The 40,469-nt window shown below is 70.4% G+C and carries 44 protein-coding genes, 1 tRNA gene and 1 riboswitch; of the genes, 16 read left to right on the forward strand and 29 right to left on the reverse strand.

From position 1 onward, the window contains the following. Positions 1–157: 157 nt before the first annotated feature. Positions 158–1,174, forward strand: coding sequence for an SEC-C domain-containing protein (locus ABZY20_RS36180; protein WP_356447619.1), 1,017 nt, complete (start codon positions 158–160; stop codon positions 1,172–1,174). A gap of 242 nt (positions 1,175–1,416) precedes the next feature. Further along, positions 1,417–4,563 (forward strand): DUF3427 domain-containing protein, encoded by a 3,147-nt coding sequence (locus ABZY20_RS36185; protein WP_356447621.1) that lies wholly within the window; start codon positions 1,417–1,419, stop codon positions 4,561–4,563. A gap of 27 nt (positions 4,564–4,590) precedes the next feature. Here the strand turns inward: ABZY20_RS36185 and ABZY20_RS36190 are convergent, their stop codons facing one another. Continuing rightward, positions 4,591–5,223, reverse strand: coding sequence for an ATP-binding protein (locus ABZY20_RS36190; RefSeq protein WP_356447623.1), 633 nt, complete (start codon positions 5,221–5,223; stop codon positions 4,591–4,593). A 220-nt stretch (positions 5,224–5,443) separates the two neighbouring features. Between ABZY20_RS36190 and ABZY20_RS36195 the strand changes: the two genes are divergently transcribed. Together ABZY20_RS36195 and ABZY20_RS36200 are read left to right on the forward strand one after the other, a co-directional pair. Then, positions 5,444–6,289, forward strand: coding sequence for a helix-turn-helix transcriptional regulator (locus ABZY20_RS36195; RefSeq protein WP_356447625.1), 846 nt, complete (start codon positions 5,444–5,446; stop codon positions 6,287–6,289). Then, positions 6,290–6,490, forward strand: a complete 201-nt coding sequence (locus tag ABZY20_RS36200; protein WP_356447627.1) for a DUF397 domain-containing protein — start codon at positions 6,290–6,292, stop codon at positions 6,488–6,490. It begins immediately after the preceding gene. A gap of 45 nt (positions 6,491–6,535) precedes the next feature. On the opposite strand, the gene ABZY20_RS36205 is transcribed toward ABZY20_RS36200, so the two are convergent. The 5 genes from ABZY20_RS36205 to ABZY20_RS36225 all read right to left on the reverse strand — a co-directional run bounded on the left by ABZY20_RS36205 (position 6,536) and on the right by ABZY20_RS36225 (position 9,359). Further along, on the reverse strand, positions 6,536–6,889 hold the full coding sequence (locus ABZY20_RS36205; RefSeq protein WP_356447629.1) for a DUF6193 family natural product biosynthesis protein: 354 nt from the start codon (positions 6,887–6,889) through the stop codon (positions 6,536–6,538). Positions 6,890–6,932: 43 nt separating this feature from the next. Beyond that, the gene (locus tag ABZY20_RS36210) at positions 6,933–7,316 is read right to left on the reverse strand and encodes a VOC family protein (RefSeq protein ID WP_356447631.1); all 384 of its coding nucleotides are present in this window, start codon (positions 7,314–7,316) and stop codon (positions 6,933–6,935) included. Continuing rightward, a complete protein-coding gene (locus tag ABZY20_RS36215) occupies positions 7,313–8,200 on the reverse strand; it encodes an alpha/beta hydrolase (protein WP_356447632.1) in 888 nt (295 codons plus the stop codon). Before ABZY20_RS36215 ends, ABZY20_RS36210 begins: the two co-directional genes overlap by 4 nt. A gap of 92 nt (positions 8,201–8,292) precedes the next feature. Further along, positions 8,293–8,781, reverse strand: a complete 489-nt coding sequence (locus ABZY20_RS36220) for a DUF2267 domain-containing protein (RefSeq protein ID WP_356447634.1) — start codon at positions 8,779–8,781, stop codon at positions 8,293–8,295. 155 nt (positions 8,782–8,936) lie between these two features. Continuing rightward, complete coding sequence (locus ABZY20_RS36225; RefSeq protein ID WP_356447636.1) at positions 8,937–9,359, reverse strand: Hsp20/alpha crystallin family protein; 423 nt, start codon at positions 9,357–9,359, stop codon at positions 8,937–8,939. Between the two features lie 158 nt (positions 9,360–9,517). Here ABZY20_RS36225 and ABZY20_RS36230 point away from each other — a divergent pair, with 158 nt between their 5' ends. Beyond that, positions 9,518–9,820, forward strand: coding sequence for a hypothetical protein (locus ABZY20_RS36230; RefSeq protein ID WP_356447693.1), 303 nt, complete (start codon positions 9,518–9,520; stop codon positions 9,818–9,820). Positions 9,821–10,179: 359 nt separating this feature from the next. Here ABZY20_RS36230 and ABZY20_RS36235 read toward each other — a convergent pair whose 3' ends face one another. Together ABZY20_RS36235 and ABZY20_RS36240 are read right to left on the reverse strand one after the other, a co-directional pair. Continuing rightward, the gene (locus ABZY20_RS36235) at positions 10,180–11,721 is read right to left on the reverse strand and encodes an MFS transporter (RefSeq protein ID WP_356447638.1); all 1,542 of its coding nucleotides are present in this window, start codon (positions 11,719–11,721) and stop codon (positions 10,180–10,182) included. Positions 11,722–11,794: 73 nt separating this feature from the next. Next, entirely contained in the window at positions 11,795–13,135 is a 1,341-nt protein-coding gene (locus tag ABZY20_RS36240; RefSeq protein ID WP_356447640.1) for a DUF445 domain-containing protein, read from the reverse strand. A gap of 193 nt (positions 13,136–13,328) precedes the next feature. On the opposite strand from ABZY20_RS36240, the gene ABZY20_RS36245 reads away from it, so the two are divergent. After that, entirely contained in the window at positions 13,329–14,663 is a 1,335-nt protein-coding gene (locus ABZY20_RS36245) for an SGNH/GDSL hydrolase family protein (protein ID WP_356447642.1), read from the forward strand. Between the two features lie 718 nt (positions 14,664–15,381). Here the strand turns inward: ABZY20_RS36245 and ABZY20_RS36250 are convergent. The 4 genes from ABZY20_RS36250 to ABZY20_RS36265 all read right to left on the reverse strand — a co-directional run bounded on the left by ABZY20_RS36250 (position 15,382) and on the right by ABZY20_RS36265 (position 18,821). Further along, positions 15,382–16,074 carry a DUF1707 domain-containing protein gene (locus ABZY20_RS36250; protein ID WP_356447644.1) on the reverse strand — a complete coding sequence of 231 codons (693 nt, stop codon included), beginning with the start codon at positions 16,072–16,074 and terminating at the stop codon, positions 15,382–15,384. A gap of 33 nt (positions 16,075–16,107) precedes the next feature. Then, positions 16,108–17,124, reverse strand: coding sequence for an ATP-binding cassette domain-containing protein (locus tag ABZY20_RS36255; RefSeq protein ID WP_356447646.1), 1,017 nt, complete (start codon positions 17,122–17,124; stop codon positions 16,108–16,110). Position 17,125: 1 nt separating this feature from the next. After that, positions 17,126–17,917, reverse strand: coding sequence for an ABC transporter permease (locus ABZY20_RS36260; protein WP_356447695.1), 792 nt, complete (start codon positions 17,915–17,917; stop codon positions 17,126–17,128). A 97-nt stretch (positions 17,918–18,014) separates the two neighbouring features. Continuing rightward, the gene (locus tag ABZY20_RS36265) at positions 18,015–18,821 is read right to left on the reverse strand and encodes an ABC-2 family transporter protein (RefSeq protein WP_356447648.1); all 807 of its coding nucleotides are present in this window, start codon (positions 18,819–18,821) and stop codon (positions 18,015–18,017) included. A 473-nt stretch (positions 18,822–19,294) separates the two neighbouring features. Here ABZY20_RS36265 and ABZY20_RS36270 point away from each other — a divergent pair, with 473 nt between their 5' ends. Beyond that, positions 19,295–21,712: a transglycosylase domain-containing protein gene (locus tag ABZY20_RS36270; protein WP_356447650.1), complete on the forward strand. Its 2,418-nt coding sequence runs from the start codon at positions 19,295–19,297 to the stop codon at positions 21,710–21,712. A gap of 6 nt (positions 21,713–21,718) precedes the next feature. On the opposite strand, the gene ABZY20_RS36275 is transcribed toward ABZY20_RS36270, so the two are convergent. From ABZY20_RS36275 to ABZY20_RS36285, 3 genes are all read right to left on the reverse strand, one after another. Further along, entirely contained in the window at positions 21,719–22,039 is a 321-nt protein-coding gene (locus tag ABZY20_RS36275; protein ID WP_356447652.1) for a multidrug efflux SMR transporter, read from the reverse strand. Positions 22,040–22,071: 32 nt separating this feature from the next. Next, positions 22,072–22,133: riboswitch (guanidine-III (ykkC-III) riboswitch) on the reverse strand. A 76-nt stretch (positions 22,134–22,209) separates the two neighbouring features. After that, positions 22,210–22,566 carry a co-chaperone GroES gene (locus tag ABZY20_RS36280; RefSeq protein WP_356447654.1) on the reverse strand — a complete coding sequence of 119 codons (357 nt, stop codon included), beginning with the start codon at positions 22,564–22,566 and terminating at the stop codon, positions 22,210–22,212. A gap of 44 nt (positions 22,567–22,610) precedes the next feature. Continuing rightward, positions 22,611–22,940: a DUF3618 domain-containing protein gene (locus ABZY20_RS36285; protein WP_356447655.1), complete on the reverse strand. Its 330-nt coding sequence runs from the start codon at positions 22,938–22,940 to the stop codon at positions 22,611–22,613. A 95-nt stretch (positions 22,941–23,035) separates the two neighbouring features. On the opposite strand from ABZY20_RS36285, the gene bcp reads away from it, so the two are divergent. From bcp to ABZY20_RS36305, 4 genes are all read left to right on the forward strand, one after another. After that, positions 23,036–23,503, forward strand: a complete 468-nt coding sequence (gene bcp, locus ABZY20_RS36290; protein WP_356447657.1) for a thioredoxin-dependent thiol peroxidase — start codon at positions 23,036–23,038, stop codon at positions 23,501–23,503. Between the two features lie 139 nt (positions 23,504–23,642). Then, a complete protein-coding gene (locus tag ABZY20_RS36295; protein WP_356447658.1) occupies positions 23,643–24,263 on the forward strand; it encodes an HNH endonuclease in 621 nt (206 codons plus the stop codon). Beyond that, complete coding sequence (locus ABZY20_RS36300; RefSeq protein ID WP_356447660.1) at positions 24,260–25,120, forward strand: HNH endonuclease signature motif containing protein; 861 nt, start codon at positions 24,260–24,262, stop codon at positions 25,118–25,120. The genes ABZY20_RS36295 and ABZY20_RS36300 overlap by 4 nt, the downstream gene beginning before the upstream one ends. 7 nt (positions 25,121–25,127) lie before the next feature. Continuing rightward, a tRNA-Leu gene (locus ABZY20_RS36305) sits at positions 25,128–25,203 on the forward strand. 63 nt (positions 25,204–25,266) lie between these two features. On the opposite strand, the gene rdgB is transcribed toward ABZY20_RS36305, so the two are convergent. The 4 genes from rdgB to ABZY20_RS36325 all read right to left on the reverse strand — a co-directional run bounded on the left by rdgB (position 25,267) and on the right by ABZY20_RS36325 (position 27,607). After that, positions 25,267–25,869, reverse strand: coding sequence for an RdgB/HAM1 family non-canonical purine NTP pyrophosphatase (gene rdgB, locus ABZY20_RS36310; RefSeq protein WP_356447662.1), 603 nt, complete (start codon positions 25,867–25,869; stop codon positions 25,267–25,269). A gap of 133 nt (positions 25,870–26,002) precedes the next feature. Further along, positions 26,003–26,401: a hypothetical protein gene (locus tag ABZY20_RS36315; protein ID WP_356447663.1), complete on the reverse strand. Its 399-nt coding sequence runs from the start codon at positions 26,399–26,401 to the stop codon at positions 26,003–26,005. Positions 26,402–26,545: 144 nt separating this feature from the next. Beyond that, positions 26,546–27,283 carry a ribonuclease PH gene (rph, locus tag ABZY20_RS36320; protein ID WP_356447665.1) on the reverse strand — a complete coding sequence of 246 codons (738 nt, stop codon included), beginning with the start codon at positions 27,281–27,283 and terminating at the stop codon, positions 26,546–26,548. 90 nt (positions 27,284–27,373) lie between these two features. Next, entirely contained in the window at positions 27,374–27,607 is a 234-nt protein-coding gene (locus ABZY20_RS36325) for a PTS glucose/sucrose transporter subunit IIB (protein ID WP_356447667.1), read from the reverse strand. 250 nt (positions 27,608–27,857) lie between these two features. Between ABZY20_RS36325 and ABZY20_RS36330 the strand changes: the two genes are divergently transcribed. Further along, a complete protein-coding gene (locus ABZY20_RS36330; RefSeq protein ID WP_356447697.1) occupies positions 27,858–29,084 on the forward strand; it encodes a PTS transporter subunit EIIC in 1,227 nt (408 codons plus the stop codon). Between the two features lie 176 nt (positions 29,085–29,260). Further along, entirely contained in the window at positions 29,261–30,523 is a 1,263-nt protein-coding gene (locus ABZY20_RS36335) for a PTS transporter subunit EIIC (RefSeq protein ID WP_356447668.1), read from the forward strand. Between the two features lie 60 nt (positions 30,524–30,583). Here ABZY20_RS36335 and ABZY20_RS36340 read toward each other — a convergent pair whose 3' ends face one another. Continuing rightward, complete coding sequence (locus ABZY20_RS36340; RefSeq protein ID WP_356447670.1) at positions 30,584–31,336, reverse strand: MBL fold metallo-hydrolase; 753 nt, start codon at positions 31,334–31,336, stop codon at positions 30,584–30,586. A gap of 212 nt (positions 31,337–31,548) precedes the next feature. Here ABZY20_RS36340 and ABZY20_RS36345 point away from each other — a divergent pair, with 212 nt between their 5' ends. Further along, positions 31,549–31,992 carry a type II toxin-antitoxin system PemK/MazF family toxin gene (locus ABZY20_RS36345; RefSeq protein WP_356447672.1) on the forward strand — a complete coding sequence of 148 codons (444 nt, stop codon included), beginning with the start codon at positions 31,549–31,551 and terminating at the stop codon, positions 31,990–31,992. 61 nt (positions 31,993–32,053) lie between these two features. Here ABZY20_RS36345 and ABZY20_RS36350 read toward each other — a convergent pair whose 3' ends face one another. The 9 genes from ABZY20_RS36350 to ABZY20_RS36390 form a co-directional block, all read right to left on the reverse strand. Then, entirely contained in the window at positions 32,054–33,004 is a 951-nt protein-coding gene (locus ABZY20_RS36350; RefSeq protein ID WP_356447676.1) for a cysteine synthase, read from the reverse strand. Positions 33,005–33,010: 6 nt separating this feature from the next. Beyond that, positions 33,011–33,289: a MoaD/ThiS family protein gene (locus ABZY20_RS36355; RefSeq protein ID WP_356447677.1), complete on the reverse strand. Its 279-nt coding sequence runs from the start codon at positions 33,287–33,289 to the stop codon at positions 33,011–33,013. A gap of 123 nt (positions 33,290–33,412) precedes the next feature. Continuing rightward, entirely contained in the window at positions 33,413–33,508 is a 96-nt protein-coding gene (locus tag ABZY20_RS36360) for a putative leader peptide (RefSeq protein ID WP_316959376.1), read from the reverse strand. 110 nt (positions 33,509–33,618) lie between these two features. Further along, positions 33,619–34,041, reverse strand: a complete 423-nt coding sequence (locus tag ABZY20_RS36365; protein WP_356447679.1) for a M67 family metallopeptidase — start codon at positions 34,039–34,041, stop codon at positions 33,619–33,621. A gap of 132 nt (positions 34,042–34,173) precedes the next feature. Next, complete coding sequence (locus ABZY20_RS36370; protein WP_356447681.1) at positions 34,174–35,613, reverse strand: amino acid permease; 1,440 nt, start codon at positions 35,611–35,613, stop codon at positions 34,174–34,176. A gap of 364 nt (positions 35,614–35,977) precedes the next feature. Then, complete coding sequence (locus tag ABZY20_RS36375) at positions 35,978–36,586, reverse strand: DUF2017 domain-containing protein (RefSeq protein WP_356447683.1); 609 nt, start codon at positions 36,584–36,586, stop codon at positions 35,978–35,980. 32 nt (positions 36,587–36,618) lie between these two features. Beyond that, the gene (gene clpS / locus ABZY20_RS36380) at positions 36,619–36,936 is read right to left on the reverse strand and encodes an ATP-dependent Clp protease adapter ClpS (protein ID WP_356447685.1); all 318 of its coding nucleotides are present in this window, start codon (positions 36,934–36,936) and stop codon (positions 36,619–36,621) included. Positions 36,937–37,097: 161 nt separating this feature from the next. After that, the gene (locus ABZY20_RS36385) at positions 37,098–37,283 is read right to left on the reverse strand and encodes a hypothetical protein (RefSeq protein WP_356447687.1); all 186 of its coding nucleotides are present in this window, start codon (positions 37,281–37,283) and stop codon (positions 37,098–37,100) included. Positions 37,284–37,292: 9 nt separating this feature from the next. Continuing rightward, on the reverse strand, positions 37,293–37,988 hold the full coding sequence (locus ABZY20_RS36390) for a hypothetical protein (protein WP_356447688.1): 696 nt from the start codon (positions 37,986–37,988) through the stop codon (positions 37,293–37,295). Between the two features lie 340 nt (positions 37,989–38,328). On the opposite strand from ABZY20_RS36390, the gene ABZY20_RS36395 reads away from it, so the two are divergent. Beyond that, positions 38,329–39,675: a nicotinate phosphoribosyltransferase gene (locus ABZY20_RS36395; protein WP_356447691.1), complete on the forward strand. Its 1,347-nt coding sequence runs from the start codon at positions 38,329–38,331 to the stop codon at positions 39,673–39,675. A 115-nt stretch (positions 39,676–39,790) separates the two neighbouring features. After that, a complete protein-coding gene (locus tag ABZY20_RS36400) occupies positions 39,791–40,378 on the forward strand; it encodes a nicotinamidase (protein WP_356447692.1) in 588 nt (195 codons plus the stop codon). The last annotated feature ends 91 nt before the right edge of the window (positions 40,379–40,469 follow it).

A 40,469-nucleotide genomic window follows, 5' to 3' on the forward strand; every position in this document is an offset into this window, starting at 1 on the left:
GCGGAGTGAAAGTGGGCAACCAGGACACCCAACACCGTTCGGGATGTCCGGCTGAGCATGAGCCCTGGCAACAGGACTCACTCCCGCTCAGTCTTTAGGAACGGTCTGGCCCGCGCATCCCTCACGCTCGTCACCGACCGGCAGTACGGTGTCACCCATGCGCCCCGACACGCCTGCCGAAAACGTCGACCACACCGCCGAGGCGGCACGCCTGGAGCGGACCGCCGGGCTGTACCCCGAGGACGCCGAGGCCCTGCTGCTGCGGGCGGCGGCCCACCTGGAGCTCTCCGGCGACCGCCCCACCGCGACCAAGCTCTACGACCGTCTCCTGTCCTCCCCCGAAGGCCTCGACCACCCCCTGCTGGTACGGGCGCTCAAGGCCTCGAACCTCTGGGAGTACGGCCACGAGGCCGAGGCCAGGGCGATCATCGAGGGCGTCCGGACGGCGGCCCCGAGGGACCCGGCGCCCTGGGTGATCGTCGCGGAGGCCCTGGAGCACCACGACGAGCTGGAAGCGGCGCACGACACCTTCACGGAGGCCGTACGCCACCTGCTGACGGACGTACCGCACCCCCCGCAGCCGACCCACCCCCTCCTCTTCGGCCGCCACCGGGTCCGCCGCATGCTGGGCCGCCCCCACGACGAGTGGGACGCCCTGGCGGACTCGGTGCACCACCTCCCGGTCTCCCTGGACGAGCTCCACGACCCCAAGCGCGTGTGGTCCCTCGGCTCGGAGAACCCGGCGGAACTGGAGGCGGAGATCCTGCGCCTGCGCGCGGAACTGGGCGCCTACCGCGAGGCCCTCTCCCGCCCGTTCCCGGTGGCGATGCTCCACTGGCCGGCGCAGGAGCTGACGGAACTCCTGGAGGCGTACCCGGCCCTGTCCGAGGAGTACCCGTCCCACTCCGCGCACCTGACCTCGATAGAGCACTCCCTGCGCGAACTCGCCGCCTCGGGCACCCCGAACCTCGGCATCGTCACGGGCACGGTCCCCTCCTACGAGGCCTTCGCAGCCTCGGAGGGCGCCTCCCCGAACGACCCGACCCTCCTCCCCCAGTACGCGACGACACTGGCGGCGAGGGGAAGGGCGGTGGCCTGGCCGCCGCAGGAGGGGGCGGGGTGCTGGTGTGGGTCGGGGCGGGGTTATGGGGAGTGTCACGGCTCTCCCGCCTGAGCTTGCGTGAGCCACCCACGGCTGGCCGCCGCTGAGCGGACCCGGCGGGTGCGGAATCGCTGACGCGTCCGCAACCGCCGGGCGGCTGGGCAGCTTCCACATCCCCGCGGGTCGGCCGGCTCGCGTCTCTCCCGTGCTGGAGCGGCCCGCGGGTGTCAGTGGTTGCTGTTACAACTGATCCCTGTCGCCATGGGCGAGCGTGCGCGTTGGGCGTAGAAGGCCGCGAAACAGGGGGAGCGAGCGTGGCGGAAGCAGGGGGACAGGCACAGCCGATCGCAGGTCTCTACGAGAAGCTGATCACCAGCGATGTCCGCAGCGAGTTGGAGCAGTTCACGGCCGCCGGCTGGAAGGCCGTCGACGCCGAAGTCACTCCGGAGTCCACCCCGCACGTCCTGGCTCGCTACATCAGCGAGGCCGTCAGCCGGAAGCTGAGCGAGCTTCGCCCCGAAGACCGAGTTCCGGTGGCGAACCGCGTCCTCGAAGCGCTGGCCGCCGGCGCCGCCGATGCCGGCGAAACGGCAGCGGCCAGCACCATCGTCGAGGGTCCTCGGCAGCTCCTGACACTCGCCCGGCAGGAAGCCCCAGGCGTCTACGCGCTGCGCCCCCTCACCCCTCTGTCCGAGACGTCGCTGATCACGAACTCCCCCGAAGACATCAGCCTGGGCGCCGAACTCCGAGCAGAGCTCGCCACGGCAGACCGCATCGACCTGGTCTGCGCGTTCGTGAAGTGGTACGGCATACGCGTCCTTGAAGACGCCCTGCGCGCCGCCAAGGAACGGGGGGTGCCGATCCGTGTCATCACCACCACGTACATCGGGGCAACCGACCGCCACGCACTCGACCGCCTCGTCCGCGACTTCGGGGCCACCGTCAAGGTCAACTACGAGATCCGTTCCACTCGGCTGCACGCCAAGGCGTGGCTGTTCAGGCGCCGCACGGGCTTCGACACGGCGTACGTCGGCAGCTCCAACCTCTCGAAGGCCGCCCTGCTGGACGGCTTGGAGTGGAACGTCCGCCTCTCCTCCGTCGCCACACCGGCCGTTCTGAACAAGTTCGAGGCGACCTTCGACGCCTACTGGAACGACTCCGCTTTCGAGACGTACGACCCCGACCACCACAGTGCGCGCCTCGACGAAGCCCTGGCCCTAGCGAGCGGCAGCACCTCCGGCCCCGACCTGAAGATCAATCTCTCGGGGCTCGAGGTACGTCCCTTCCCCTATCAGCGGGACATGCTGGAACGCCTCCGGGTAGAGCGCGAGCTCCGAGGGCGCGACCGCAACCTGCTGGTCGCCGCCACCGGCACGGGCAAGACCGTCATGGCCGCCCTGGACTACAGAAACCTCGCGAGGAGCTTCGACGACCGCCGGCCGACTCTGCTGTTCGTCGCACACCGCAAGGAGATCCTCAAGCAGTCCCTGCGTACGTACCGGGAGGTGCTCGACGACGCCTCGTTCGGTGAACTGCTCTACGGCGGCGAGGACCCCCGAGCGTGGAGCCACGTCTTCGCCAGCGTTCAGTCCCTCAACGTCCAACGGCTTGAGGAACTGGCCCCTCACCACTTCGACATCATCGTCATCGACGAGTTCCACCACGCCACGGCGGCCACCTATCGCCGAGTTATCGACCACTTCAAGCCCAGGCAACTGCTCGGCCTGACCGCGACTCCTGAACGGATGGACGGGCTCAACGTCCAGGACGAGTTCTTCGACGGCCGTATCGCCGCCGAGATGCGCCTCTGGGAGGCGCTGGAGAACGACCTGCTGTGTCCCTTCCACTACTTCGGAATCCCCGACGGCACGGACCTGACGAACCTCACCTGGCAGCGTGGCGCTTACGCCGACCAGGAACTCGGCAAGCTCTACACGGGTCATGACGCACGTGCCCGCATCGTCGTCAAGCAGATCCGCGACAAGGTCTCCCGGCCCGGGGCCATGCGCGCCCTGGGCTTCTGCGTGGACAAGCAGCACGCCCGTTTCATGGCGGACTTCTTCCGCAGGGCCGGTTTCCGGGCGACCGCGCTCACCAGTGACTCGCCAGCGGGAGAACGGGCCCAAGCCCTCGCCGATCTCAAGGGCGGAAGGCTCCAGGTCATCTTCTCCGTGGACCTCTTCAACGAGGGCCTCGACATACCCGACGTCGACACGCTCCTTCTCCTGCGTCCCACCAGCAGCGCGACGGTCTTCCTCCAGCAACTCGGCCGCGGCCTCCGGCGCACCGAGACGAAACCCGTGCTCACCGTCCTGGACTTCATCGGACAGCATCGGGCGGAGTTCCGTTTCGAAGAGCAGTTCCGCGCCCTGACGAATCTCACGAGGAACCGGCTCGTCGATCACATCGAGGGCGACTTTCCCCTGCTGCCTTCCGGGTGCCAGATCATCCTGGAGGGCAAGGCCAGGAATCTGGTGCTCGACAACATCCGCACCCAGCTCAGCGCGAACGTCAAGACCTTGGCCGCCGAGGTCAAGTCCTACGCCACGCCGCAGTTGGCGGACTACCTGCGCGAGAGCCGCAGGGAGATCAAGGAGCTGTACAAGAGCGCCAGCTCCTGGACGTCCGTCCTGCGCCGAGCCGGGTTCCTCACAGCAGCCGCTGTGTCCGGCGAGTCGGCACTCCTCAAGCGTGTCCATGCTTTTCTGCACGTCGACGACCCGGAGCGAGCCCATGCGTATCTCGCCCTCCTGGCCGATGACGCACCGCGCTACGAAGACCTGGACGACACGCACCAGGGCTACGCCCGCATGCTCTTCTTCAACCTGTGGGACAACGCCGGCGGCTTCACCAGTTACCAGCAAGGCCTCGACGCACTGCGGGACCAGCCCGCCGTCCGCGACGAACTCCGCCAGGTGCTGTCCTACGTCATCTCCCAGGCGGACCACTTCCCGCTGCCGCTGTCCGCACCGCACAGCCGGCTCCCTCTGAAGGTGCACTGCTCCTACAACCGCTCCGAGGTCCTGGCAGCCCTCGGTGTGGCACGCTTCGGCGGCCAGATGCCCCGGACGTTCGCACAGGGCGTGCAGTGGGTGGAGGACCTCCAGACGGACGCCCTCCTGATCACTTTGGAGAAGAACGAGAAGGATTTCTCGCCCACCGTCCGGTACAAGGACTACGCGCTGAGCCCCACGCTGTTCCACTGGGAGTCCCAGACCGCAACGGCCGCGAACTCTGCGACAGGCTTGCGCTATCAGCACCACGCTGAGCGCGGCAGCCACGTCCTCCTCTTCATGCGCCGCTACAAGTACACCGACATCGGCAAGTCCCAGCCGTGGATGCTGCTGGGCCCCGCCACCTACCAGGAGCACACCGGCAGCAAACCGATGGCGATCACCTGGCGGCTTAAGCACGCGCTCCCGGCCGATGCGTGGACGTATGCGGCCATCACCGCCGGCTGATGCTCGTCCCGAGGTGACGCACTGCCCTCAGGCGGCCTTCGCCTCAGCCTCGCAGTGCATCTGAGCGCGGTCGAGGATGTCATCGGGATCGTGGCCCCGCGCCGTAGTCCAGTGGAGCAGGTCAGCGATGAGCTCGACCGCCGATTCGATGAGGGCCACCTCTCGCCCTCGTCCGTGGTGGCCGGTCCCGCACGCTGCCTGCTCGTAGGTTTCGAGCGCCTGCGCAGCCCGCTCGACCCGCCGGCAACCGGCCCCGCCGATGAGCGGGATCTCGCACCAGACCGCCTTGCCCACCGCCGTCAGCACCGTGCCCCAGTCCACGGACACGGCGGTGAGCAGGTGCAGGCCGCGACCGGACTCATCACCGCGCCCCACGTCCCTGACGACCGGCACGGCCTGGCTGTTGTCGTGGACTTCGAGGCGTAGCCGCCCGCCCCTCCGCTCCAGGATCAGGGCCGCCGGCGCTCCCTCCCCCACATGTTTGACGACATTGGTCGCCAGCTCGGTGACAAGCAGTTCGGCCTCGTCCGCGGCGATGAGCAAGTCCCAGCACCTGAGCTGCCGAACCGTCGCCCTCCGCAGCAGACGCACCTCCGCGGCTGCCGCTGCGAAGGGCAGAACACAGCGGATTCGAGGCTCCGTGACTTCGTTGCAGGGCATGACGACTCCTCCCTCCCATGGCCACGCGGAGCGCACCGAGCCTCGCCGTATCCGTACGACTGCGCTGCGTAGCGACCGGACGAGCATGGCACAGAGAAATCTCACCGTGTAACTTCTCACCGGAATCGATCGAGTGAATCCGGTGGTAACCCCGCCTCACCGCTCCCTAGCCTGAGGGGCGTCCTCCGGGCTGAGGCCCGGCGCATGGCGAAGGAGCCGCATGCCCGAACGGAGCACCACACGACGCCGCCAACTGGGCGCCACGATGCGCAAGCTGCGCTCCCGTACGGGGATGACACTTGAGGAAGCCGGGCGTCTGGTCGGCGTCTCGAAGGCGACCGTCAGCCGGTACGAGACCACGGCCGGACCGGTCAAGTGGATCGTCGTCGACGCCCTCTGCCGTGAGTACGGAGCCACAGACGCCGAGCGGCGCGCCGTGGTCAACCTCGCCAAGAACGCCAGGGAGCAGGGCTGGTGGAGTTCCTTCGCCGACTCCATCCCGGAGAGCATGAACCTGCTGCTGACCCTTGAGGACGAGGCAGTCCGCGAGAATCACTTCTGCTGCGTCTACGTCCCCGGGCTTCTGCAGACGCGGGACTACAGCACAGCGCTGCAGAGGGCCAACGAGGTGCCCTTGGAGTCGGCGGAGATCGAGCGGCTCGTCGACATCCGCATGAAGCGCCAGGAGATCCTGAGCCGCCCCAAGCCGCTGCACTTGTGGGCGATCCTCGATGAGTCCGTGGTCCGCCGTGTCGTGGGCTCGCCGGCGGTCATGCGGGAGCAGCTCGACCGGCTCCTCGAGGCCAACGAGTCACCCCACATCACCCTCCAGGTGCTGCCGTTCGCCAAGGGGGCCCACGCAGCCGCCCTGGGCAGTTTCGTCATCATCGGCGGCCCCGAACCGGCACTCGACGTCGTGTACGTCGACTTCCACACGGGCTCCCTCTTCCTTGAGAAGGAGGAGGAACTGGAGCGATACAGACTTGCGTTCGAGTACCTGCGCGCACAAGCGTTGGACATGGAGGCCTCCTCCGCCCTGATCCATCGCGCCCGCAAGGAGCTTTGAATGTCCGCCGGTCCCCAGACAGCCCCCGAGCCGACGTGGTTCAAGTCGTCTCACAGCGGCGCCAACACCACCGAGTGCGTGGAGTGCGCCCACGTCTCCACTGGTGCGCTCATACGCGATTCCAAGAACGCGAGAGGTCCCGTGCTCTCCGTGGGGGACGAGGCGTGGCGTTGTTTCCTGAGTGCCGTACGGGGGCTGTGAACGGTCACGCACAGGCGCGCTGGACCACTGGTCGGCCAGACGTGCTCAGCGTCCCTTACCCGCCTCCGGCGGCAGGTGTCTCACCACGAGGGCGGCGGCTTCCCCCGGTGTCGCGGATTCGCCGAGCAGGTCCGCGTAACCGGGCGAGTAGACCTTGTACGGCGGTCCGCCGAAGAGGATGAAGGGCAGGTCGTCCTGGACCGGCTCGCGCCACGGCGGGGCGCTGCGCAGGAAACGCAGGGTCCCGTGAGTCGGGAAGGGGTAGAGGCCGCGCAGGCGCGGCTCGGCGTGCGCGGCCTCGGCCACGGCGGGCAGGGAGTCGTACAGCGCTCCCCGCGTGCCAGGCGTGCGTTCCAGGAGCCGGCGCCAGGCCGTTGCGGCGTCGGGAGCTTCGGGCATGGGCTCCATCCTCAACGGACCGGGGGCCGCTCACAACCGGCGTTCAGCCCTTCTCCCCCCGCTCGACGCAGAACTCGTTGCCCTCCGGGTCCGCCATCACCACCCACCCCCTGCCGTCCGGGCGGGTGCGGTCCGTCAGGATGCGGGCGCCGAGGGAGACGGCTCGTTCCACTTCGGCGGCGCGGGTGCGGCCGGTGGGGCTGAGGTCGAAGTGGAGGCGGTTCTTGACCGGCTTGGCTTCGCCGACCCTGACGAAGAGCAGGCCCGGCGTGCCGTCAGGGAGTTCTATCAGGACCTCGTCGTCGCCGGGTTCGTCCTCGTCGGAGATGGGGTGACCCAGGAAGTCCGACCAGAAGCGGGCCAGTTCGTAGGGCTCTCCCGTGCAGTCGAAGGTGATGTGGCGGATCGTGGGGTTCAGTGGGTTCAACGGGCTTCTCCCTGAGGGTCCTCGGTGGACTTGTCCTCGGAGGATCCTGGGGACGCGGGTGTCCTGTCGATCGAATTCCCGCGGTCGTCGAGGACGAACGCCGTCACGGCCTCGTACAGGCGGGCCGGCTGGTCGAGGTGGACGTCGTGGGACGCGTCGGGGATGCGGACCAGCCGGGTGTGCGGGCGGTGGGTGAGCATCGTGGACGGCTCGTCCGGGGGCATCGCGGTGTGCTCGGCCTGGACCAGGAGGGTCGGGCAGGTGATGCGCGACCAGTCCTGCCAGTACGCGGTGGTGGCCAGTTCGGCGACCGTGGCGAGGATCGTGGGGCGGTCGAAGGCCGGGTGCCAGCCGTCCTGCCGTCGCTCCAGGCCTCGCGCCCACGCCTCGTGGCCGAGGAAGGCCGTGGCCTCCTCCGGGGACGTGAAGGGTGTGGGCCAGCCGTCCAGCCAGTGCGCGATGCGGGCGGGGAGGTCGGGGTTCGGGCCTCCCGGGCCCGCCTCGACCAGGATCAGGGACTTCACCAGGTGGGGGCGGGACGCGGCCAGCAGCAGGGCCGTGTGGCCTCCCAGGGACTGGCCCAGCAGGGTCACGGGGGCCAGGTCGAGGGCCTCGATCAGGGTCGCCGCGTCCTGGACGTGGGCCGCGCGGGTCGTGGCCGGCGGTGTGCGGGTGCTGGCGCCGTGGCCCCGGGCGTCGTAGGTCACCACGCGGTGGCCGTCGGCGGACAGTCGTGCCGCGAGGGTGTCCCACTCGCCCTGGTGGCCCGCCAGGCCGTGCAGGAGGAGGAACGTGGCCGTGGGAGGTCCGGCCGGGCGGTGATCCTTCCAGGCGAGGCGCGTGCCGTCGGGCGTGGTGAGGATCGAGGACGTCGGGCCGTTCACACGGGGTCCTCCTGGTGTCGGCGGCTCGGGCGACGGCGCGACGGCCACCGTCGGTTCGTCACCGTGGTGGCCGTCGTACGCGGTGCAGGAGCCTACGACGCCGGGCTCAGGTCCGCCCGTCCGAACAGCAGGGCGTAGCCGCTGGGGAGTTGGGCGAGGATGCGGGTCGTCAGGTCGTCGCCGACCAGGGGCGGCAGCACGCTGAGGACGGAGCTGACGTCCCAGCGGGCGGTGGCGGGGGTGGCTCCCTCGATGCGGGCCGCGACGGAGTCGACGAACTCCGCGGCGGTCAGCCGGCGCGTGGCCGGGACCTGGGAGGCGATCACCCGGGCGGCCTCCTCGGGCAGGGCGCGGGCCAGGTCGACGCGTTCGTCACCGATGACGTGACCGCCCAGGGCGGACAAGACGATACGGGTGATGCGCTCGGCCTCCGGCCTGGTGGGGTACTGGCCCGATTCCCGTACCGCGTCGACCAGCCGGGTCCAGTCGCCGTCGTCGTGCCGGGGGTGCGGCGGGGCGGGGATCAGGGTCTTCGGGGCCGTGAGTGTCGTCGTCGCACGGGGCTCCGTCGTCACGCTCATCTGCGGGTCTTCCTCCGGGATCCGGTCCTGCCCCGCGCCGCCGGGCTCCGACGCCGGCGGGACGGGGCGCGGGTGGGTGCGGGCCGTCCCGCGGGGACGCGGTCGGGACGGCCCGGATGCTGATGCGTGAGTGGGTGAGTGGGTGGGTGGGCGGGTCAGCCGCTGATCTGCTTGCGCGCGTCGCCGCCCGTGATCTGGATGCGGCGCGGCTTGGCCTGTTCGGCCACCGGGATGCGCAGGGTCAGGACGCCGGCCTCGTAGGAGGCGTCGATGCGCTCCGTGTCGAGCGTGTCGCCGAGGAAGAGCTGGCGGGTGAAGGTGCCGGTCGGGCGCTCGGCGACCAGCCGTTCCGCGCCCTCGGGGGCGGGCGACTTGCGTTCGGCTCGTACGTTCAGGACGTTGCGTTCGACGTCCAGTTCGATCGTCTCGGGGTCGATGCCGGGGAGGTCGAAGTGGACGAAGAAGTCGTCCCCGGAGCGGTAGGCGTCCATCGCCATGGCCGAGGGCCGGCCGGTGGGGCCGAAGACCTGCTCGGTGAGTCGGTCGAGTTCACGGAAGGGGTCCGTGCGCATGAGCATCACGGGTCACTCCTCTCTTCAGGCGCTGTCTGCGATGCCCTACGGTCTGCGTCTTCTTATATAGCTCGGGAGAGGAAAGTTGACAACCCTGGGCTCAGGTTGAGGGTGGGTTAGCCTCGTGATCCCGCAGGCGTGGTCAGGAGGCAGGTATGGCGAGGGTGGCGAAGGTTCCCAGCGCGGTGGTCGCCGCGGGCGGACTGGTGGGCGGGTACGGCGTCGCCCGCTGGACCAGGCAGCGGCCGCTCGGCGGGGCCGTGCTCGCCGTGGCGGGGGTGGCGGCCGCGCGGCAGTGGCGCGAGCAGGCCGGCTCGGTGGCCGCCGGGGCGTTGTCGGTGGCGTACGTCGCCGCGTTCGCCGGGTCCCATCCGCTGGCGCGGAAGGTGGGGGCCTGGCCCGCCGTGTTCGGGGTGGCGGGGGCCGTGGGGCTGGTGTCGTGGGTGGTGGCCGACCGGCGCGGCTGAGCGGCCGGCGACTGACCGGCCTCGCGTACGACGGCTGACCGGCCTCGCGTACGGCGGCCGACCGGCCGCGCGGCGACCCGCGCGTCGCGCATACGCGTCGCGTCGCCCGTGCACGGGCCGGCCACCCGTACGCATGAGAAAACCCGGCCCTGGAACCCAGGGCCGGGTTTTCGATCGGAGCGCCGGGCAGGCCTTGCACCTGCATCTCCCCACAGGAAGTGGGGCGTCTTTCCTTGGACCACCAACGCATCGTCCGTCTGCCGGAGTTCGGCGAGCGGGCGCAGATCAACTATAGCGCAGTTCCGCCCGTGGCCCGGCCACCCGGCCGGGCCACGGGTCAGTCCCCTGTGCCGCTGCCCCTACGCCGTCGCCGGACCGGCCCCGGGGGGCGGACTGGAGCCCGGCCCTTGGGAGTTGGCCCCGCTGCGGACGCCGGACTTCGCCTTGCCCGCCGCCGCTGTCAGCGGCTTGGCGATGTCCTCCAGGGAGCGGCGTTCCGCCTTCACCGCGAGGAGCGCCGCCACCAGGCCCGCCAGGCACATCAGGGCCGCGCCGATCTGGAAGGCGAGGGTCGTGTCGCCGACCTTGCCGGTGCCCGTGAGGTCGGCGAAGAGCAGCGGGCCGCTGATGCCGCCGGCCGCCGTGCCGATGGCGTAGAAGAAGGCGATGGACATGGCGCGGGTCTCCATCGGGAAGACCTCGGAGACCGTCAGGTAGGCGCTGGAGGCGCCGGCCGAGGCGAAGAAGAGGACCACGCACCAGCACGCCGTCAGGGTGGTCGCGCTCAGCGAGCCCTGGTCGAACAGCCAGGCCGTGCCGAACAGGAGCAGGCCGGAGAGCAGGTAGGTGCCGGAGATCATGACCCGGCGGCCGACCGTGTCGAAGAGCTTGCCCAGGAGCAGCGGGCCGAAGAAGTTGCCCAGCGCGATGACGGCGAAGTAGTAGCCGGTGCTGCCGCTCGGGACGTCGTAGAACGTCGTGAGGATGGCGCCGAAGCCGAAGGTGATCGCGTTGTAGAGGAACGCCTGGCCGATGAAGAGGGAGAAGCCGAGGATCGCGCGCTTGCGGTAGTCGGAGAAGACCGTGCGGCCGATCTCCAGGAAGGAGACGCTGCGGCGCTGGTTGATGGTGAGCTCGCCCTCCGCGGGCGGCAGCGGTTCGCCCCTCTCCCGTTCGATCTCCCGCTCGATCCCGGAGACGATGCGTTCGGCCTCGTCGTCACGGCCGTGGATGAGCAGCCAGCGGGGGCTCTCCGGGACGTGCCGGCGGACCAGGAGGATCACGAAGGACAGGACCGCGCCGAGCGCGAAGGTCAGCCGCCAGCCGACGTTCGCCGCGAAGATGTCCGTGTCCAGGGCGACGATCGACAGCAGCGAGCCGCCCACCGCGCCCAGCCAGAAGCTGCCGTTGATCATCAGGTCGACGCGGCCGCGGTACTCCTTGGGGATCAGTTCGTCGATCGCGGAGTTGATGGCCGCGTACTCGCCGCCGATGCCGAAGCCGGTGAGGAAGCGGAAGAGGAAGAACCACCAGGTGTCGAAGGCGACGGCCGTCAGGGCCGTGGCGCCCAGATAGACCGCCAGGGTGATCATGAAGAGTTTTTTGCGCCCCCATTTGTCGGTGAGGCGGCCCCAGAACAGGGCGCCCGCGCAGGCTCCGGCCACATACAGGGCGGCCGCGATGCCGGTGACCTCCCCGGAGGTGATGGGCAGGCCGCTGCCGGGCTCCGACAGACGGCTGGCGATGTTGCCGACGACGGTGACTTCCAGACCGTCGAGGATCCACACGGTGCCGAGACCGATGACGATCGTCCAGTGCCAGCGCGACCACGGGAGGCGGTCGAGACGGGCGGGGATATCGGTGGTCACGGTTCGGCCGGTCTCGGCCTGAGCGGTGGTCATGGGCTCCCTCCTCATCGAGCGGAACCCGAGTCGGGTGCCCCGGACCTGCTGCTTCACGCACCGCGACGGCTCGTCACGCTCCCAGCGCGTGCGTCACCGTGTAGATCAGCAGGCCGGCCAGCGAGCCCACCACCGTGCCGTTGATCCGGATGAACTGCAGGTCCCGGCCGATGTTCGCCTCGATCTTCCGGGTGGTGTGCTCGGCGTCCCAGCTCGCCACCGTGTCCGTGATCAGGGAGGTGATCTCCGTGCGGTAGGTGGTGACGACGTAGACGGCGGCGTCCTCCACCCACTGGTCGACCTTGTCCTGCACCTTGCGCTCGGCGGCCATCCGGGAGCCCAGGGACAGCAGGGAGGCCCGCACGCGCAGCCGCAGCTCGCTGCGCTCGTCCTCCGCCGCGGCGACGATCATGGATCGTACGGCCGTCCAGGCGCTGGCGATGAGGTCCTGGACCTCGCCGCGGCCCAGCACCTCGCCCTTGAGCCGCTCGACGCGGGCCCGGGTGTCGGTGTCGGACTGCAGGTCGGAGGCGAAGTCGGTGAGGAAGCGGTCGAGGGCGCCGCGCGCGGGGTGGGCGGGCATGTCGCGCATCTCGGTGGTGAAGCGCAGCAGCTCCTTGTAGACGCGCTCGCCGACCTTCTTGTCGACGAACCTCGGCGTCCAGCCGGGGGCGCCGCCCTGGACGGCGTCCATCACGGAGTCGCCGTGCAGCACGAGCCAGTCGTGGGCGCGGGCGACGACGAGGTCGACGACCCGTTTGTGGCCGCCGTCGGCGACGACCTTCTCCAGCATCTTGCCGATGCCGGGGCCGATCTCCTGGGCGCCCGCGCGGCGGGTGATCGCCTCGCCGACCACGGCCTGCACGTCGGAGTCCCGCAGGACGGTCAGGGCGCCGCGCAGGGCGGTGGACAGCTCGGCGGTGACCCGGTCGGCGTGCTCGGGCACGGCGAGCCAGGCGCCGAGGCGGCTGCCGATGCCGACGGCGCGCAGCCGCTGGCGTACGACGTCCTCGGAGAGGAAGTTCTCACCGACGAACTCGCCCAGGGAGACGCCGAGCTGGTCCTTCTTGGTGGGGATGATCGCGGTGTGCGGGATGGGGATGCCGAGGGGGTGGCGGAAGAGGGCGGTGACGGCGAACCAGTCGGCGAGCGCGCCGACCATGCCCGCCTCGGAGGCGGCGGCGACATAGCCCGCCCAGGCGCCGGCGCCGGAGTTCTGGGCCACCTTGGCGAGGACGTAGACCAGGGCCACGAACAGCAGGAGGCCGGTGGCGGTGAGTTTCATACGGCGTACGCCGCGCTGTTTCTCCTCGTCCGCCGGGCTGAAGGTCGTCATCGCGCGGTTCACCGCGGCGCCGGGGCGGGCATGCTGTCCGCCGACGCCGGTCTTTTGTTCCACTTTCGTCCGTTCCATCCGCTCCACCCGTCCGGTGATCCCGCACACATTGTCCCTTCCTGACCGACTCCTGGAACGGAACAGGAGTTCCCGGCGTCTGTCGGGAGGGGGTATTGCCAGGGGTCCTGTGAGCTTCCCCCGGCCCATGACGCATCATGGGCACATCAGATCGGAGCCTTGGGCTCCCATCGCCCGAGGAGAACTGCACAGCATGACCCGAGGACGTGGTTACGCCCTCCTGGCCCTGGTCGTCGCGGCGATCGTGGGCCTTTCGACCGCGCTGTACGTCGGCATGGCGTCCGACCACGGCGCCCGGGGGCGGAGCGCCTCCGGCGACGGCCGCGCCCCCCAGAACCCGGCCGCCCCCGCCTCCACCGGCACCTGGGTCGGCACCTGGTCCACCTCCCCTTCGGGCGGCGAGCCCGGCACCGAGACGACCGGCATGGCGGACCGTTCCGTGCGCAACGTCGTCCACACCAGCGTCGGGGGTACGAGTGCCCGCATCACGCTCTCCAATCTCTACGGGCAGTCGCCGCTGAGCATCACGGGCGCGTCCGTCGCCGTCGCCGCGGGCGGCGGCACGCCCGCCGCGGTCCCGGACACCCTGCGGCAGCTGACCTTCAACGGCGGCCCGAGCGTGGTGATCCCGCCGGGGCGCCAGGTGATGAGCGACGCCGTGCGCATCGCCGTCCCGGCCGACGCGGACGTCCTGGTCACCACGTACACGGCGGCCGGCGGCGGCCCGGTGACCTACCACCGGCACGCCCGGCAGACCTCCTACGTCGCCCAGGGCGACCACACGCGGGACGCCACGGGCGCCCCGTACACCGAGCGGACCGGCGCCTGGCGGTACCTGACCGCGCTGGACGTGCTGAGCAACGAGGCCGAGGGCACGGTGGTCGTCCTCGGCGACTCGCTGACCGACGGCATCACCTCCACCTCCGGCGCCAACGCCCGGTGGACCGACGTCCTCTCCGACCGGCTGCGCGAGGAGATCGCCGCCGGGCGGGACCTGCCGCGCTACAGCGTCGTCAACCAGGGCATCAGCGGCAACCAGGTCCTGGTCGACGGGCTGGGCCGCCCCGCCGACAACCCCAGCGGGCTGAACCGCTTCGGGCGGGACGTGCTGGAGCGCACCAACGTCAAGGTCGTCGTCATCGACCTCGGCGTCAACGACATCCTGCGCAACCCGCGGCTGGCCGACCCCCAGGCGATCCTGGGTGGCCTGCGCACGATGGTCGGCCAGGCCCACGCGCGGGGTCTGAAGGTGGTCGGCGCGACCCTGATGCCGTTCCACGGCCACCGCGGCTACACGGACGCGCGGGAGTCGGTCCGGCAGACGATCAACGCCGAGATCCGGGCGGGCCGGGTCTTCGACGCGGTGGCCGACTTCGACCAGGCGCTGCGCGACCCGTACGACCCGCGGCGGCTGCGCGCGGACTACGACTCGGGCGATCATCTGCACCCCAGCGACAAGGGCTTCGCCCGGATGGCGGAGTCCTTCGACCTTCAGACGCTGAAGGGGTCGGCACCGGCGGAGCTGTAGGGGCGCCGGTCACGGCGGATGGGCGTTGCCGCCGGGCGGGCAGGTGCACAACGCGGCGCTACAGGTGCCGCCCCGAATGCCCCGGGTCGCCCGGGAGTCCCGGCCCGCCCGAGGCTCCCGGTTCCGCCCGAGCGGGATGGCTCCCCTCGCCCAACTGTGCCGCGGATGCCCCTTGCCCGGCCGTGCTGGGGATGCCCCTCGCCCGACCGTGCCGCCCGTGCGGGACGGCTGCCCGCGGGCGGCAGGAGCGGCGGGCGTCAGCCGGGCTCCCGCCGTCCTGCCCGGCGCTCCACGTCTCCCGGCCGACGGAGTCCTTCGGCCTCCGGACGGCGAAGGGGTCGGCGCCAGCCAGCGGAGCTGTAGGGCCGCCGGTCACAGCGGACCGGCGGAGCTGTCGGGCCGCCGGTCACAGCGCACCGGCGTCGCCGCCGGGCCCGGCAGGTGCACAACGCGGCGCTGCAGGTGCCCGCCCCGGGCTCACCGCACCGCCCCAGGCTCCCGGCCGTCTGGGGGTCCCGGCCCGCCCGGGGCTCCCAGCCCGCCCGGGCCTCCCGGCCACGCCCCGGCCTCCGGCTCCCGCCCGAGCGGGATGGACCCCGCTCGCCCGGCCGTGCCGCGGATGCCCCCTCGCCCAGCCCTGCCGCCCGTGGTGCACGGCGCCGCCGCCGGGGGTGGCCCAACTGCGGGACGGCTGCCGCCGGCAGCAGCGCAGCGGGCGTCAGCCGAGCTCGCGCCGTCCCTCCCGGCGCTCCAGCTTCTCCCGGCGGCGTTCCTCGCGGAGGCGCAGCTTCTCCGCCCGCGTCGGCTTGCGCTCCACCCCGACGCCGCCCCAGAACGCGAAGCCCTTCACGATCACCCGGGGAGCGCCCGGCTCGCCCGGCACGCCCTCCTCGCGGTGGTCGAAGCCGCCCATGACGCCGATGCCGCGCACCACGACCTCGACGCCGGGCGGGACGATCACGTCCACCCCGCCCATGATCGCGACGGCGTTGATCTCGACCTCGCGGTCCGCGAAGTTCGCCTCGCGCAGGTCGATCTCCCCGCCGCCCCAGAAGGCGAAGCAGGTGAAGCGCCGCGGCATCGTCCAGCGGCCCTTGCGCTGGAAGCCGGACATGACGGCGACCGCCCACGTCGAGGACCCCTCGCCGCCGACGATCCGCTCCGGCCAGCCCGGTTCGGCCGACGGGTCCTTGCGCAGCGACACCACCGGCGCGGTGACGCCCTCGGCCGGCAGGTCGCGCGTGATCGGCGCCAGTTCCCCGTAGGTGCGCGCCCGGTACGTGGCGTCCAGCCGCTCCTCGAACTCCTCCATGTCGAGACGGCCCTCCGCGAGCGCGTCCCGCAGGACGCCGGCGACCCGTTCACGGTCGGCGTCGGAGGCGCGGAGGTCCGGGACTGAGTCGTCGGTCATACACAGCAGCCTACGAGTTCACCCCGCCGGCGGCTACGAGATCGCCCGCCCGGCCGGCTCCGGCGGCGGCTCGCGGGTGTCCCCCAGCGCGTGCAGCATCCGGGCGATCACGGCCTCGATGTCCGGCTCCCGCACCGACAGGTCCACCAGCGGGTACTGTCTGGCGATCCCCGCCACGAGCGGCGCCGCCGACTGTGCGGCCGGGAACGCCAGCCACTGCCGGGGGCCCTCCACCCGGACCACCCGCGCGGGCGCCGGCGCCTCGATGGGCGGCAGTTCCCGCTCCAGGTCCACCACCAGGGTGCGCTCGCCCTCCCCCGCCTCGTGCAGCCCGGTGAGCGGCCCGTCGTAGATCAGGCGCCCGTGGTCGATGACCATCACCCGCGAGCACAACTGCTCGATGTCCTGCAGGTCGTGCGTGGTCAGCAGCACCGTCGTGCCGCGCTCGGCGTTCAGCTCCTTCAGGAACGCCCGCACCCTGGACTTCGACACCACGTCGAGCCCGATGGTCGGCTCGTCCAGGTACAGCACCTCCGGGTCGTGCAGCAGCGCCGCCACGATGTCGCCGCGCATCCGCTGCCCGAGGGAGAGCTGGCGGACCGGCACGTCCAGCAGGGCGCCCAGGTCGAGGAGTTCGACCAGCCGGTCGAGGTTCTCGCGGTAACGGGCGTCCGGGATCCGGTACATGCGGTGCATCAGCCGGTAGGAGTCGACCAGCGGCAGGTCCCACCACAGCGTCGTGCGCTGCCCGAACACCACGCCGATGCGGTGCGCGAGGCGGGTGCGCTCACGGGAGGGGTCGATGCCCGCCACCCGCACCCGGCCGGCGCTCGGGGTGAGGATGCCCGTCAGCATCTTGATCGTGGTGGACTTCCCGGCGCCGTTGGGGCCGATGTAGCCGACCATCTCGCCGCGCTCCACCCGGAAGGAGATCGAGTCGACGGCCCGCACCCGCCGCCGCTCCCGCCTCATGAAGCCGGTCTTCCGGCGCACCTCGAAGACCTTCTCGACACCGTCGAGTTCGATGAACCCGCTCTCGGAACCGGTCAACTCAACTCCCTGTACTCCGGTAGGAACGAAGCCCCGCCCGCCACGCCGCCCCCGCCAGCGCGCAGCACACCGCCGCCACCGCCGGCGACGCGAACGCCACCCACCCGGGCAGCTCCAGCGGGTACGGCCGGCCCAGCACGTACGACGCCGGCAGCCAGTTGACGAAGGCCAGCGGCAGCACGAACGTCACCCCGCGCACCAGGTCCTGGCCGAACACGGCCGGCGGGTACTGCAGCAGCGTCGTCCCGCCGTAGGTGAACGCGTTCTGCACCTCCGAGGCGTCCTGCGCCGCGAACTGGAAGGCCGCGCCCGCCACGAACACCGAGCAGAAGATCGCCCCGCCGGCGGCCACCATCAGCGGCATCAGCAGCAGCTTCGGCACCGTCCAGTCGATGTCCAGCGACACCAGCGCCCAGCCCAGCACCAGGGAGCCCTGCGTGACCCGGCCCAGCCTGCGCAGCGCGAAACGGTCCGCGGCCACCTGCGCCAGCACCGGCGCCGGCCGCACCAGCAGCGTGTCCAGCGTCCCGTCGCGCACCCGGCGCCCGAGCCGCTCCATCGACCCGAGCAGCAGGTCGGCCAGCCCGAACGCCACGCTGGACAGGCCGTACAGGAAGGCGATCTCGGGCAGCGAGAAGCCGCCGAGCGCGTCGACCCGGGAGAACATCAGCAGGATCGCGACGAAGTCCAGCCCCGTCACCGCGAAGTTGGTGAACGTCGTCAGCACGAAGGAGGTCCGGTAGGCCATCGTGGAGCGGATCCACATGGCCGCGATCAGCCCGTAGGTCCGCAGCCCCTCCCGGGCACGGCCGGGCCGAACGGCGTCGGCGCGCTCCCAGCGGGTGTGTTCCGGGCGGGTGTGCTCCCGGCGGGTGTGCTCCCGGCGCGTGTCAGCCACCCTGCACCACCACCCGCCGCGTCGCCGCCGACTGCAGCAGCCGCCCGGCCGTCAGCAGCGCCACCGCCCAGGCCGCCTGGAAGGCGTACGTGCCCAGCGGGTCGGCCTCGCCGAGCAGGACGTCGGCCGGCGCCTGCAGCACCGACGACCAGGGCAGCAGCCGCACCACGTCACCGAACACGCCGGGGAAGACGTTCAGCGGCAGCAGCATCCCCGAGCAGAACCAGCCCACGAACCACGAGATCTGGACCACTCCGGTGCCGTCGATCAGCCAGAACGCCGACAGCGCCACCAGGTACCGGATCGCGAACCCGACCACCCAGGCCAGCAGCACCGCCACCGCGAACGCCGGCCAGGCCGTCACCTGACCGGGCAGCGCCAGCGGGAACAGCAGCGCCCCGAAGACGAACGGCGGCACCCCGCGCGCGAACAGCTCGAACAGCGCCCGGCCCCCGTCGGCCGCCATCCACCACAGCTCCAGATCGGCGGGCCGGTACAGGTCGACGGCCACATCACCCGTACGGATGCGCTCCATCAGCTCGTCCTCGAACCCGCCGCCGCCGATGCCGAGCGTCTTGAACAGCGCCTGGCCGACCCACACATAGGTGATCGCCTGCGCCTGGTCGTAGCCCCCGAGGCCGGGTCTCTCGTCCCACAGCGCGAGGTACGTGTACGCCAGGATCAGGCCGAAGACGGTGTTGGTGAACACCCCGGCCAGCGTGGCCGCCCGATAGGTCGCGTACCGCCGGAACGCCCCCGCCGCGACGGCCGCGTACAACCGTCCGGAGCCCACACCCACCGCCCTCCTCGCCACCGGCACCGAAGCGCAGGAGCCTAGCGGCCCGTTGATCCCGCGTGCCACGGGATTTCGCGCCGTCACCGGGGCGCCGCGGGGCGATCCGGCACCGGCCCAGACGGTACGATCCGTTGGGTCCGCGCGGGCCGGGGCGCCCGCGGCCGGGGCGAGCGGCGTGGCGGCACGACCGGCCGGGGCGGACCTGCACGAGCCGTCGCGTCCCGGGCCGTGACCCCCTCCGGGCGCACGCCGCGCATGCGACGGCGCGATGCGAGCAGACGTGGGGAACAGCGCGGTGCACTCCGTGCTCTCCCGCCTGCCCGCCCGCGCGCCGCCCGTCTCGCCCCACGCCTCACGACACGGCCCTCGATCAGGGAACTGATCGCCGGACGGGACAGTCTTCATCACAGGGGCACAAGAGCGAGCAGAGACGTACGGGAACGACGTACGACGCGAAACAGGAGTCCGTGCACGACATGAGTGACGAGCCTCAGCCGCAGCAGCCGAATCCGGGCTGGGCGCCGAGTACGCCGCAGGCGGACGCCGACGGCGACCCGGGCACGCCCGAGGGCACGGCGGCCGGGAAACGGAAGCGGACCGGGTGGCGCCGGATCATCCCGACCTGGCGCATGACCCTGGGCGCCGCCATCATCGTCGTCATGCTGCTGGCCGGCGGCTTCTTCCTGGGCTACTCGCTGGTCAAGATCCCGCCGGCCAACGCGCTCGCCACCAAGCAGGCCAACGTCTACCTGTACGCGGACGGCTCCGTGATCGCCCGCGACGGCGAGGTCAACCGGGAGAACGTCACGCTCCCGCAGATCTCCAAGGACGCCCGGCACGCGATCCTGGCCGCCGAGGACCGCGACTTCTACACCGAGTCGGCCGTCGACCCCAAGGCCATGGTCCGCGCCGCCTGGAACACCGCCCTCGGCAAGGGCAAGCAGTCCGGCTCCACGATCACCCAGCAGTACGTGAAGAACTACTACCTGCGCCAGGAGCAGACCGTCACGCGCAAGGCCAAGGAGTTCTTCATCGCGATCAAGCTGGACCGCGAGGTGAGCAAGGACCACATCCTCGAGGGCTACCTCAACACCAGCTACTTCGGCCGCAACGCCTACGGCATCCAGGCCGCCGCCCAGGCCTACTACGGCATGGACGCCAAGGACCTCGACCCGGCCCGCGCCGCCTACCTCGCCGCGCTCGTCAACGCGCCCAGCCAGTACGACGTCGTCGCCCACCCCGAGAACCGCAAGGCCGCCGAGGCCCGCTGGAACTACGTCCTGGACGGCATGGTCAAGAAGGACTGGCTCAGCGCGTCCGAGAGGGCCGGCATCAAGTTCCCGATGCCGAAGGAGTCCACCCTCTCCACCGGCATGTCCGGGCAGCGCGGCTACATCGTGCGGATCGTCAAGGACCACCTCACCGAGAACAAGATCATCGACGAGGACAAGCTCGACGCCGGCGGCTACCGCATCACGACCACCCTGCAGAAGAGCAAGCAGGACGCGTTCGTGAAGGCCGTCGACGACAAGCTGATGTCCAAGCTGGACAAGAAGAACAACAAGGTCGACCGCTACGTCCGCGCGGGCGGCGCCGCCGTCGACCCGAAGACCGGCAAGGTCGTCGCGATGTACAACGGCGTCGACTACGTCAAGCAGTACACCCCGAACGCCACCCGCCGGGACTTCCAGGTCGGCTCCACCTTCAAGCCGTTCGTGTTCACCTCCGCCGTCGAGAACGGGTCGACGACCCAGGACGGCCGCGCCATCACCCCGAACACGATCTACGACGGCACCAACAAGCGCACGGTCCAGGGCTGGACCGGCGACCCCTACGCCCCCGAGAACGAGGACCAGCGCTCCTACGGCGACATCACCGTCACCGAGGCCACCGACAGCTCCGTGAACTCGGTGTACGCGCAGATGGCCGCCGACGTCGGCCCGCAGAAGGTCAAGCAGACCGCCATCGACCTCGGCGTCCCCGAGACCACCCCCGACCTCGCCGACGGCCCCGCCATCGCGCTCGGCACGGCCACCGCCAGCGTCCTCGACATGGCCGAGGCCTACGCCACCCTCGCCAACCACGGCCGGCACGGCACGTACACGATCGTCGAGAAGGTCGCCAAGGAAGGCACCCCGATCGAGCTGCCCCAGCGGCGCACCCGGCAGGCCGTGAGCCGCGAGGCCGCCGACACCACCACCGCGATGCTGCAGAGCGTCGTCCAGAACGGCACGGCCTCCGCCGCGCAGGCCGCCGGCCGCCCCGTCGCGGGCAAGACCGGCACCGCCGAGGAGGACACCGCCGCCTGGTTCGCCGGCTACACCCCCGACCTGGCCACCGTGGTCTCCGTCATGGGCCAGGACCCGGTCACCGCCGCCCACAAGTCGCTGTACGGCGCGATGGGCCTGCCCCGCATCAACGGCGGCGGCGCCCCCGCCGAGATCTGGACGCAGTTCACCCAGGACGCCCTCGAGGGCAAGCCCGCCAAGCAGTTCGACCTGCGCCTCCAGCCGGGCTCCGACGCCTCGCAGGCACCCCCGGCCGAGCCCTCGGCCGACCCGACCACGGGCACCACCGACGGCGGCGGCGACACCACCGGCGGCCAGGACACCGGCACCCAGACGCCCGAGCAGACCCCGAGCGCCCCCGAGGGGCAGACCGACGGCGGCACCACCGACGGCACCACCGGCGGCGAGTCCCCCACCGGCGGCGGCACCGCGGACGGCGGCACGACCACCGGCGGCGGCACCACCACGGGCGGCGGCACCGCGGACGGGGGCACCACCGATGGCGGCACGACCACGGGCGGCGGCGACACCACCGACGGCGGCACGACCGGCGGCCCCACCGGCCCCGGCTGGGGCGTGGTCCCGCAGGGCGCCCGCCGCGAGTAGGGCGGGTCAGTGACCCGAGGTCGCCTTCAGCCCCACCACGGCGACCAGCAGCAGGCACACGAAGAAGATCCGGGCGGCGGTGGCCGGCTCCCCCAGCACCACCATGCCGAACACCGCCGCCCCGGCCGCGCCGATCCCCACCCACACGCCGTAGGCGGTACCGATGGGCAGGGTCCTGGCGGCCTGCGAGAGCAGCAGCATGCTGGCGACGATCCCGGCGCCGGTGAGCACACTGGGGACCGGGCGCGTGAAGCCGTCGGTGTACTTCATGCCGACGGACCAGCCGACCTCCAGCAGACCGGCGACGACGAGCAGAACCCAGGCCATGACGGGCACCTCCGGGAAACGGGCTGACGGTGGGTGCGTCGTCTTTGCCTTGGTCCCGGTACGGCGCGTCTCGTCGGGGTCCGTCCACGCTAGCAACCCGCACGGCGAAGGGGCCGGTGACGTTGGTCACCGGCCCCTCGCGACACTCTGCGGACCTGGCTCCGGCAGCCCTACAGGTACAGGCCGGTCGAGTCCTCCGAGCCCTCGAACCGGTCCGCGGCCACGGCGTGCAGGTCGCGCTCGCGCATGAGCACGTACGCGATGCCCCGCACCTCGACCTCGGCGCGGTCCTCCGGGTCGAACAGCACCCGGTCGCCCGGCTCCACCGTCCGCACGTTCTGCCCCACCGCGACCACCTCGGCCCAGGCCAGCCGCCGGCCGACGGCCGCCGTGGCGGGGATCAGGATGCCGCCGCCGGAACGCCGCTCGCCCTCGCCGGTCTCCTGCCGCACGAGTACGCGGTCGTGGAGCATCCGGATGGGCAGCTTGTCGGGATGGGTGCTCTGCTCGTTTCTCTTGGCGCTCACGCCCTGAAACCTACCTGTCTCCCCCGGATCCGTGGCCGGCCGGGTCAGCCCTTGCGCCGCCGGGTACCGACGGCCAGCAGCCCGACGACACCGACCACGAGCAGCGCGACCGGCACGACCCGCTCCAGCCGGGGCGAGCCGTCCTCGTCCACGAAGCGGGCGCGCACATCGGTGACGGCCCGGTTGACTCCCACGTACGCCCGCCCGAGCGTGTGGTCGATGTTGGACGCGACCTTGGCCTTCGCGTCCCCGACGATGGTCTTCGGGTGCACCCGCACCCCGATCTCGTCGAGGGTCTCGGCCAGGGTCGCGCGGCGGCGCTTGATGTCCGCCTCGATCTGCGCCGGGGTCCTGGTGTCCGCCGTGTCCGCCACCGTGTCGCCTCCGAAGTCGGTGTGAAGCCTGTGCTGGACAGTCTGTCAGCTCCGCGGCCCGTCGCACGGTCAGGACCCCCGGTTACGCTGTGACGATGAGCGAGCGACTCCAGCCGGGGGACGTGGCCCCCGCCTTCACCCTGCCCGACGCCGACGGCCACGAGGTGTCCCTCTCCGACCACAAGGGCCGCAAGGTCATCGTCTACTTCTACCCCGCCGCCCTCACGCCGGGCTGCACGAAGCAGGCCTGCGACTTCACGGACAACCTGGAGATGCTGGCGGGCGCGGGCTACGACGTGATCGGCATCTCCCCCGACAAGCCGGAGAAGCTGGCCAAGTTCCGCGACAAGGAGTCCCTCAAGATCACCCTCCTCGCCGACCCGGACAAGCAGGTCCTGGAGTCCTACGGCGCGTTCGGCGAGAAGAAGCTCTACGGCAAGACGGTCGTGGGCGTCATCCGCTCCACGGTGATCGTCGACGAGGACGGCAAGGTCGAACGGGCCCTGTACAACGTCAAGGCGACGGGCCACGTCGCCAAGATCATCAAGGACCTGGGGATCTGACCGCACCGGATCCCCCTGTGAGCGGCCCGTACCGGCGACGTCCGGTGCGGGCCGTTCCGCATTCCGCGCGTGACGGTCCGATAAACGGTTCGTTAATCCGTACGAGATCACGAACGGGTGGTCGAGAACGGAGGCGATCATGGGGGCCAGGTACACCCGCGAGATGCTCGAAGAAGCAGCCCGGGTGACAACGAACTGGGACGACGCCGTTCGATGGTGCGGGGGCACACCCACACCTGGCAGCAGACGTTATCTGCGCCAGAAGATGACCGAAGCGAGGGTGGACGTCACCCACTTCCCGACCCGGTGGGCACGCCACACCGAGGAAACGCTCCGCGAGGTGGTGGCGGTGTCGTCCAGTGTCAAGGAGGTGCTTCGCCGTCTGGACATCAGCCCGGTCGGCGGCAACCACACGCACATCAGCCGCCGTATCGCGGCCCTGGGCATCGACACGTCCCACTTCGTGACGCCACCGCGGAGGTCAAGATCCCGCGGCGATCTGCTGAGCCTCGGAACACCACAGGCCGGCAGGGTCCCGGGAAGCCGGCTGCTCCGGCAGTTGCTCCGCATCGGAGTGCCGGAAAGATGCGTCATGTGCGGCACGGGACCCACGTGGAACGACAAGCCCCTCCGGCTGGAGGTCGACCACATCAATGGCGACTGGTGGGACAACCGCCCGGGAAACCTCCGGTTGCTCTGCGCCAACTGCCATGCGGTCACGGACACATACCGGGGGCGCAGGCGGAGGACGGCCCCGTGAGCACGCCGAGGTACACACGAGAGCTGCTGACCCGTACTGCCGCGGAAGCCACCAGCCTGGTCGACCTGATGCGCAGACTGCAGGCTCCGATGGGGAGCGGCCCCCGCTGTTATCTCAGCAAGCGGCTGCGGCACTACGGCATCGATGTGTCGCACTTCCGCGAGGAGTCTCTGCCGGAGCGCGAACGACGCAGCTACCCGGAACACCTCCTGCGAGAAGCCGCCGCTCAGTCGAACAGCATCAGGGAAATGGTGCAGTACATGGGGCTTTCGCCCCGCGACAGCCCGTACGGCTACATCAGAAGGAAGCTGGACGCGTTCGGCATCGACACCTCGCACTTCACCGGAGGGCGCAACAATGACTGGGCGGCCCTCTTCCCGCGTGAAGACATCACACGTGCCGTCGCCGCGTCACACAGCTTGTCCGGGGTGCTGCGCATGCTCGGTCTCGCCACTCTCGGTGGTTCCGGGCGGGCGAAGGCCAAACGCAGCATCGGGTTCTACGGCCTGCCGACCGACCACTTCACCGGACAAGGCCATTTCCGGGGCACCTCCTCCCCGCGCCGTAGGCCCGCGGCCCAGATCCTGGTGAGACGCCCTCCTGGTTCTCCCCGCACGCGGACGAACCTCCTCAGGCGGGCACTCGACGACCTCGGCGTGCCCCATGTGTGCGGCGAGTGCGGCACCGGGGAGAGTTGGCAGGGCAGGAGACTCGTGCTGGAGATCGACCACATCGACGGCGATCGGCTGGACAACCGGATCGAGAACCTGCGATACCTCTGCCCCTCGTGCCACAGTCAGACGCGGACCCACTCGCGATCTCGCCGCGACGGCACCGCTCTCGGCCCAGTACAGTAACCGCGACGGGTCCGTACCCCAGCTGGCCAAGAGGGCGCCGGTTTAGGTCCGGTGTGTCGTGGGTTCGAGTCCCACCGGGCCCATGCCGACAGGGGCGCAGCACCATCGCGGTGCCGCGCCCCTCGTCGTAGGCGGGCCCGCGCCCCTCAGCCCAACAGCTCCCGCACCACCGGCACCAGCGCCCGGAACGCCTTGCCCCGGTGGCTGATCGCGTTCTTCTCCTCGGGGGTCAGCTCCGCGCAGGTGCGGGTCTCGCCGTCCGGCTGGAGGATCGGGTCGTAGCCGAAGCCGCCCGTGCCGGCGGGCTTGTGGCGCAGGACGCCCCTGAGTTGGCCTTCGACGACCCGCTCCGTGCCGTCGGGCAGGGCCAGGGCCGCGGCGCAGGCGAAGTGGGCGCCGCGGTGTTCCTCGGCGATGTCCGCGAGCTGTGCGAGGAGGAGGTCGAGGTTGGCCTTGTCGTCGCCGTGGCGGCCGGACCAGCGGGCGGAGAAGATGCCGGGGGCGCCGTTCAGGACGTCGACGCAGAGGCCGGAGTCGTCGGCGACCGCGGGCAGGCCCGTCGCCCGGGCGAGGGCGTGGGCCTTGAGCAGGGCGTTCTCCGCGAAGGTGACGCCGGTCTCCCTGACGTCGGGGATGTCCGGGTAGGCGTCGGCGCCGACGAGTTCGTGGGGCAGTCCGGCGTCGGCGATGATCGCGCGGAGTTCGGTGATCTTCCCGGCGTTGCGGGTGGCGAGGATCAGGCGGGTCATGGACCCCAGTATCGCGGGGCTCCGCCGCGCCCCGTCAGGGGGCGCGGGGAACTGCGCGAGCGACCATGACGCGCCCGCAGACGGCCCCCGGCAGAACCCGGCACACGAGAAGCCCGGCCCAGCCGGCGCGGCGTTACGGCGTGCAGACCTTCGTCAGTTCGCCCGCGGCGTCGGTGACGGGGCTGATGTCGGGTGTCTCGTCGCCGTTCTTGATGGACGTGCGGACGTTGTCGACGGCCTTGTTGAGGTCGTCGACGGCCTTGTCGACGTCGGCGTTGTCGGTCTTGTCGCCGATGTCGTTGAGGTTCTTGTCGATGGAGTCGAGGGACTCGTCGAGCTGGGTCGGGTCGTTCGCGGCGTTGTCCACGGCCTGCTGGAGTTCCGTGACGCTGTCGGCGATGGCGTCGGCGGTCTGGACGCAGTCCAGCGCCTTGTCGACGGCGGCGCAGCCGGTGGTGAGTCCGGCGGTCAGCGCGACGGCCGCCAGGGTGGCGGCGACGGCTGCGGTGCGGCGTCGGCGGCTCGCGGCCATGGAGCGGTCCCTCTCGTTCGACGGGCCGGTCGGGCCCGTGGTGGCTGGCCGGGCGCACAGGGATGAGCCGTGCGCCCGTACTTGTTCAGACGCGCGGGTGCTCGGCGCGGTTGCCCGGGCCGAGAACGTGTCTTGGTGCGTCCTTTACTCTCCGAGGACGCTGTCGAGTGCGGAGCGCTGGTGGGCGGCGAGTTCCGTGCAGCCGGCGACAGCGAGGTCGAGCAGGGCGTTGAGTTCGTCGCGGGCGAAGGGCTCGGCCTCGGCGGTGCCCTGGACCTCGACGAAGCGGCCGTCGCCGGTGCAGACGACGTTCATGTCGGTGTCGGCCTTGACGTCTTCCTCGTAGCAGAGGTCGAGGAGGGGGACGCCGGCGACGATGCCGACGGAGACGGCCGCGACGGTGCCGGTCAGGGGCTGGCGGCCGGCCTTGATCAGCTTCTTGCGCTGGGCCCAGGCGACGGCGTCGGCGAGGGCGACGTAGGCGCCGGTGATGGCCGCGGTGCGGGTGCCGCCGTCGGCCTGGAGGACGTCGCAGTCGAGGACGATGGTGTTCTCGCCGAGGGCCTTGTAGTCGATGACGGCGCGCAGCGAGCGGCCGATGAGGCGGCTGATCTCGTGGGTGCGGCCGCCGATCTTGCCCCGGACGGACTCGCGGTCGCCGCGGGTGTTGGTGGCGCGGGGCAGCATGGAGTACTCGGCGGTGACCCAGCCTTCGCCGCTGCCCTTGCGCCAGCGCGGGACGCCTTCGGTGACGGAGGCGGTGCAGAAGACCTTGGTGTCGCCGAAGGAGACGAGGACGGAGCCCTCGGCGTGCTTGCTCCAGCCGCGCTCGATGGTGATGGGGCGGAGCTGCTGGGGGGTGCGGCCGTCGATTCGAGACATGGCGCCGAGCCTATCCGTACCGGCGGAAGGGGCCCCTCCCCGGTGGGGAAAGGGCCCTCAGAGGGTGAAGCCGGGGACGATGCCCGCTCTTCACATCATGTCTTCGATCTCCGCGGCGACGGGGTCGGCGTCGGTGCCGATGACGACCTGGATGGCGGTGCCCATCTTGACGACGCCGTGGGCGCCGGCGGCCTTCAGGGCGACCTCGTCGACCTTGGCCGGGTCGACGACCTCGGTGCGCAGGCGGGTGATGCAGCCTTCGACCTCTTCGATGTTGTCGATGCCGCCGAGCCCGGCAACGATCTTCTCAGCCTTGGTGGCCATCTTCGTTCTCCCTGATCCGAACCGCTTTGTCGCAGTAACCCACAGTTGGCCCATCTTCGCGAGCGGTCCTGTCGTGGCTGCCGAAGGATGGCGTCACGTCAGCGCGACCGTTCGAACGACTGGTCTACACCACGAGCCCGTGTCTCGACAAAGGGGGCCGGAATTGAGTGCCGACAGCCCGGCCGGCGCGGGCGCCGCCGCCGGCCCCGCCCGGGTCCGCTGGAACCGGCTGTTCCAAGGGCTGCAGAAGATGGGGCGCAGTCTCCAGCTGCCGATCGCGGTGCTGCCGGCGGCGGGCATCCTGAACCGGCTGGGGCAGCCTGATGTGTTCGGGGCGGACGGTCTGGGCTGGACGAACGTGTCGAAGGTGATGGTGGGGGCGGGCGGGGCGCTGCTGGACAGTGCGCTGGGGCTGCCGCTGCTGTTCTGCGTGGGTGTGGCGATCGGTATGGCGCGGAAGGCGGACGGTTCGACGGCGCTGGCGGCGGTGGCCGGTTTCCTCGTGTACTTCTCGGTGCTGCGCCAGTTCCCGCGGGGCTGCCCTCAGGGGTCGGTGGCGGTGCCGAACGTGGGGTGCCAGGTGACCGAGGGGGACCGGACGGTGACGGCGTTCGCGTTCCAGAATCCGGGGGTGTTCGGCGGGATCGTGATGGGGCTGCTGACCGCGTTCTTCTGGGCCCGTTTCCACCGCACGCGGCTGGTGGACTGGCTGGGGTTCTTCAACGGGCGGCGGCTGGTGCCGATCATCATGGCGTTCGTGGCGATCGCGTTCGCGGCGCTGTGCCTGTGGGTGTGGCCGCCGGTCGGTGACGCGCTGGAGGGGTTCAGCGACTGGCTGGACGGGCTGGACGCGTGGGGCGCGGGGGTGTTCGGGGTGGCGAACCGGGCGTTGCTGGTGGTGGGGCTGCACCAGTTCCTGAACGTGCCCATCTGGTTCCAGTTCGGCTCGTACACCAAGCCGGACGGCACGGTGGTGCACGGGGACATCAACATGTTCCTGGCGGGCGATCCGGACGCGGGGCAGTTCACCTCGGGGTTCTTCCCGATCATGATGTTCGCGCTGCCGGCGGCGGCGCTGGCGATCACGCACTGCGCGCGGCCGGAGCGGCGCAAGGAGACCGGTGGTCTGATGCTGTCGGTGGCGCTGACGTCGTTCGTCACGGGCATCACGGAGCCGATCGAGTACTCGTTCCTGTTCGTGGCGCCGGTGCTGTACGCGGTGCACGCGCTGCTGACGGGGGTGTCGATGGCGGTGACGTGGGGGCTGGGGGTGCACGACGGGTTCAGTTTCTCGGCGGGGCTGATCGACTACGTCATCAACTGGAATCTGGCCACGAGGCCGTGGCTGATCGTCCCGATCGGGCTGGGTTTCGCGCTCGTCTACTACGTGATCTTCCGGTTCGCGATCGTGAGGTTCGACCTGAGGACTCCGGGGCGCGAGCCCGCGGAGGAGGTCGAGGACAGCGCCGGGGCGTGATCGTCGCATCGGGCGGAATTGGCGGGTTCCACTCGTTCGGCCTACCGTGCTACAACTGGTCTACACCACTCACTGGTGAGGGTCGCGCGGCGCAGACCGCGTTCCCCTTTCTTTGAGACGCCGCCGTCCCCCGTCGACTCTTCCTGGGCGGCGCCGTGCCCCCTGGAGGAAAGTCCATGTCCACAGATACTGCCGCGCCCGCGAGCCCGAAGAAGGGGACCGCGGTGATGGCGGTCCTGCAGCGCATCGGCCGCAGCCTCATGCTGCCCGTCGCCGTGCTGCCCGCCGCCGCCCTGCTGGTCCGCCTCGGCAACACCGACATGCTCGGGCGCGAGTCGTTCCCCGCCTTCCTCACCAAGATCGCGGGCTTCATGGCAGCCGGCGGCAACGCGATCCTCGACAACATGGCACTGCTGTTCGCCGTGGGCATCGCGATCGGCTTCGCCAAGAAGTCGGACGGCTCCACCGCCCTGGCGGCCGTGGTCGGCTACCTCGTCTTCAAGAACGTGCTGGCCACCTTCACCGACGAGAACCTGCCGCAGGTGGCCAAGGTCGTCGACGGCAAGATCGTCATGACGGACGCCCCGGTCGACGCCAAGGTGCTCGGCGGTGTCGTCATGGGCCTGGTCGTGGCCCTGCTCTACCAGCGGTTCTACCGCACCAAGCTGCCCGACTGGGCGGGCTTCTTCGGCGGTCGCCGCCTGGTCCCGATCCTCGCCGCCTTCGCGGGCCTGGTGATCGGCATCGTCTTCGGCTACATCTGGCCGGTCCTCGGCACGGGCCTGCACAACTTCGGTGAGTGGCTGGTCGGGTCCGGCGCCGCCGGCGCGGGCATCTTCGGTGTCGCCAACCGTGCGCTGATCCCGATCGGCATGCACCACCTGCTGAACTCCTTCCCCTGGTTCCAGGCCGGCACCTACGAGGGCAAGAGCGGTGACATCGCCCGCTTCCTGGCCGGGGACCCGAGCGCCGGGCAGTTCATGACCGGCTTCTTCCCGATCATGATGTTCGCCCTGCCGGCCGCCTGCCTGGCGATCGTGCACTGCGCCCGTCCCGAGCGCCGCAAGGTCGTCGGCGGCATGATGTTCTCCCTCGCGCTGACCTCGTTCGTCACCGGTGTCACCGAGCCGATCGAGTTCACCTTCATGTTCATCGCGCCGGTGCTGTACGCGATCCACGCGGTGCTCACGGGTGTCTCGATGGCGCTGACCTGGGCCCTGGGGATGAAGGACGGCTTCGGCTTCTCGGCCGGCGCGGTGGACTTCTTCCTGAACCTCGGCATCGCGACCAACCCGTGGGGCCTGGCCCTGGTGGGGTTGTGCTTCGCGGCGGTCTACTACGCGGTGTTCCGCTTCGCGATCACCAAGTTCAACCTGCCGACGCCGGGCCGCGAGTCCGACGAGGAACTCGCCGAGCTGCAGAAGGCGGAGGCGAAGTAGCCCGCTGACGCCGAAGGCCCCGGAACCGCCCGGTTCCGGGGCCTTCGCGTGTGCGGGCGGTCAGATCCCGTACGTCCGGCCCGGCACCGCGAGTTCGACCGGACCGTCGTAGACCGCACGGGCGTCGGTCAGGTTGACCCGGGGGTCCGTCCACGGCGGGATGTGGGTGAGGACCAGGCGCCGGGCACCGGCCCGGGCGGCGGTCTCACCCGCCTCGCGGCCGTTGAGGTGCAGGTCGGGGATGCTCTCCTTGCCGTGCGTGAACGCCGCCTCGCACAGGAACAGGTCGGCGTCCCGGGCGAGTTCGTCCAGGGCGGGGCTCACGCCGGTGTCGCCGGAGTACGTCAGGACCTTGCCGCCGTGCTCGATGCGGATGCCGTAGGCCTCCACGGGGTGGGCCACCCGCTCGGTGTGCACCGTGAAGGGGCCGATGTCGAACGTCGACGGCTTGACCGTGTGGAAGTCGAAGACCTCGCTCATGGAGGAGGCGGTGGGGGTGTCCGCGTAGGCGGTGGTCAGCCGGTGTTCCGTGCCTTCGGGGCCGAAGACGGGAAGCGGGTCGCAGCGGCCGCCGTCGTGGCGGTAGTAGCGCGCGACGAAGTACGCGCACATGTCGATGCAGTGGTCGGCGTGCAGGTGGCTGAGGAAGATCGCGTCGAGGTCGTAGAGACCGCAGTGGCGCTGCAGCTCGCCCAGGGCACCGTTGCCCATGTCGAGAAGCAGCCGGAAGCCGTCGGCCTCGACGAGGTAGCTCGAGCAGGCCGATTCCGCGGACGGGAACGACCCCGAGCAGCCGACGACGGTGAGCTTCATGAAGCAGAAACCTCCGCTGGCGGGAATGTCTGTGAGGGGCGTCGGGGGTCGTGCGGTTCGTCGAGCGTAAGGCGCAAAACCTCCGGTAGCTCCTCCGCCAAGGCCTGTTGTGGGCGAACTCACCTGTGGTGTCACCGGTTCGGCTGGCAGGTCCGGCTGTGATCCTTGCGAGGACGGGCGCGTGGGAGGGTGTGCGCCGGTAACGTCTCAGTATGGACACGTCCTGGTGGCTGGCGCTCGCCGCGGTGGTACTGCTCGCGCTCGTCGCCACGCTCGTCGACGGCTGGGGCCGGGGCCGCCGCCCCCTGGAGCGGCGCGGCCGTACGCCGGCGGTCGCGGTGGCGGGCCGGCCGCAGCCCGCGGAGATCTGGTGGGCCGACGTGCCCTTCGAGGATTCCGCCCGGACGAAGGACCGGCCCTGCCTGGTGCTGGCGGTGCGCGGGGAGCGGGCGACCGTCGCCCGGATCACCACGCGGTTCCGGCACGGGCGCGCGGGGGTGATCCCGTTGCCCCCGGGCTCGGTCGGGGACGCCCGGGGCCGCGCGAGCTTCCTGGAGACGGACGAGTTGCGCGAGGTGCCGGTGTGGGGGTTCCGGCGGCGGGTCGGGGTGGTGGATCCGGCGCTGTGGGACCAGGTGCGCTACCTGGCGGGCTGAAGCGGTGAACACGAAGGGCCGGAGTCGTGACTCCGGCCCTTCGGCGCGTCCTTGCGGCCCCTCACGCCCAGAGCTGGCCCTGGAGCGTGTCGATGGCCTCCTCCGTCGTGGCCGCCGTGTAGACGCCCGTCGACAGGTACTTCCAGCCTCCGTCGGCGACGACGAAGACGATGTCGGCCGTCTCACCGGCCTTCACGGCCTTCCGTCCCACGCCGATCGCGGCGTGCAGCGCGGCGCCGGTCGAGACCCCGGCGAAGATGCCCTCCTGCTGGAGCAGCTCGCGGGTGCGGGTGACGGCGTCCGCGGAGCCGACCGAGAAGCGGGTGGTCAGCACGGAGGCGTCGTACAGCTCGGGCACGAAGCCCTCGTCGAGGTTGCGCAGGCCGTAGACCAGGTCGTCGTAGCGCGGTTCGGCGGCGACGATCTTCACGTCCGGCTTGTGCTCGCGCAGGTAGCGGCCGACGCCCATGAGCGTGCCGGTGGTGCCGAGTCCGGCCACGAAGTGGGTGACCGACGGCAGGTCGGCGAGGATCTCCGGGCCGGTGGTGGCGTAGTGGGCGCCCGCGTTGTCGGGGTTGCCGTACTGGTAGAGCATCACCCAGTCCGGATGTTCGGCCGAGAGCTCCTTGGCGACCCGCACGGCGGTGTTGGAACCGCCCGCGGCCGGGGAGGAGATGATCTCGGCGCCCCACATGGCGAGCAGGTCCCGGCGCTCCTGGGAGGTGTTCTCCGGCATCACGCACACGATGCGGTAGCCCTTGAGCTTCGCCGCCATCGCCAGGGAGATGCCGGTGTTGCCGGAGGTGGGCTCCAGGATCGTGCAGCCGGGGGTGAGGCGGCCGTCCTTCTCCGCCTGCTCGATCATGTGCAGGGCCGGGCGGTCCTTGACCGAGCCGGTGGGGTTGCGGTCCTCCAGCTTCGCCCAGATCCGGACGTCGGCGGACGGCGACAGCCGCGGCAGGCACACCAGAGGGGTGTTGCCCACCGCGGCCAGGGGTGAGTCGTAGCGCATGTCTGATCAGACCATGCCGCCGGCCACGGCCGGCAGGATCGTGACGTTGTCGCCGTCCGACAGCTTCGTGTCGATGCCGTCGAGGAAGCGCACGTCCTCGTCGTTCAGGTAGACGTTGACGAAGCGGCGCAGCTGGTCGCCGTCCACGATGCGCGCCTGGATGCCCGCGTGCCGGGTCTCGAGGTCGCTGAAGAGCTCGGCGAGGGTGTCCCCCTTGCCCTCCACCGTCTTCTGGCCGTCGGTGTAGGTGCGGAGGATGGTCGGGATGCGGACCTCGATGGCCATGGCTCAGGGCTCCTGTCGGAAGGTGTCGTCGGTTGGTGGCGCGCGGCGGCGCGGGCGTGCGTGGTGGTACGCAGGTGGAGCGTTTCGCCGCGGCTCACGGCCGTACGGCGGCAGGGTGCTGCGTCAACAGATGGCGCTGGCGAGCCTGCACAGATCGACGTGCAGCCGCGCCACGAGCAACATGCCCGGCGTCTTTTCGCTCACGTCGTGGAAAACCATGCGGTCATCGTATCGATTCCCGACCCGGCCCCCCGAGTGTGATCCCATATGCCGGACGCATTTCATCCGCATGTCGAGATGCGCAGGCGGAGGCCGTGTTCAGGGCGTGATCAGTACGCCTCGACGATGCGGACCTCCTCCTCGGTGACCTCGCCCTCGACGATGCGGAAGGAGCGGAACTGGAACTCGCCGGCGCCGTCGGTGTCGGCGGTGGAGACCAGGACGTAGTGGGCGCCGGGCTCGTTGGCGTAGGAGATGTCGGTGCGCGAGGGGTAGGCCTCGGTCGCGGTGTGGGAGTGGTAGATGACCACCGGCTCCTCGTCGCGGTCGTCCATCTCACGGTAGAGCCTGAGCAGGTCGCCGGAGTCGAACTCGTAGAACGTGGGCGACATGGCCGCGTTCAGCATGGGGATGAAGCGCTCGGGGCGGTCCGAGCCCGCCGGGCCGGCGATGACGCCGCACGCCTCGTCGGGGTGGTCCTTGCGCGCGTGGGCGACGATCTGGTCGACGAGGGCCTGGGTGATGGTCAGCATGCTCGTCAGGATAAGCAACGGGCCGTTCCGTACCGTTGGCTGGTACGGAACGGCCCACATGCCGGACGCCCTGAGCGGCGGCCGCGGGGGTGCCACGAGTACCCCCGGCGGCCGGGCGTCCTGGCGGGCCGGTCAGCCGACCTTCTCGAGCTCCGGCTCGTCGTCGCCGCGCGCGGTGAGCTGCGGGTGGCGGTTCTTCAGGAGCGCCCAGCCGGCGCCCAGGGCGACGGCCCAGCCGGCCGCGACGTACAGGCAGATCCGCGCGTCCTTGTCGTACGCGATCATGCAGGTCACGCCGACCAGGAAGAGGAGCGCGACCCAGCTGAAGAGCGCGCCGCCGGGAGCGGGGAAGGACGAGGCGCGCAGCCGGCCCGCGTCGACCGCCGCGCGGTAGCGGATGTGGCTGACGAGGATCATCATCCAGGTCCAGATGCCGGCCGCGGTGGCGACGGAGGTGACGTAGAGGAACGCCTTCTCCGGGACGACGTAGTTCAGGACGACGCCGATGCCCATGAGGGCCACGGAGACCGTGATGCCGACGGCGGGCGTCTTGCGGGCGTTGAGCTTGCCGAACGACTGCGGGGCCTCGTGGTTGGCGGCGAGGTCGCGCAGCATCCGGCCGGTGGAGTACATGCCGGAGTTGCAGGACGACAGGGCCGCGGTGAGCACCACGAAGTTGACGATGCCGGCGGCGAGCGGGATGCCGATCTTGCCGAAGGCGTGCACGAAGGGGCTCTCGCCGGCGGAGAACTCGGTCCACTTGACGACGGAGAGGATCACCAGCAGCGCGCCGACGTAGAAGACGATGATGCGCCAGGGCAGGGTGTTGATGGCCTTGGGCAGGGTCTTCTCGGGGTTCTCGGACTCGCCCGCGGTGACGCCGACGAGCTCGACGGCGAGGTAGGCGAACATGACGCCCTGCAGCGTCATCAGGCTGGAGCCGATGCCGTTCGGGAAGAAGCCGTCGTGCGCCCAGAGGTTGGAGACGGCGGCGGTGTCACCGGCGTCGGAGAAGCCGAGGGTGAGCACGCCGAGACCGATGACGATCATGCCGATGATGGCCGTGACCTTGATCATCGAGAACCAGAACTCGACCTCGCCGAAGATCTTGACGGAGATCAGGTTGACGCCGAAGAGCACCACCAGGAACACCAGGGCGCTGACCCACTGCGGGATCTCCGGGAACCAGAAGTGGATGTAGATCGCGGCGGCCGTGAGCTCGGCCATGCCGGTGACCACCCACATCAGCCAGTACGTCCAGCCGGTGACGAACCCGAAGAACGGGCCGAGGAACTCGCGGGCGTACTCGGCGAAGGAGCCGGAGACGGGCCGGTAGAGCAGCAGCTCGCCCAGGGCCCGCATGATGAAGAAGATGACGACGCCCGCGAGGGCGTACATGAGGATGATGCTGGGGCCGGCCTTCGCGATGTTGGCTCCGGCACCCATGAACAGGCCGACGCCGATGGCGCCGCCGATCGCGATCATCTGGACCTGACGACTGCCGAGGCCGCGTTCGTACCCCTCCTCGGGGACGTCGGTGGCCTTCGTGTCGGTGACCTTCGAAGAGGTCATGTGTGGTGCGCCTTTCTCCATGCCGACCCGGGCCTTCCGTCGGCCTCGGATCGGGTCTCGATCCCCCCGGATGATGGAGTTGAGCGAACTGCACGAGCCCGCTCGTGCCTGGCCGGCGGTCGCCGGCTCGGTGGCGCACCCGGCCGAACATTCGGGTGGTGTTCGCCGGGCGGTCGTGAAGATTTATCACGGCCGCACGGCGGATCGGGACGCGAAATGTGGCGCACCGCACAGAAAGAAGCGGACAAAGCGCGACAGGAGTACCCATAGAACACGAGCACTCTTGGGGGGATCGTTACCCGGATTTGAGCGTCCGCTGAGCGAACACGCATCGGTCACGCGGCGGGTACGGAACCCTCACAGATCACGACATAAGGGTTCCGACCAGCGTCTCCTGCAGTCCGCCGAGCCAGAGATAGGCCATCACCATCGGCTTGCGCGGGTCGTCGTCCGGCAGCCGGTAGAGGAGGTCGCCGTCCTCCTCGTCGCTGATCTCCAGGCGTGAGCCGATCGCGAGCCGCAGGTCGTTCAGGGCGCCCAGCCACTGCCGGGCCTCCTGCGGCGACAGCTTCAGCACGGCCCCGCCCTCACCGGCCGATGCCGTGGAGAGCGCGTCCAGGGAGCGGACCACCGCGAGGGCGTTGTCCCGCTTGCCGGCGCGCAGGTCGTTCTCGGTGTAGCGGCGGAACTCCGCGGAGTACGCCCGCTGCTCCTCGGCGTCCCGGGGCGTGGCGGGCTGTTCGGGGTCGCTGTAGGCGTCCGGGAAGAGGCGCCGGAGCACCGGGTCGGCGGGCGGCTCGCTCGGGCCCTCGGCGAACATCGCCGCGAGCGGGTCGTCGGAGGCGTCCGCGGCCGGGCCCGGGCCGATGAGCTCCAGGAGCTGGACGGCCAGCGACCGGATGATGGAGATCTCGACGTCGTCGAGGGCGACGGCCGCGCCGCCGCCGGGAAGCGGTTCGAAGGTTCCGGGCATGAACGCCTTTTCGCTGCTGGGCGGGGTGCTGGCTACTTGCGGTCCTGCTGGAGGGTGGCCCACAGGCCGTAGCCGTGCATGGCCTGCACATCGCGTTCCATCTCCTCGCGGGTACCGCTGGAGACGACCGCCCGGCCCTTGTGGTGGACGTCGAGCATGAGCTTGGTGGCCTTGTCCTTGGAGTAGCCGAAGTACGTCTGGAAGACGTACGTCACGTAGCTCATGAGGTTGACCGGGTCGTTGTGGACGATGGTGACCCAGGGGACGTCGGGCTCGGGTACGGCGAAGGCCTCCTCCGCCGACTCGGTGCGTTCGATCTCCAGGGGCGCGGGTGACGTCACATGGCCCATGCTGCCACGCGCGCTCCGTTGATGTGACACGGCCACCCCGACCGCCTCGCACAGCGGCTCCCGCGGACACAAGAAGAGAGGCCGGTATCGCTCCTTTTCAGCGAAAGGAGCGATACCGGCCTTCTGGTGCGCGATGAACTCACGAATGCCGGAGACGGACTTTATTGATTGCGGGCGCCCGCACCGACCCTGCTCTTCCTGTACCCCATGAAGAAGTAGGCGATGAGGCCGACCTGAATCACCAGCAATACAGACAGTTCGATCGGCCCGAATCGCCCACCCACTGCCGTCAGGACCGCGAGGAAAACGGCGACGGTCAGGGCGATCTTCAGGATGAGCATCTTCATGAAGTCCCCTCAGGACCCGGTACTGAACGTGACTTTCCCGTTACCCTTGACCTTGGTCTTGACCCAAGGGTAGGTGTGGGCGCACGCGATGTCACCCACGAAGCAGTGAGCGATCTTCCGCTTCATGTAGGACGTGGCGGAGGACGCCGGAACGGCACTCTTCTCGTTCTTCAGCCGTTCCTTCACCTCGATCCAGTCCAGAGCGTTGGTGACGTCGTCGGCCCGGTACCGCCACGCCCTGACCTTGCCGTCCTTGTAGTTGAACTCGGCCCAGTGGTGGTACTTGTAGATCACGGAGTTCGTGTAGCTGTAGTGCGTGCGGATGACGTGGGTCTTCCGCCACTTCCCGCCCGTGATCCGGATCCCGAAGGTGGCGGGCGCCGCAGACTCCGTCTCGGCCGGCGTCGTCACCGCGTCGCCACTGGAGCTGTCCGCGTCGGCGGGCGGCGTCAGGTCCGCGAGCTCTTCGGCCGTGAGGGGCTCGCCGTTCGCCGGGGACACGAGCTGACCGCCGTCGGTGAGTTCGGCTTCCTTCACCACGACCGTCGGGTCCTTGCGCGGGTCGGGCAGCGACCCCGCCAGGTTCGGGTTGGTCATGATGAGATCGATGTCGGCCTGCGTCCAGCCACCCTCGAGGGTGCGCTTGATCGCGGCCTGCACCGCCGGGTCCGCCGGATCGGCGCCCTTTTCAGCGGCAGAACTCACGGGCGCCAAAACCGTCATCAGGACGGCGAAAGTCGAGAGTGCACCGGTGGCCAGGTACGACTTTCTGTGAGGCAGATTCGCCTTCATCAAATTCCCCCCATATCGGATGCAACATACAGAGATCTGGTCAGGACCTCTTTGCGTCGCACATGAGTTCGTCACTTTAGGCGGTCGGCGTGCAGCCTGGCAACGCCGTTCTTCCGCTGGCCGGAAATAGCTTTTCCGGCGACTCTGCCTTACCTCCTGAAGAATATACTGAATTCCGATATGCCCACTTCTGGCAATTATTCCGGGAATGTGAAATCGTCATAGTGACGAGATGAGGGTACGATCGGTTGCCATGAACACAGCGGACCTTGGGCTGCCGGTGGATGTCCCCTCGACGGCGCTCTTCACGGACCAGTACGAGCTGACGATGCTGCAGGGCGCGCTGAAGTCGGGCACGGCCGAGCGGCGGAGCGTGTTCGAGGTCTTCACCCGGCGGCTGCCGGACGGGCGCCGCTACGGCGTCGTGGCGGGCACCGGGCGGGTCCTGGACGCCGTGGAGAACTTCCGCTTCGACGCGGGTGTGCTCGGCTTCCTGCGCGAGCGGCGGATCGTCGACGAGGAGACCCTCGAGTGGCTCGCCGGCTACCGGTTCAGCGGTGACGTCTGGGGCTACGCCGAGGGCGAGGTGTACTTCCCGGGCTCGCCGATCATGCGGGTCGAGGGCACCTTCGCCGAGTGCGTGCTGCTGGAGACGGTGATCCTGTCGATCCTCAACCACGACTCGGCGATCGCCGCGGCCGCCTCCCGCATGGCGGCCGCCGCCGGCGACCGGCCGCTGATCGAGATGGGCGCCCGGCGCACCCACGAGCTGGCCGCGGTGGCGGCCTCCCGCGCGGCCTACGTCGGCGGCTTCTCGACCACCTCCGACCTCGCCGCCGGCTTCCGCTACGGCATCCCCACCGTCGGCACCTCCGCGCACGCCTTCACGCTGCTGCACGACAGCGAGCGGGACGCCTTCCAGGCCCAGGTCAACACCCTCGGGCGGGGCACCACCCTGCTGGTGGACACCTACGACGTCACCGAGGCGGTCCGCACGGCCGTGGAGGTCGCCGGGCCGGAGCTGGGCGCGGTGCGGATCGACTCGGGAGACCTGCTGCTGGTCGCGCACCGGGTGCGGCAGCAGCTGGACGAGCTGGGGGCCGCCGACACGAAGATCGTGGTGACCTCCGACCTGGACGAGTACGCGATCGCCTCGCTGGCGGCGGCGCCCGTGGACGCGTACGGCGTCGGCACGCAGCTGGTGACCGGCTCCGGCCACCCCACCTCCTCGATGGTCTACAAGCTGGTCGCCCGGGCGGAGAGCGCCGACCCGAAGGCGCCGCTGGTGCCGGTGGCGAAGAAGACCACCGGCGGCAAGGCGTCCGTGGGCGGCCGCAAGTGGGCCGCCCGGCGGCTGGACTCCCACGGGGTCGCCGAGGCCGAGGTGATCGGCACCGGGCCGGTGCCGGCCGGGCTCGCCGACCGGCAGCTGCTGGTGGAGCTGATCAAGGGCGGCGAGGTGGTCGCCCGTGAGCCGCTGGACGCGGCGCGGGACCGGCACGCGGCCGCGCGCGCGGGGCTCCCCATGTCGGCGACCCAGCTCTCGCGCGGGGAGCCCGTCCTTCCGACGGAGTACCTGCAGCCGGCCTCGGGTAGCTAACTGCGGTGTGCCGCGATGCGCCGGCCTCCGCCCCTTCCCGCCCGCCGCTTCCCGTCCATAGGCTCGGTTGTACTCCGGCCGGGCCTGCCGACCTCATAGCCGAAGGACACCGACCATGCGCCGCGCCTTGATCGTCGTAGACGTGCAGAACGACTTCTGCGAGGGGGGCAGCCTCGCGGTGACCGGCGGTGCCGATGTGGCGGCCGCCATCACCGAGCTCATCGGGCAGGCGGCCGGGTCCGGCTACCAGCACGTGGTGGCCACCCGCGACCACCACATCGCCCCCGGCGGCCACTTCTCCACCCACCCCGACTTCGTCCGCTCCTGGCCCGCGCACTGCGTCGCGGGCACGGAGGGCGTCGGCTTCCACCCGAACTTCGCCCCCGCGGTGGCCTCCGGCGCGATCGACGCGGTGTTCGACAAGGGGGCCTACGCGGCGGCGTACAGCGGCTTCGAGGGGACCGACGAGAACGGCACCCCCCTCGCCGAGTGGCTCCGCACCCGCGAGGTCACCGAGGTCGACGTGGTCGGCATCGCCACCGACCACTGCGTCCGCGCGACGGCCCTGGACGCGGCGCGCGAGGGCTTCCGGACGCGGGTGCTGCTGGAGCTGACCGCAGGGGTGGCCGAGGAGACCACCGCGCAGGCGGTCGAGGAGATGGAGGGGGCGGGGGTCGAGCTTTCCGGCAAGCCCGTCGTCTAGGGTCCGTCTTCAAACGGATCTTGCCCAGAGCAGGAACGATGCGAGGGTGACCGCTGCCTCGTACGGGGTGGCGGTCTTTTCGTATCTGGTG

The organism is Streptomyces sp. NPDC006624 (genome assembly GCF_040611555.1).
GTDB lineage: Bacteria > Actinomycetota > Actinomycetes > Streptomycetales > Streptomycetaceae > Streptomyces.

Excerpts from the sequence above, each read along its gene's own strand:
- ABZY20_RS36395 (WP_356447691.1), top strand. The coding sequence starts at position 38,329 with ATGAACACAGCGGACCTTGGGCTGCCGGTGGATGTCCCCTCGACGGCG.
- ABZY20_RS36385 (WP_356447687.1), bottom strand. The coding sequence starts at position 37,283 with ATGAAGATGCTCATCCTGAAGATCGCCCTGACCGTCGCCGTTTTCCTC.
- ABZY20_RS36180 (WP_356447619.1), top strand. The coding sequence starts at position 158 with ATGCGCCCCGACACGCCTGCCGAAAACGTCGACCACACCGCCGAGGCG.
- ABZY20_RS36370 (WP_356447681.1), bottom strand. The coding sequence starts at position 35,613 with ATGACCTCTTCGAAGGTCACCGACACGAAGGCCACCGACGTCCCCGAG.
- ABZY20_RS36335 (WP_356447668.1), top strand. The coding sequence starts at position 29,261 with ATGTCCACAGATACTGCCGCGCCCGCGAGCCCGAAGAAGGGGACCGCG.
- rdgB (WP_356447662.1), bottom strand. The coding sequence starts at position 25,869 with ATGACCCGCCTGATCCTCGCCACCCGCAACGCCGGGAAGATCACCGAA.
- ABZY20_RS36295 (WP_356447658.1), top strand. The coding sequence starts at position 23,643 with ATGGGGGCCAGGTACACCCGCGAGATGCTCGAAGAAGCAGCCCGGGTG.
- ABZY20_RS36340 (WP_356447670.1), bottom strand. The coding sequence starts at position 31,336 with ATGAAGCTCACCGTCGTCGGCTGCTCGGGGTCGTTCCCGTCCGCGGAA.
- rph (WP_356447665.1), bottom strand. The coding sequence starts at position 27,283 with ATGTCTCGAATCGACGGCCGCACCCCCCAGCAGCTCCGCCCCATCACC.
- ABZY20_RS36345 (WP_356447672.1), top strand. The coding sequence starts at position 31,549 with ATGGACACGTCCTGGTGGCTGGCGCTCGCCGCGGTGGTACTGCTCGCG.
- ABZY20_RS36350 (WP_356447676.1), bottom strand. The coding sequence starts at position 33,004 with ATGCGCTACGACTCACCCCTGGCCGCGGTGGGCAACACCCCTCTGGTG.
- ABZY20_RS36220 (WP_356447634.1), bottom strand. The coding sequence starts at position 8,781 with ATGAGCGTGACGACGGAGCCCCGTGCGACGACGACACTCACGGCCCCG.
- ABZY20_RS36205 (WP_356447629.1), bottom strand. The coding sequence starts at position 6,889 with ATGCCCGAAGCTCCCGACGCCGCAACGGCCTGGCGCCGGCTCCTGGAA.
- bcp (WP_356447657.1), top strand. The coding sequence starts at position 23,036 with ATGAGCGAGCGACTCCAGCCGGGGGACGTGGCCCCCGCCTTCACCCTG.
- ABZY20_RS36325 (WP_356447667.1), bottom strand. The coding sequence starts at position 27,607 with ATGGCCACCAAGGCTGAGAAGATCGTTGCCGGGCTCGGCGGCATCGAC.
- ABZY20_RS36200 (WP_356447627.1), top strand. The coding sequence starts at position 6,290 with ATGTCCGCCGGTCCCCAGACAGCCCCCGAGCCGACGTGGTTCAAGTCG.
- ABZY20_RS36195 (WP_356447625.1), top strand. The coding sequence starts at position 5,444 with ATGCCCGAACGGAGCACCACACGACGCCGCCAACTGGGCGCCACGATG.
- ABZY20_RS36225 (WP_356447636.1), bottom strand. The coding sequence starts at position 9,359 with ATGCTCATGCGCACGGACCCCTTCCGTGAACTCGACCGACTCACCGAG.
- ABZY20_RS36365 (WP_356447679.1), bottom strand. The coding sequence starts at position 34,041 with ATGCTGACCATCACCCAGGCCCTCGTCGACCAGATCGTCGCCCACGCG.
- ABZY20_RS36355 (WP_356447677.1), bottom strand. The coding sequence starts at position 33,289 with ATGGCCATCGAGGTCCGCATCCCGACCATCCTCCGCACCTACACCGAC.
- ABZY20_RS36235 (WP_356447638.1), bottom strand. The coding sequence starts at position 11,721 with ATGACCACCGCTCAGGCCGAGACCGGCCGAACCGTGACCACCGATATC.
- ABZY20_RS36245 (WP_356447642.1), top strand. The coding sequence starts at position 13,329 with ATGACCCGAGGACGTGGTTACGCCCTCCTGGCCCTGGTCGTCGCGGCG.
- ABZY20_RS36360 (WP_316959376.1), bottom strand. The coding sequence starts at position 33,508 with ATGGTTTTCCACGACGTGAGCGAAAAGACGCCGGGCATGTTGCTCGTG.
- clpS (WP_356447685.1), bottom strand. The coding sequence starts at position 36,936 with ATGGGCCATGTGACGTCACCCGCGCCCCTGGAGATCGAACGCACCGAG.
- ABZY20_RS36190 (WP_356447623.1), bottom strand. The coding sequence starts at position 5,223 with ATGCCCTGCAACGAAGTCACGGAGCCTCGAATCCGCTGTGTTCTGCCC.
- ABZY20_RS36400 (WP_356447692.1), top strand. The coding sequence starts at position 39,791 with ATGCGCCGCGCCTTGATCGTCGTAGACGTGCAGAACGACTTCTGCGAG.
- ABZY20_RS36275 (WP_356447652.1), bottom strand. The coding sequence starts at position 22,039 with ATGGCCTGGGTTCTGCTCGTCGTCGCCGGTCTGCTGGAGGTCGGCTGG.
- ABZY20_RS36240 (WP_356447640.1), bottom strand. The coding sequence starts at position 13,135 with ATGGAACGGACGAAAGTGGAACAAAAGACCGGCGTCGGCGGACAGCAT.
- ABZY20_RS36270 (WP_356447650.1), top strand. The coding sequence starts at position 19,295 with ATGAGTGACGAGCCTCAGCCGCAGCAGCCGAATCCGGGCTGGGCGCCG.
- ABZY20_RS36315 (WP_356447663.1), bottom strand. The coding sequence starts at position 26,401 with ATGGCCGCGAGCCGCCGACGCCGCACCGCAGCCGTCGCCGCCACCCTG.
- ABZY20_RS36250 (WP_356447644.1), bottom strand. The coding sequence starts at position 16,074 with ATGACCGACGACTCAGTCCCGGACCTCCGCGCCTCCGACGCCGACCGT.
- ABZY20_RS36375 (WP_356447683.1), bottom strand. The coding sequence starts at position 36,586 with ATGCCCGGAACCTTCGAACCGCTTCCCGGCGGCGGCGCGGCCGTCGCC.
- ABZY20_RS36330 (WP_356447697.1), top strand. The coding sequence starts at position 27,858 with ATGGGGCGCAGTCTCCAGCTGCCGATCGCGGTGCTGCCGGCGGCGGGC.